We start from the raw sequence: 57,671 nt of genomic DNA, 5'->3' as shown, positions 1-57,671 counted from the left end.
CCGTCGACCTCTATTACGCCTACACCGCGGGCCACAACCCGGACTACGTGCAGTTCGCCGCGGCCAACATGACGGGGTCCAACCGCCTGCTGATGGGTGTCGGCTGGCCGGTCGTGGTCTTGGTGGGGCTGTGGGTTGCTCGCAAGATGTCGGGGCGTAAGACCGGGTCGATGGCGCTCGAGCCGGGTAACCGCGTCGAGTTGGGATTCCTGCTGATCGCGGGTGTCGTCGCCTTCGTGATCCCGGTGACCGGTCAGATCCACCTGGTCCTCGGTGTCGCGCTGCTGGCCTGGTTCGGCTTCTACCTCTACAAGATGAGCCGCGGCGAGGTCGAGGAGCCGGATCTCATCGGCACCGCGGCCGCGATCGGCGTACTACCGACCCGGACTCGCCGGTCGACGGTCGTGGGGCTGTTCGTCATCGCAGGCGCCGTGATCCTGATGTGCGCAGAACCGTTCGCCGAGAGCCTGATCGGCGCGGGCACCGAGCTCGGGATCGACCAGTTCCTGCTGGTCCAGTGGCTCGCGCCGCTGGCTTCCGAGGCGCCCGAGTTCATCATCGCGATCATCTTCGCCAGCCGCGGCAACGGCACCGCCGCCATCGCGACGCTGATCTCGTCGAAAGTCAACCAGTGGACGCTGCTGATGGGATCGCTGCCCATCGCGTATGTCGCAGGCGGCGGCGGTCCCGCGCTGGTGCTCGACGGTCGGCAGGTCGAAGAGGTGCTGCTGACCGCCACCCAGACCATGATGGGCATCGCGCTGATCCTGGCGCTGCGGTTCCACCGCTACACCGCGCTGGCGCTGCTCGCCCTGTTCGTTGTGCAGTTCCCCATCACCTCGACCGACGGCCGGCTGGTGCTGTGCGGCGTGTACGCGGTACTTGCGGTGATCGGGTTTGTGATCAATCGTCGCCATGTGGCCGTGACGTTGCGGGCGCCGTTCCGCTCGCCTGAGGTCGTGGACGACGCTGCTGACGAGCCGGCGCTGGCCCGGTAGCGACAGCTCGACCGGCACCACTTGACACGTGTCAAGTGGTGCCGGTTACAGTGCCTCATGCAGATCCGCGAGCACGTCGGGACCAACAAGCCGGCGATCATCCTCCACCCGTCGGGCACGGTCGTCACGTTCGACGAACTGGAGGCGCGCGCCAACCGGCTGGCGCACTATTTCCGTCAGCGCGGGCTGGTCGAGGGTGACGTGGTCGCGATTCTGATGGAGAACAACGAGCACATGCACGCCGTCATGTGGGCGGCCCGCCGGTGCGGCCTGTACTACGTGCCGATCAACACCCATCTCACGGCAGCCGAGGCCGCCTACATCGTCGACAACAGCGGCGCCAAGGCAATCGTCGGCTCCAGTGCACTGCTCGACGTGTGTGCCGGGCTGGCCGAGCATCTGCCGAACGGACTGCCCGAGATCCTGCTGCTGGCCGGGCCCGGGCAGTTGCAGGGCTGGCAGCCCTATCCGGAATGCGTTGCGGACCAACCCGATACCCCGATCGATGACGAGATCGAGGGTGATCTGCTGCAGTACTCCTCGGGTACCACCGGTCGGCCGAAAGGCATCAAACGCGAACTGCCGCATGTCCCGCCGACGGAGTACCCGGGTCTGATGGCGGCGCTGGTCGGATTCTGGATGACGCCGGATTCGGTGTACCTGAGCCCGGCACCGCTCTATCACACCGCGCCGTCGGTGTGGTCGATGCAAGCGCAGGCCGCAGGCATCACCACCGTGGTCCTGGAGAAGTTCGACGCCGAGGGCACTCTCGACGCGATTCAACGGTACAAGGTGACGCACGGCCAGTTCGTACCCGTGATGTTCACCCGCCTGCTCAAACTGCCGCAGAGCGTGCGTGATTCGTACGACGTGTCGACCCTGCAGCGGGTCATGCACGCCGCGGCGCCGTGTCCGGTGGAGATCAAGAAACAGATGATCGACTGGTGGGGTCCGATCGTCGACGAGTACTACGCCTCATCGGAAGCCATCGGCGCGACCCTGATCACCGCCGACGAATGGCTGGCGCACCCCGGTTCGGTCGGCCGGGCGATGACGGGCATCCTGCACATCCTCGACGAGAACGGCAATGAGCTGCCCGTGGGCCAGCCCGGCGAGATCTTCTTCGAGGGCGGTGCGGATTTCGAATACCTCAACGATTCCGAGAAGACCGCGTCCTCGCGCGACGTGCACGGCTGGAAAACGGTGGGGGACATCGGGTATCTCGACGAGGACGGCTATCTGTACCTCACCGACCGCAGGCATCACATGATCATCTCCGGCGGGGTGAACATCTATCCGCAGGAAGCCGAGAACATGCTGGTGGTCCACCCCAAGGTGATGGACGCCGCGGTGTTCGGCATCCCCGACGACGAGATGGGGCAGGCGGTCAAGGGCGTGGTGCAGACCGTCGACCCCGCCGATGCCACCCCGGAGTTCGCCGATGAGCTGTTGTCGTGGCTGCGCGATCAGCTCTCGCATTACAAGTGCCCGCGGTCCATCTCGTTCGAGGCCCAGTTGCCCCGCACCGACACGGGCAAGCTGTACAAGCAGAAGCTGATCGAGAAATATTCATGACGTGATCGATCTGCCGGGCGGGATCCGCGTCGCCGTCGAAAACCCCAGTGACGCAGCGACGTTCACCGTCACCGAGACCAGCACCGCAGACCGCCGCGCGGTGACGGTGGATTCGGTCGAGCAGACTCTGCGGGTGCTGGCGCAGCGGTGCGAACGCTGGCCGCTGGCTGCGGCCGTGTGTGACGACGTACTGCGCAGCCTCGACGTCGCAGCACCGGCGTTCGGCGGACTGATCACCGAGTCCCTTGCCTATTCGACGCTGCAGTCCGGGCCTGAGTTCGCGCGTTGGCTGCACGAGCGTGGTCCGGCGACGGCGCCGTTGCTGCCCGATCCGGTGCAGACCGACCGGGACGGCAACACGCTGCACATCCGGTTCAACCGGCCGCAGCGCCACAACGCGTTCTCCACCGATGCGCGGGCGGCCTTGCTGGAGGCGTTGGAGGTGGCTCGGCTCGACCCGTCGGTCGATGAGGTGGTGCTCAGCGGCAACGGCCGATCCTTCTGCAGCGGAGGCGATCTCGCTGAGTTCGGGTCGTTCGAGGACCCCGCCACCGCGCATCTGGCCCGCACCCGGCACAGTCCGGCGTTGGTGCTCGACGCATTGACCGGACGGCTGGGCCGCCGCTGCCGGGCCGACGTGCACGGTCAGGTGCTGGGCAGCGGTCTGGAGATGGCGGCGTTCTGCGGGTGGGTCAGTGCACACCCGCAGGCCACGCTGGGCCTGCCGGAGTTGACGCTTGGGCTCATCCCCGGCGCAGGCGGCACCGTGAGCATCACGCGGCGCATCGGCCGTTGGCGCACAGCGTATCTGGTGCTCACCGGGCGCAGCATCGACGCCGCGACGGCGCTGGACTGGGGGCTGGTCGACGAGATCGTCAGTCGGTGAAGTCGATGCGCACCGAGACCGGCGTGGTCTCCAGTGCCTTGACCACCCGCGCACCGATCACCCCGAACTTGCGGGCCCGCGCCGCGACATCGTCGTCCGGACGGAACTGCGCCACACCCGTGCGCCACCGATTTCCTTGTCGCAGACGAACATTCGGGTTAGATGTGATGTTGCTGCCCCAACCGGAACGTGTTCCGTGCTGGCAGATCACCCACGCGCCGGTCGCATCGAACTGGGCGGAGACGGGAACCCTGCGCAGCTGACCGGTCTTGCGGCCGATGGTCTCCAACTCCGACGCCAATGCCGTGCGCAATCCCAGTCGCGACAGTGCCGTAACGGCCGGGTTCAGCAGATGGCGTCCCAGTACTCGTTCGCGGCGGAACTTGTTCAGCGTCTTGTCGGTCATGAGTTCCTCCGGGCGCGGAAGGCGTTGACTCCGTTGTTCTTGAGCAGCGCCGCGGCCGTGGCCAGCGGGCCGATCGTCGGGTCGGGCTCACCGCCTGCGGCGAGCCGGTGCAGCTGGGTCCCATGCCATTGCAGTTCGAGCGCGCTGAGGAAAGTCTTGGCGCGGGCCGTGTTGGCAATCCGGGCAGGCAGGGCGGGTGCGATGTCGGGAACGTGCAGGCGCGTCTGATGTGCCACCAGCAGGCTGTCGGCGGCGGCCGGGTTGACAGTGGTCGGCCTGCCCAGCCCGACCACGTCGCAGGCTCCCGAGCTGACGGCCTCACTCATCGCCGCCCGCGTGCGGAAGCCGCCGGTCACGGCCAGCGGCACGTTGCCTGCGAACTCCCGGGCGGCGCGGGCGTATTCGACGAAGTACGCCTCGCGCGCCGTGGTGGACGCCGACTGCACGAAGGGCCGGCCTTCCATCGCGGGAGATTCGTATGTGCCGCCGCTGATTTCGATCAGGTCGAGGTCTTCGGCGGCCAGGGCCGCGATCACGGCGCGGGACTCTTCCTCTGTGAATCCGCCGCGCTGGAAGTCCGCGGAGTTCAGCTTGATGGCCACGGAAAAGCCGGGGCTGACAGCAGCGCGGGTCCGCCGCACCACTTCGAGGACGAAGCGCATGCGACGCCGCGGGTCACCGCCCCAGCGGTCCGTGCGTTGATTGGTGCGCGGCGACAGGAACTGCGCGACGAGGTAACCGTGTGCGCCGTGGATCTGGACTCCGTCGAAACCGGCGACATCGGCGATAGCGGCGGTGTGCGCATACCGGTCGATGGTGGCTTCGATCTCGTCGTCGGTGAGGGCGCGGGGCGCCTGCCATCCGGGCACACTCATCCGCACGGCCGACGGTGCCACCGGCTGCGATCGGGTGGCCAGCGGATTGGCTTGCCGACCAGGGTGATTCACCTGCATCCAGATCAGGCTGCCGCCGTCCTTGGTGGCCTTGGCCCAGCGGGACAGCCCGTCGAGGTGGCGGTCGTCCTCGACGACGACGTTGCCCGGCTCGCCGAGGTGGTCGCGGTCGACCATCACGTTCCCCGTGATCACGAGTCCGTACCCGCCGGTGCCCCAGCGCCGGAAGAGCTCGACCAGCCTGTGGTCCGGCCCGTGGTCTGGCGTTCCGAGGCCCTCGCTGAGAGCCGACTTCATCAGCCGGTTGCTCAGCACCTGGCCGCTGGCCAGCGTGAGCGGGTCGTGGATGTCGGGCATGTGGGTCTCCTCGCAACAGCGCGCTGGGATGCTGTCGGCGAGGCTAGTACACCGATCGGTCTACCGCAACGTGACCGATTGGCAGAGGCGGCTCAGCCTCGTTTCAGCAACGGCAGGAGCAACTGGTGATCGAGGGCCGGTGACCTGTGCCCGTCGCGCCCTGTCATCGATTCGTTGGCCACCAGCGCGTTGAGAACGGCCTCCTCGACGGCGTACACCGCAGCGGCGTAGAAGGGGTCGATGCGGTTCCAGGGCAGGTGCTGGGCCGTGTAGAGCTCGGCCTCGGACGGCTCTGCGGTGGGGAAACCGGTACGCGACGGTCCGTCATTGGCGGTCGAGAACGCCAGGAACAGATCACCGCTGAAGAGGCTGCCGGTGGTTCCGGTCCTGGCCAGACCGAGCGGCACCCGACGGGCCAGTCCCTGACACTGCGACGCGTTGAGCGGCGCATCAGTGGCCACGACGACGATCACCGATCCCGCACCTGACGGCGCACGGAGATCTTCCTCCAGCCAGGGGGTGTCCTCCATGGGGTTTTCGACATCGATCAGCTGACCCACCGGGACGCCTGACACGGTGAGTTCGTCGCGCGACCCGAAGTTCGCCTGCACGAACGCTCCGACGGTGAATGTCGCCTCGCCAAAGGCGATTTGGCGTGATGAGGTACCGCTGCCGCCCTTGAATCCGTAGCAGTTCATGCCAGTGCCGCCGCCGACGGATCCTTCGGCCACGGGCCCCGGCCGAGCGGAGTCCAGCGCTTGGCGGGTCACTTCAGGTGTGACGTGGCCGCCGTTGATGTCGTTGAGGTAGCCGTCCCAGGTCTCCGCGCATACGGGCAACAGCCATTGCTGTGCCAGCGTCGGATGTACCTCGTTGACCCATTGCACGACCCCGGTGTGGCAGGCGCCGACGGCGTGGGTGTTGGAGATCGTGATCGGCAGCGCGAGTTCACCGACCTCGTCGATCCACGCCGTACCTGTCATCTCGCCGTTGCCGTTCAGCCGGAATCGTCCTGCGGCGCAGGGCCTCCCGACACCGTCACGGCCACGCGGCAGGATCGCGGTGACGCCGGTGCGGACGGGGCCGTGCCCGACGGTCAGCGGACCGTCGCCGCTGATGAGCGTCGCGTAGCCGACTTCGACGCCGGCAACATCGGTGATGGCGTTGTGCGGGCCTGGGCGGCCGCGCAGGTTGATGCCGAGGTCGCGGGCGCGGGTGGTGGTGTGGTTCAACGAATGTTCTTCCTCGTGGACTTGGGTCGGATGGTGGTCGCTGGTTCTGGACCGGTGGGATCGGGGATGTCGGCACAGCGCGTGGCCATGGCCGCGTAGCTGTGGATCAGGTCCGCTGCGCGCGGCGGCGGCAGGGCGCGGTTGTCGGTGGTGATGTGCAGTCCGTAGGCGTCTTCGAGCGCGACGAGATTCTGTGCGATGTCCAGTGGCTTGCCCTGCAACTCGAAATATCCTTGGGCTGCGCCGGTTTCGAGGATGCCGAGGTACAGGGCCACCTGCTTGTCGTACAGCGCTGTCACGAGCGCGGAATGGGTGCTACGGAACGCGAGATAGGAATCCAGCCGATAGAGAGCCGTCACCAGTGCATCATCCGACGCCCAGGGGATGCCGGTGTTGATCATGGCCGCGAGCTTCTTTCGCGCATCGGCGATCTCGGTCACGGCCTCCATGCGGTCGCGGTAGAACTGTTCGCTGGCCCGCTGATACACCTCGGTCAGCAGCCCGGCGAAATCGGTGAAGTAGTAGTGCACAGTTCCCGACGACACGCCGGCGATCGCGGCGACGTCGCGAATGCGCAGACCGTCCAACCCGCGATCGCGGATCGCCACCAAAGTCGCCGAGATGATCGACTCGCGGGCCGCGTCTTGGTCTTTGCGTCGTGCCATGGCTCCTCGTCAGTCGCTGGGAATCAGAAAATAATTACACCGAAAGACACTCTTGACAAGCACATATCTGCTTTTCTTTGATTAGTAGTCAAAGAAAGGCTCGCAATGACCGAACATCAGCCTGCATCCATGGCCGACGGCGCGTTGTCGTCCCCGACCACTCCACCCGCCTACCAGCAGCAGCTGCAACGCGCCCTGACGATGAAGGAGAACATCCTCATCACGTTGTCGGCGGTCACGCCGGCGTCCAGTGTCTTCATCATCGTTCCGACGGTCCTGCTCGGCGTGGGCGGTGCGTCGGTGATGACGATGGCCATCGGCGCGGTGGCCGCTCTGTTCGTGGCGCTGTGCTATGCCGAGCTGGCCGCGACCTACCCGATCACGGGTGGCGAATACACCTGGGCGGCCAGGCTTCTCGGTAAGCCCACCGGCTTCGCGATCTTCGTCCTCACGCTGGTGAGTGCCGTGCTCATCACCGCGGTCATCGCGTTGGGGACCGGCGAATATCTGGGTGTCGCCTGGCCGGATCTCGGCGGCAAGTGGGTGGGGGTCGCGGTCATCGTGGTGACGACCGGTGTTGCGGTGTTGAACATCCGGACCAACGCGTGGGTGACGGGCATCTTCCTGGCCGTCGAGATCGCCGCCATCGCCGTCATGGTGATGCTGGGCTTCGCCCACGCCGAACGCGGGCCGGGGGAGTTCCTGCACGCGCAGATCGCCGACGGCGGGTCGCTCGCCCCCGTGGGCCTCGGCGCGGTGATGGGGCTCGTCCCCGTCGCGCTGTTCGCCTACAACGGTTATGGCGCCGCGATCTACTACGTCGAAGAGACGAAGAACGCCGCCAAGACCATCGGACGTGTGGTCGTCGTGTGTCTCGTGGTCACGGTCGCCATCGAGATCCTGCCACTGGCGGCGGTGGTCATGGGCGCACCCTCGATGACCGAACTGCTCGGCAGCGAAGCACCGATGAACTACTTCCTGATCGCCCGCGGTGGCCCGACGCTCAACATCGTGATCAGCGTCGGCATCGCAGTGGCCATCATCAACGCCGTCATCGCGATCATCCTCCAGGTTGCCCGGCAGTTGTTCGCCTCGGCGCGCGACCGGTCCTGGCCCGACCCGATCGACCGGATCCTCTCGACGGTGCATCCCACGTTGCACACTCCAGTCGCGGCGACCCTGGCCGTCGGTGCGTGCGCGGCACTCGCGGCGAGCTTCATCCCCCTGGGCTGGTTGATCACCGCCACGGGCGCCAGCGTCGTCGCGATCTATTTCGCGGTTGCGGTGGCTGCGCTGCGCTTGCGGCGTCCCGGTGCCCGGGCCAGCGCGGGATATCGCATGCCGCTCTGGCCGCTTCCGCCGCTCGTCGTGATCGCGATGATGGGTTATGTGACTTATCAACTGGCGGTGTCAGCCTTGAGCCAGCTGATCGTCGCGGTCGGCACGATCGTCGTCGGTGTCGTGTACTACTACGCCTACATCCACCCGCGCCGGGGGGAGCGCTGGCAGCTCGCCGATCCGATCGACGAGCAGATCGACGACTGAACACGAAGGCGAACCTGCGGCGGGTAGACTGACCGGTCTAGCAGGGAGGCAGAGGCACGATGTCGGCACGGGACACCTTGATCGCGAGTGTGACGGGTTTGGTGCGGCGCCGCGGCGTCGCGGGGACCGGTCTGAACGCGTTGCTCGAGGACAGCGGTGTCTCGCGGCGCTCGATCTACCTGAACTTCCCGGGCGGCAAGGAGGAACTCGTCGCCGAGGCCACGCGCGTTGCCGGCCAGGCACTGACGGCGCTCATCCGGGCGGCCGATGACGGGCGCGAGCCCGCCGAAGCCGTGCAGGAATTCATCGACCAATGGAAGCTGCAGCTGGCCGAGACGCACCTGGAGGGTGGCTGCCCCATCGTCGCGGCAGTCCTCGGCCGCTGCGATGCGCCACAAGCCGCCGACGCGGCCGCCGAGGCGTTCCAGGACTGGCACACGATCCTGGCCGAGCGGCTGATCCGTGCCGGTGCCGATGCCGACGCCGCGCGGTCTCTGGCCACGATGACCATCGCATCGATCGAGGGCGCGGTCATCATGGCGATCGCCGCGCAAAAGACCGATGCCCTCGACGATGTCGGTCGCCACCTCGTCGAACTCACCAGGCTGCACCTGCCGAACGCCTGAGCCGGCGTCGGCCTGCGACACAATGGCCGGGTGGGTACATGCGCGGTCTCCGCATCGGTGCTGGCACGCGCGCAGCGAATGGCCGATGACTTCGCCGCGCTCACCGGCGTCGACCTCGATGCCACCGAACTGATCACCGGGCGGGCCGCGCTGCTCGACCTCACCGTGCCGGGCCGGATTTCGGCGGGCGGAGCCACGCGCTTGTTTCCCGCCGCCGACGGCTGGTGCGCGCTGACGCTGTCACGGCCCGACGATCTCGCCCTGGTGCCCGCTCTGTTGCAGGCCGATACCGTCGCCGACGACCCGTGGCCTGCCATCGAGACATGGGCCGCCGGGTTGCCGGGGGCCACGGTGGCCGGACGGGCGCGGCTTCTCGGTTTGCCGGTCGCGGCCCTCGGCGAGACGGCCGCGGCACCGCCCCGGGTAACGACTCTCGGTCCGTCGCGGTCGTCGCCGCTGTCCGGCGTGCTCGTCGCCGATCTGTCCTCGATGTGGGCCGGGCCGTTGTGCGGACGCCTGCTCGCGCGCGCCGGAGCCACGGTGGTCAAGGTCGAGAGCGGGGCCCGTCCCGATGGCACCCGGTCTGGAGAGGCGGCCTTCTTCGACTGGATGAACAGCGGAAAGCTCTCCTATGCAGTGGATTTCGACCATCCCAATGAGGTGCGCGCGTTGCTCGACGTCGCCGACGTGGTCATCGAGGCGTCCCGTCCCACCGCCCTCGAGCGTCGGGGCCTGGGGCCGCGCACCGCGACACCGCGTCCCGGGCGGGTGTGGCTGCGCATCACGGGGCACGGCACTCGCGGGGAACGGGCCGGCTGGGTGGCCTTCGGAGACGACGCCGCAGTGTCGGGTGGTCTGGTCGGATATCGTGACGGCACACCGGTATTCGTTGCCGACGCGATAGCTGATCCGCTCACCGGCCTGCACACCGCCGTGGCGGTCGTGGCCGCCCTCGGCCGTGGCGGCGGTGAGCTCATCGAATTCGCCATGGCGGCAGTGGCTGCCGAGTATGCCGGGCTGCCCGCCGACGACAACATCATCTCCGCGGTCAGACCCGAAGCGGTCCCGGCCGGTCCCGCGCTGGGCGCCGACAACGCCGCAGTGCGCCACCTCGTGAGCCAAAGAGCTGCTGCACCATGCTGATTCAGCGTGCAAGCCTACTCGACGGCAAGGTCGTCGACATCCGGCTGGGCGAGCAGATCGAGCAGGTGGCACAAAGCCTGCGGCCCCAGCCGGGCGAGCGCGTTCTCGACGCCCGGTTCGGCACGGTGATCCCCGGCCTGCACGACCATCACCTGCACGTGTATTCGGCAGCGGCCGAGCTGAATTCGGCGCGGGTCGGGCCGCAGGAGGTACAGGGCGCCGACGGCATGGCCCAGACCCTGGCCCGGGCGGTACCCGGCGCCGACGGATGGATCAGGGCCGTCGGCTACCACGACGCGGTCGCAGGCCCACTGGACCGCCACCTGCTCGACACACTCACACCGCCCATTCCCGTGCGGGTCCAACACCGTAGCGGCGTGATGTGGACGCTGAACTCGGCCGGCCTGGCCGCTGTCGGGCTCGCCGACCATCCCGACGGTCGGCTGCGCAGCGCCGACCGGACCTGGTCGGACACCTTGGAGCGCACACCGCCCGCACTCGACGAGTTCAGCGCCCGGCTGGCCGCCTACGGCGTCACCGGCGTCACCGATGCCACCCCCGATCTCGATGCCGATATCCGGCTCCGGCAGCGAGTCCACGTGCTGGCTCCGGGCAAGAGGATCCTGCACGACGACGCTCTCGACCTCGACGAGTTGACGGCGTGGATCCGCGAGAAGCATGCCGACAGGGTGCCGGTCGCCCTGCACTGCGTGACCGCGGCGCAACTCGTCGTGGCGATCGCCGCCCTACGGGGTGCGGGCCGACAGCCCGGCGATCGCATCGAACACGCGGCGATGGTGCCCGCCGACTGCATCGCGGATCTGGCGCTCCTCGGGGCCACCGTGGTCACCCAGCCGAACTTCATCGCCGAACGCGGCGACCAGTACCGTACCGATGTGCCTGCGACCGAACAAGACCAGCTGTGGCGCTTGGCTTCTCTGCGGCGCGCGGGGGTGCCGGTGGCCCTGTCGACCGACGCGCCGTTCGGTGACAGCGATCCGTGGGCGGCGATGCGCGCCGCCGTGCATCGACGGTCGCCCACGGGCGGTGTGCTCAACGCGGCCGAATGTGTCGATGCGCGAACGGCTCTGACGCTGTTCCTGGGCAGAGCCACACAGCCGGCCCGGCAACGCACCATCGCGCCCGGTCAACCGGCGGACGTCTGCGTGCTGTCCGTCCCGCCGCGTGAGGCGCTCAGCCGACTCGACGCCGACCTGGTGGCCGCGACCGTGATCGATGGTGCGACGGTATTCACCCGATGACACAGACAACGGTGTGGAGGGCGCCCGGCATGCCCGCGTTGGTGGGTGCCGCGGTGCTGGGCTTCATCGGATTCGCGTTGCTGCTGCCGGTCGCCCCGATGTGGGCCGTGCACAACGGCGCCGACGATTTCGGGGCAGGATCGGTCAACGCGGTCCTGATGGCATGCACCGTGGTGGCGCAGCTGTCGGTCGGGCTGGTGTTGCGGCGGCTGCGGTGGCCGGTCACTCTCGCGATCGGCCTGGCCTTGCTCGGTGCCCCCGCGATCGCGCATGTGGTGGCCCACAACCTGCCGACGGTGCTGCTGCTTGCGGCGTTGCGCGGGCTGGGTTTCGGCATCCTCACGGTGTACGGCGTCGACGGTATCGCAGGCCTGTTCGGTCATGAGCAGCGTGGACGGGCCGCCGGAGCGTACGGACTTGCCATCGCCGCACCGCAATTCGTGCTCACGCCGGTGGCGACGTGGCTGGTGCACCACGTCGGATACACCCCCGTCTTCGTGCTGGCCACCGCGCCGCTGCTGGGCGTACCGCTGGCGCTGATGTTCATCCATCCGGTGCCGCGACCTCCGACCCAGCGGGGCGAATTCCGTGCGGTGAGCCGCGGGCTGATCGGCCCGATCGGTGCGCTCGTCGTGATCACCGCCGCAGGCGGGGCAGTCATCACGTTTGCACCCCAATTCGGTGACACCACAACGGCCTTCGCGACCCTGCTGGCCCTGACCGGGCCGGCGACGCTGGGGCGGTGGCTGATCGGCGGTCCGGCCGACCGCTTCGGGGCGCACCGATTCATCGCGCCGATGCTGTGTCTGGGTGTGGTGGGGCTGGTGGCGATTGCGGTGGGAATCAGCTACAGCCCCGCGGTGATCGTCGTCGGCGCACTGCTGCTCGGCTTGGCGTATGGCGGGCTGCAGAACCTCACCCTGGTGCAGGCGTTGGCGGCCAGCGGTGGGCAATCTCGCGGCGCGGTGAGCGCGGCCTGGAACATCGGCTTCGACGGCGGTACGGGCCTGGGCGCCTTGGTGGCCGGCGCGCTGGCCACGTCCGGCTCGTTCCCGGTGGCGTTTGCCGTGCTGGCCGCCGCGTGCGCGGTGATGGCGCTCGTCTGGAGCTGGGTTGGACGGCAAGGTGCCGTCTGACTCCGTGTCAGCCGGCTTGGCGCTGCAGTGTCACCGACGCGGTGTTGGCTTGCGACCGGGCGATGCCGCGTCCCTGCGCCGTGACGGCCAGGGCCGTCCGGTCGCCGCGGAACAGGTCGCGGGAGAACTCGCAGGGGATACCGTTCTGGTCGTAGGTGACCCGCGTGATCAGCAGCAGCGCGGCCTTCGGTTTGATGCCGAGCAGGGTGGCTTCACTGCTGGTGGCGTTGACGGCTTCGATCCGCTCGTCGGCCCGGCCGGTCACCAAACCGTATCGGGTTTCCAGGATTTCGTAGAGCGAGCCGCCGAGTTGCTGTTCCAGGAGCCCGGGGAAGGCATCGGCGGGGAACTGGGCGTGCTCCAGGGAGAACGGGGAGCCGTCGGCCAGCCGGATGCGCTGGATCTCGACGACGTACTCGCCGTCATTGAGGCGCAGCGCGGTCTTGGTGCCCTGGTCGGGGGTGGTGATGCGGGTGGACAGCACCCGCGTCCCGGCGATGTAGCCCTGGCTGGTCAGGAATGCGGGCACCCCGACGACGTCGGACAGGTTGCGTTCGACCTGACCGTGGCTGATGAAGATGCCGCCGGCCCGGCCGATCACGCGGTGCACCAGCCCGGCCTCCTCCAGGGCGGCAAGCACTTGGCGCAGACTGGAACGGCTGGTGCCGTAGTGTTCGGCGAGGTCGCGTTCGCTGCCGAGTTTGGCGCCCGGGGTACCCGCGTTGATGTCGGCGACTATGCGTCGCCGCAACTCCTCGCTCTGCGCTGCCACCCCGGACCCCTCTCCATTTTTGGTACAGCCAATTCTAGCCGTTTGGGGTGTCAGAGTTCGGCGATAGCCAGATGCGACTCGGGCAGAATCTGGCCACCGTCGACCACCAGCGACTGACCGGTGATATAGGCGGCCTCGTCGGTCGCGAAGAACAGCGCGGCGTTGCCGATGTCGGCCACCGAACCCAACCGGCCTGCCGGTACTGCCGAGGCCATTTGGTCGAGGTATTCCTGGCCCATTTCTCCGAGGCCCTCGGTGATGATGTTGCCGGGAAGCACGGCGTTGATGGTGATCTGCTTGGGTGCCAGTTCCATGGCAGCGGTGCGCAGGAAGCCAAGCTGGGCAGCCTTGGAAGCGCCGTAGTGCGACCAGCCGGGGTATCCGGTGATCGGGCCGGTGATCGACGACGTGATCACCACGCGGCCGTGGCCGCTGGCGGTCAGCGCCGCGAGCGCGGCCTGCACGATGTAGACGGTGCCCTTGAAGTTGACGGCCAGCACCTCTTCGATGGATTCAGGCGTGAGGTCCTCCAGCCGGCCCGACGGGAAGATACCCGCGTTGGCGCACACGATGTCCAGGCCGCCGTGCTGCTCGACTGCCTCTGCCACCACGCGACGGGCGTCCTCGGGGCTGGACACGTCGGCGCTGAGCCCGCTGACCTTGCCCGGTGCACCGGACAGATCGGCCACGGCCTTGTCGAGATCGGCCTGGCTGCGGCCGGTGATGAGTACGTTGACCCCGGCATTGGCGAAGGTTTCGGCGATGCCTCGGCCGATACCCTTGCTGCCGCCGGTGACGATGGCCGAGCGGCCCTGAAGCGATGCGAACATAGTGGGATCCTTTATGAGTCAGGTCAGAGTGTGGCCGTCGGAGCGCAGATACCGTTCGGCAAGTTCACAACTTCCCGCGGCGTAGCTGATCGCCTTGGTGGCCGATTCCCTGGAATGGCTGTGGCTGCCCATCCAAGCCAACAGCAGCAGCCTGCGCAACAGCACGAACGATGCGAGCATGTCTTCATCGGCGGCGGGCAGTTCACGGCGGCTGCGGTAGCCGCTCACCCATGATTCCTGCCATTCGGGCAGCGCCGGGTCATCTTCGATGAACGATACGGCGGTGCCGAAATCGTAGAAATACCAACCGAATCCGCAGTCGTCGAAATCGATGACGGTGATCTTCGATGATCCGGTGTCTGCGGAATCGACCAGCAGATTGGCCAACCTCAGATCGGCGTGGATCAGCCCGAACCGGTCTGGCCCGGTGCCGTACGCCTCCAGCCGCGTACGCAGCAGCGTCTGGGCCCGCTCGAGGACGTCGTTCTCCGACGGCCCGACGCCCTCGGCGTCCTGCCAGCGTCCCCAGCGGGGCTGGGCGCCCAGGCTGTGCTCCCAGTCCCAGGCGAACCGATCGAACCCGGCGGGACGCGCCCACCGCTGCGAATGGTCGTGCAGCGCAGCGGTGATCCGGCCCAGGGTGTGGAAGTCCTCCAACGTGAGGGCGTTCTCGTCGGGCTCGGCGCCGGCGACCATGTCGAAATGGACGGCGTACCTGGGAGTCCCAGCGGTCCCATCGACGTTGACGGTGACCACGCGACGCCCGTCGCTGGCGGGGAGCACTGTCGGCACTGTGACGTCACTGTCGGCCCGTAACGCCGCCAGCCAGTCCAACTCCGACTCGATCTCGTGCGCCCGGTGATAATCCCGCCGGTGCACCCGCAGGATCGACTGTGTTCCGGCATCCTCGACGAGATACGTGGCGTTCTCGGACAGATTCAGCAGCCGCAACGTCGCGTCGGGCCCGATGTCGTACTGCCGCAGGGCGAGCTGGGCGACATCGATCTCGTCGGTGATAACCATCTAGTGGTCCTGTCCTTCAATTCCCGCCAACACTGTCGTGATCCGGTCGCGGGCCGCCGTCACGTCCGCGACACTGCCGCCGATGTACAGCCGCCCGGCAGCCCCGATCATTTGTACGTCCACCACCGTAAGCCCGGGCGCTGCCCGTTCGGCCTCATTGGCCGCGACGGCGGCGAACAGGGCCGGGGTCATTTCGTAGACCAGCAGCGACTGGCCGGGCAGGATCATCGAAGCCTGCCGGTTGCGGTTGAGGATCACCGCGTGTTGATCGGTGATGTCCTCGATGATGTCGTGGTAGAGCACCCGGGGCCGCAGCTGATCGGACGCCGAGTTGCCGGTGCCTGCCAGAATCGCCTTCCCGGCCCGCTGGACATCTTCGAGGTTGGCGGAGTGGATCTCCAGCACCCCGAATTGCCGCTCCACGTACAGGATTCCGGGTTGGATACCGGGCACCTCGCGCAGGGCCAGGTCGATCACGCGCTCGATGGCCAAGGCGGGGGACACCTCGACGATCAGCGCGTGTTCGCCCTCATACGGCGGGTAGCCCCGGGCGCGGGTCGGCGTACCCAGGTAGGCGGCGAACTGCCGCTGCAGGTCTTCGACCAGCAGGTAGACGCGGATCTGGGTGCGGATCCGCGTGCTCTCGTCTGCTTGCGTCGGCATGGCTACTTGCTGGACACCGAGAAGTGCGCGCCGAGCTCGTTGTGCGGCCGCGGGATGACGTGGACGCTGACGAGCTCACCGACCTGCGACGCGGTCTCCGCTCCCGCCTCGGTGGCGGCCTTGACCGCGCCGACCTCACCGGTGACGATCACGGCGACCAGCCCGTCGCCGACCTGCTGGCGATCGGTGATGGTGACGTTGGCAGCCTTCACCATGGCGTCCGCGGCGGCCAGCGCAGCGACGAAGCCCTTGGTCTCGATCAGTCCGATTGCATTGCTGGACATGGGGATATCTCCTTATTTGTTGGGGTTGGAATCGATGGATCCGATGATGAGTGCGTCGACAGGGGGCGGTGTGCCGGTGAACCAGCCCGAGGCCACGGAGCCCTGCGCGACGAGGACGTGCTCACCGACACCGGTGCCGAGGACGTCGAACGCGATCAACCGCGACCCCGTGCCGTCCACCTCGACCTCGAGGAAGGCCCCGGCCGGGATGCCGTCGATACGGCGCGTCGCCCAGACGTTCCCGGTGACAGTCGCTTTAATCACATTCGCTCCTTCGTCGCTGGGAGATCATTTGCGCTCCTTGGTGATCGTGATGCCAAGGGATCGAGCCTTTTCCCTGGCCAACGGGGTGAGCACGGCGCGGCGGCCCAGGATCAGGGTGCCGCCGGCCAGGTCGGCGATGTGGCGTTCGGTGACCGCGCCGCTGTCGATCCGGTGCGTCGCGCCGCCGGCCGGTGCCGCGCTGCCTGCCAGCCGGAAACTCAGCCGGCCGGCTTTCAGATCCGCGCGGGTCTTCGGGTTTTCGAACAGCCGCAACAACTTTCGGACAAAGGCGTCCAGGTCGGAGTCCTTGGACAGCCGCACGGTCTCGACCCGGTTCTTGCCCTCGACGGAGCGGGGTCCGGTGGGATCGAGACCCAGCTGGTCGGCAACCGTAGCGGGTGTGGCCGAGGCCGGTGGCGAGGGGACAGCCACCGGCCCCGGGGTCGGGGCGGGTTTGAGACCCGAAACCGCTTCGCGCACCACCTCTCTGACGAGGGCGCGCAGATCGTCACGGTTGATGTTCATGCAGTGGCCCTTGCCAACGCATCCTGGGCGGCCTCGGCGGCCTGACGCACATCGGCCTCGGTACCGGAGAGGTACACCCGGCCGGTCGCGCCGATCATCCGGAAGTCGACCACCTTGATGTCAGCGGCCTTCTCGGCTTCGTTGGTGGCCAGGATCGCGTAGGACGCCGGGGCGACCTCCAGGACGAACAACGACTCGCCGGGCAGCACCATCGACCCGATCTTGTTGCGGTTGATCAGGAACGCGTGCTGGTGGTCGATGCTGGAGATGATGCGTGAGGCCAGCACGTTCGGTCGCACTGCGCTGTCTGTGGTGCTGCCCAGCTCATCGAGTGCGGCATCGGCGGCAGCTTTCACCGCGCCGGTCTCCCCGTGGAACTCGAGGTATCCGAATTGCCGCTCTACCACCAGGATTCCAGCCTTGACCTCAGCATGTTTGAGGGCGACGTCGGTGACGCCCTCGATGTCAAGGCCGGGAGCGACCTCGATGATCTGCGCGGCCTGGTTGGCCCGGGGCAGTGCGCCCTTGATCCAGGTGCCCAGATACGACATGGTCTGCGGTTGCAGCCGGTCGATGAAGATGAACGAACGCAGTTCAGCCACAGCCCTACCTCTTGATCAGTTGTGCGAGTTCTTCGACGACCAGCGCGCGCAATTCGGCTCGTAGCGCGTCCAGTCCGGGATCCGACGCCCGGCTCGGCGTCGCGTACGACCGCTGCGCCGGCACCGCGACGCCGTCACGGTCGTTGGAGGCGCGCGGATACTGCGGCACCGGCGCGGCCGGGGAGTGCCATGGGTCGATGCCGGCGAAATTGCCCATCAGCACGCCCGGTTCGCTGTTGTAGGCGATGCGGGCCCAGTTGATCAGGTTCTGCGGCTGCAGGTTTTCCCCGATCGAGCTGCGCCCGACGAACCCGGTCCCGATGGTCATCGACGGTGCCAGGTTGGTGTCCAGCCCGGAGCTGCCCGTCGAGTTGCCGACGTTGACCGACACCCGCAGCACCGGCACCTGAGCCGCGAAATCAGTGATCACGGCCGCGTTTTCACTGTGGATCGCGGCGGAATGTCCGGCCCCGCCGATCCGTACCACGGCGCGCGCAGCGCGGATACCGCGGGCGGCGTCGGCCGCGGTGGTCATGCCAAGCACAGGGGAGAGCTTCTCGTGGGCCAGCATCTCTTCGGCGATGACGTCGTCGAACGGTGCGATCAGGACTCGGGTCTTCGGTGTCACGCGCAGCCCTGCCTGCCCGGCGATCCAGGCGGCGTCACGGCCCACCACATCGGTGTTGAGGTGGCCGTCGGCGAACATATAGGCCCGCAGCCGTCGCGCCCCGTCCTCGTCGAGGATGTGGGCCCCGGCGCGAGTCAGTGCCGAGCGCAGCTTGTCGGCGACGGCGTCCTCGACGATAAGCACCGATTCGTTGGTGCACAGCACCGAGTTGTCGAACGCCTTGCTGTCGACGATGCGTTTGGCCGCGGCATTGATGTCGGCGCTGGCGTCGACGAAAACCGGGACGTTGCCCGGCCCGACGCCCAGGGCCGGGTTGCCCGACGAGTACGCGGCGCGTACGACGCCGGTGCCGCCCGTGGCCACGATGACGTCGGTACGTTCATCGGCCATCAGGGCCTGTACCAGTGGGATGGACGGCTCGTCGACCACCTGGACGATGCCGTCGGGTGCGCCTGCGGCGATGGCGGCCTCGGCGAGCACCCGTGCTGCGTCGGCCGAGCACCGCTTGGCCCGCGGGTGCGGCGCGACGACGACGGCGTTGCGGGTCATCAGTGCCAGGATCACCTTGAAGTACACGGTGGCAACGGGATTGGTGGTCGGCGTCAACGCCAGCACGACACCGGCAGGCCGGGGCAGCTCGACGATCTTGCGGGCTTCGTCGATGCGCGGCGACACATAGTCTTCGCCCCGGTAGTAGTCGACGATGCCGCGCGAGCAGGCCCGGTTTTTGGTCACCTTGTCGGCCGCCACGCCCATACCGGTCTCGGCGACCGCCTCGGTGGCGAACCGTTCGGCCTCGGCGTAGCCGGCCTCGGCCACGGCGTTGACGATGGTGTTCACCGCGGCCGCGTCGTAGTCGGCGTATGCCGCGGCGGCCCACCGGGCCCGCTCAAGCATGTGGCCGGCCTGTGCAGTACTCGTCATGACGCCTTCCGTCCCGTCGCAGCGGCCTTGGCTCGACTCACCGCAACGGCGAGGCGGTCGAGCACGTCCTCACACAGTTCTCGGGACAGCAGCAGGCCCGGTTTGAACTGCAGCACACGGGGATCCAGTGTCGAGAAGATCGCCCACACCCCGAGCTGATAGAGCTCGCGCATCACGAACTTGGCACCCTCGGGGTGGTCGAACTCCAGCCCGAGGATCACCCCGTTCTGCCGGATGCCGACGAACCAGTCGGGGTAGTCGGCCTGGATGCGGCGCAGGCCGTGATCGAAGATGTCGGCGATGTAGTGCACCATCGAGCGCACCTCGGGGCGGGTGCAGATCTCCAGCGTCTTGATGGCCGCGACACAACCGAGTTCGGCGCCGCCGAAGGTGGACATGTGCGCGAAGCCGTCCTCGTCGAGCCAGGTGGCGGCGCGCTCACCGAGCAGTGCCGCGGCAATCGGGTACATGCCGCCCGAAAGGCCCTTGCCGGTGACGATGATGTCGGGTTCGATGCCGTGTTTGGTGATGCCCCACAGCTCGCCGGTGCGCATCAGGCCGGTCTGCACCTCGTCGGCGATGTAGAGCGTGCCGTACTTCTCGGTGGCGGCTTTGACCGCTTCGAGGTAACCCGGTGCGGGAAGGGGGAATCCGTACGTCGCCGGGATGGTCTCCATGATGACCGCGGCGATATCGCCGGAGGCCAGCACCTTCTCCATCGCGTCGATGTCGTTGAACGGCACCTGCAGGAACTCGTCGGGCTGGTCGGCGAGGAAGAACTTCGCGAACCGGTCGTCGCCGGTGGCCACCGCCAGGCCGGTGTGACCGTGGTAGGCCTTGATGATCGACACGATCTTGCGGCGCTTGGTGGCGTGCCGGGCGCTCTTGAGCGCGATGTCGATCGCCTCGCCACCGCCGGATCCGAAGGCGATCTTCTTGATCGACGCCGGCGCGGTCTCGACGAGGCGCTGTGCGAGCGCGGTGCGCGCTACCGAGGGGAAATGGTGATTGCCCATGTCGAAGTGCTGCATACCTTCGGAAATCGCTTGCATCACTTCGGGATTGCGATGTCCGAGGTTATAGGTCCCGCCGTTGAGGTGCAGGTCGATGAGCCGACGCCCCTCCATGTCCCACAGGAAGTAACCTTCGCGGCGGTCGATCACCAGATCGACACCCGTGTCGGTCCAGAACTGCGTTTTGTCTGGATTCCAGAACGTCTTCGCCTTGTCCAGCACTTCGGCTTTGGATTCGAACGTGAACGTGCCGTAGTCGTACATGCGGCTCCCTCTTGAGCTACCTGGTAGCTGTGATGCACCACACCGTAAATGGTCGCAACCATTTCTGTCAATGGATCAGGTGAACCCTTGCCATTCGGTTTTGGTAGTGCCAATATACGTACAGTTCGTACTGTGGCCCAGGCCACATCGAGCCTTCATCATAAGCCTGGAAGGTAAGCCGGTAGATGACCGAACAAGCTGTCACGAAGAGTGAAAATGCAGCTCAAGATGTACAACGCTTGAAACGTAACGCCGTAGGCACCATCGGCGTGATCTTCATGGCGGTGGCCACCGCCGCTCCCATAACCGCAATGGTCGGCAACGTCCCCATCGCCGTCGGCGCCGGAAATGGTTCACACGCTCCGGCGGGTTACATCGTAGCCACCGTGGTCCTGGGCCTGTTTGCCGTCGGCTACGCCACCATGGCCAAGCACATCACCACCACCGGTGCGTTCTACGGCTACATCTCCCACGGCCTCGGCCGTATCGTCGGGATGGCTAGCGGCGGTTTGATCACCATGGCGTACGTGGTGTTCGAGCCCTCGCTCATCGGCATCTTCTCGTTCTTCTTCCAGAACCTGATGCAGTCGCAGTTGGGCATCCACATTCACTGGATCATCCCGGCCCTGCTGATGCTGACGGCCAATGCGATCCTGACCTACTTCGACGTGAACCTCACGGCCAAGGTGCTCGGCGTGTTCCTGGTGACCGAGATCGTCATGCTGGCACTTGGCGCGGTTGCGGTTCTGGTCCACGGTGGCGGCCCCGACGGCTTTGCCGTCAGCGAGACGCTCAACCCTGCCGGAGCGTTCACCCCAGCAGCCGGAATCGCCGGTGCCAGTGCCGGTTTGGGCTTGTTCTTCGCCTTCTGGTCATGGGTCGGGTTCGAGTCGACGGCGATGTACGGCGAGGAATCGCGCGACCCCAAGCGGATCATCCCGCGCGCGACCATGCTGAGCGTCCTCGGTGTCGGCGTGTTCTACGTGTTCGTGTCGTGGATGGCGATCGCGGGCACCGGCCCGCAGAAGTCCGTCGAACTCGCTCAGAGTGCCGACACCGCGTCGGAGATCTTCTTCGGCCCGGTGCGGGGCTACTACGGCGAATGGGCGATCACCGTCTTCAACATCCTGCTGGTGACAGGTTCGTTCGCGTGCGGCATGGCGTTCCACAACTGCGCGTCGCGGTACCTCTACGCGATGGGCCGGGAGGGCCTGTCCAAGGGGCTGCAGAAGACCCTCGGCGCAACGCATCCCAAGCACGGTTCGCCGCACATCGCGTCGTTCGTGCAGACCGGTATCGCCCTGGTGATCATCCTGGCGTTCCTGGCCGCGGGCATGGATCCGTACGTCCACATGTACTCGCTGCTGGCCATCCTCGGCACCATGGCGATCCTGATCGTGCAGTCGCTGTGCGCGTTCTCCGTGATCAGCTACTTCCACCTGCGCAAGAACCATCCGGTGTCCAAGCACTGGTTCAAGACGCTGGTCGCCCCGGGACTCGGCGGCATCGGCATGCTCTACGTGGTCTGGCTGCTCTGGGAGCACAAGGATGCTGCGGCCGGTACCGCGTCGGGCACCCTGCTGTTCAAGCTGACTCCGTGGATCGTGGTGGGACTGTTCGTGTTCGGCGCAGTCCTTGCCACCTACTTCAAGTTGCGTGATCCGCGCCGCTATGAATTGATCGGCCGGATCGTGTTCGAGGACACCGTCGTTCGAGACTGACGCCGTGGACACGTTCGAGCGTGGCGTCCTGCAGTTCGTCCTCGCGTGGGCTCCCTACGGGGGTCCACGCGAGGACGATGTCTGGTTGCAGTTCGGTATGACCGTCGAGCAACTGGGCGGGCGGTTCGCCAAGATCGTGGCCGGGCTCCTGCCGCGTGTCCGTGCGCTGCCCAACGCCGACAGGTGTCTGCTGCAGCGAGCTTGCGTGCACTTGCGCAAGCAGCGGCAGTCAGGCTCCGATACCGAAAGCCGTTCGCAGAGCGGAGATCTGGCCGTCGATGAAGGCGCGTGACACCGTGGACTTCGGTGCCAGCTGATCGAACCCGTGGAAGGCGCCGTCGACGATGTCGAGCTCGCAGGGCACCCCGGCGTCGCGCAGCCGCTTGGCGTACCTGACGTCTTCGTCGTGGAACAGATCGAGGGTTCCGACGCCGATCCACGCAGGCGGCAGGCCGGACAGATCCGTTCGGCGGGCCGGCACGGCGGTTGCCGGGTCTGCGTCACCGAGGTAGGCCGACCAGCCGAACCGGTTGCTGCCCTGCGTCCACAGCCGGTGACCCGGGTGGTCGAACTCCTTGCCCGCCGTGCGATCGTCGAGCATCGGATATACCAGAATCTGTGCGACAAGCGGTATTTCACCACGATCACGTGCCAGCAGCGCGAGCGCCGCGGCCAACCCGCCGCCCGCGCTGGCGCCGGCGACCGCCACCCGCGCGGGATCAACCGCCGGTAGCCCAGCCAACCACGCCAGCGCCGAGTAGCAATCCTCGAGGCCTGCCGGGTACGGGTGTTGGGGCGCCAGGCGGTACTTCACCGCCGCGACAGTGATGCCGAGCTCGGCGGCGAAGCGGCGGCACAGCGCGTCGTCCTGCGCCGGGCTGCCGATGACATAGCCGCCGCCGTGAATCCACAACAGCGCAGGCCCCGGAGCAGTGAGTGCCGTGGGGCGGAACAGTCGCACCCCGGCGCCCGAGGCCAGCGTCAGCACCTCGACGTCCTTCGGGGTGGCGCGGCCGTGCCATTCGGTGAGCTTCTGCATGACCGGCAGCGTCGAGCGGGTGACGAGGCTGCGCGGTACGAACCGCGCCAACCGGGCCAGGTCGGGGTGAAACGAGGTGGCGGACGTCACGCCATCCTGTCTACCACTTAGCCTGGCTAGCGGTTAGGTCAGCACTGTCTCGAACGCGATCCGGTCCCCGCGGTAGAGCGCCCGCACCAGTTCGATCGGCACTCCTTCGGTGTCCAGAGACCGGCGGTTGAGCAGCAGCATCGGCATCGCGGTGGTGGATTCGAGCAGGTCAGCCTCCCGTGGTGACGCCAAGGCCGTCTCGATGCGTTCGGTGGCCGAGCCGAACTGCACGCCTGTGGCCCTGATCGCCGCATAGAGCGATGTGGTCGGATCGAAGGTGGTCGCCAGGTCGGCGAAGCGGGCCGACGAGAGGTAGGTGCTCTCCAGGCCGATCCGCTGATCGTCGGCGAGCAGGACCCGCTCCAGGTGCAGCACCGGGGCGCCGACCGGAATATCCAGGCCCGCAGCGAGTTCGGTGGTGGCGTCGATGATCTCGGTGGTGACCGCCAGTCGGCCCGGCGTCCGCCCGACGGCCAGTGCGCCCTCGGTGTAGGACTGCAGGCTCAGCGGCTGGGTGAGTTTGGGGCGTGACACCACCGTGCCGCGGCCGCGTCGTTCGATGCGCCCGGCCACCAGCAGTTCGTGCAGGGCCTGCCGCACCGTTTCGCGGGCCACCCCGAACTGGACGGCGAGTTCACGTTCGGCGGGCACGGGGTCGCCCTCGGCGAGGTCGGCCAGCATCGTGTCGAGCGCGGTGCGAATCACATAGGGCTTCGGCAGCGGCTTCTGCTGGGGCGATGTCACCGGTCAGTTACCTTGCCGCACAACCCGTTCGGCGACAGCCAGCACGTCGTCAACGGTCGCGCCGCGGCCCTGCGGATCCTTGGCCGCGTCGTCATAGTGGCGCAGCCGCAGCGCGTCGGGCCACCAGGGGTGCGCGACGTACGTCGCGTCCACGCCCGCGCCGCCCTGATGTTGCAGCGACAGGGCCGATACATCCGAGAGTGCGTAGTCCGGATCGGTCGCGGCCAGGTAGCGCTTGGCCGCCACGTGCGCACCCGCAAGCCAACCGACGCGCTCGCCGAACCGCGGTGTCAGCCAGTCCCGCGCGAAGCGGTCGTGCTGCTCAACCCCGTCGTGGTCCGCGAACAGCGGGCTGTGGGCCAGGTCGTGCAGCGCGGCGGCGAGCACCAGTTCATCGTCGGCACCGTCGTCGACGGCACGGGCCGCGGACTGCAGTGCGTGGTCCAATTCGTCGACGGCTTCCTCATCCCACACCCCGCGCAGGGAATGCAGCACGCGGCCGATCTCGGCGACCTCTTGCATGCCGACAGTGTAACCCCGTTTGGTCTATACCAGTTCTTAACCTGGTGTTCGACGCCACAACACCCGCAGGACTGCGGCCTGTCGTGATCAGCAGCGATGGTCATCAACCATGCGCGTGACGATTGTCGGTGGAGGGATTCTCGGCACCGCGCACGCCGTCGAAGCGGTGAGTCGCGGTCACCAGGTCGTACAACTGGAGCGCGAAACCGAGGCCCGGGGTGCGTCGGTGCGCAACTTCGGCCTCATATGGGTTTCGGGGCGCTCGACCGGCGAACTCGAGGCTGCCCTGCGGTCACGCGAGTTGTGGGAGAAGCTCGCGGCCGACATCCCCGGGATCGGGTTCCGGTCGGCCGGTTCGATCACGTTGCTGCGGACCCCCGCCGAACTGGCGGTCGCGCAGGAGGCCGCGGACGGACCAGATGCGTGTCACCGCGGTTTCACCCTGCTGGAGCCAGGCAAGGTGCGCGCGCTCAACCCCGCCTTGCGAGGCGACTTTCTCGGCGGGCTGCATTGCGCGCTCGACGCGGCGGTCGAGTCCCGTCAGGCACTACCGGCGATCCGCGACTACCTGACCGCGAGCGGCCGCTACGAATTCGTACCGGGCGTCGAGGCTCGCGCGGTCGACAACCGCACCGTGCGCGATGACCACGGCAACCGCTACGACGCCGACCTGGTGTTGGTGTGTGCGGGGGCCGCGCACGGCGGGCTGGTCCGCGAACTCGCGGGCAACCTTCCGGTGCGGCGGGTGCGGTTGCAGATGATGCAGACCGAGCCGCTCGGCGAGACCATGACCACGGCCATCGCCGATGCGGACAGCTTCCGCTATTACCCGGCTTTCGCCGGTGCCGCGCTGGAGACGTTGCGCACCAACGAGGCTCAGCATCCCGTCGCCGAGGCAGCGCACATGCAACTGCTGTGTGTCCAGCGTCTGCACGGCGGCCTGACCATCGGCGACACGCACGAATACGACGAACCGTTCGGGTTCGACGTGCACGAACCGCCGTACGACTACCTCGTGAACGTCGTCGAGGAGTTCCTCGGCCGCACTCTGCCTCCGATCCGGCAACGCTGGGCCGGGGTGTACAGCCAATGCGTCGACCCGCATCAGCTGGTGTGCCGGGCCGAACCCGAGAACGACGTGTGGGTGATCACCGGTCCGGGGGGACGCGGGATGACGCTCGGGCCCGCCATCGCCGAGCAGACCGCTGATCTCGTCGGATTCTGAGTGAGGGAAATGCATGTCTACCAATGACATACAACTTGACGACATCCAGCTTGCCGTCATCGACATGGCGGGCACGACGGTGTCCGACGACGGGCTGGTGGTCAGCGCATTCGAGTCCGCCGCCACGGCAGTCGGCGTGCCCGCAGCCGGGTCCGAACGGGACCGCGCCCGCGAGTACGTGCTGGACACCATGGGGCAGTCCAAGATCGAGGTGTTCTGGGCCCTGTTCGGCACCGAGGATCTCGCGCGACGCGCCAACGCCGAATTCGAGAAGGCTTATGCCAAATTGATCGCGGCCGGCCGGGCGGAGCCCATCGACGGTGCGGCCGAGGCCATCACGGAGTTGCGTCAGGCCGGCATCAAGGTCGCGCTGACCACCGGGTTCAGCGGCGTCACGCAGGGCAAGCTGCTGTCCGCGCTCGGCTGGCAGGATCTGGCCGATCTGGTGCTCGCACCGGAGCCCGGTGTGCGTGGGCGCCCCCACCCTGACCTCATCCTGACGGCGTTGATCCGGCTGCAAGCCGATGGCGTCGACAACGTCGCGGTCCTCGGCGACACCGCGAACGATATCGAAAGTGCCCTGCGCGCAGGCGCTGCCATCGCCGCGGGCACCCTCACCGGCGCGCACTCCGAAGAGCAACTGCGTGCCGCCGGAGCTACTCACGTGGTCGGCTCCGTCACCGACTTCGCCGACCTGTTGTTGCTTGGCTGATCAGAGAAGGAACCCATGAAGACACGACATCTACTGCGCGCGACGGCAATCGCGACGGTCGCACTCACCACCATGTTGAGCGCAGCCTGCGGCGGCACCGGAACGACCGGCTCCGGTGCGGCCGGCGCCGTCACCGTCTACAGCGCGGATGGCCTGGGCTCCTGGTACAAGTCGACGTTCGACGCGTTCACCAAGGACACCGGTGTCGCGGTGAACGTCGTCGAGGCGGGCTCCGGTGAGGTGGTCTCGCGTGTGGAGAAGGAGCAGTCCAATCCGCAGGCCGATCTGCTGGTGACCTTGCCGCCCTTCATCCAGAAGGCCGACAAGTCAGGGCTTCTCGTGCCCAGCGGGGTCGACACCACCGGTATCGCGGCAGGGCAGGTCGGCCCGGACGGCAGGTATGTGCCGATCGTGAACAACGCGCTGAGCTTCATCGCCAACCCGTCCGTCAAACCTGCGCCGGCGGGGTGGGACGATCTGCTCGACCCACGATTCAAAGGCAAGCTTCAGTACTCGACGCCGGGGCAGGCCGGCGACGGTACCGCGGTGCTCGTGCTGCTGCAGCACCTGCGCGGCCGCGACGGTGCGCTCGACTACCTGAGCAAGCTGCAGGCCAACAACGTCGGGCCGTCGTCGTCGACCGGCAAGCTGCAACCCAAGGTGAGCAACGGTGAACTGCTGGTTGCCAACGGCGACGTGCAGATGAACCTGGGCTCCATCAAGGACGACAAGTCGACGTTCAGCATCTTCATTCCCGCGCACGACGGCAAGCGCACGACGGTATCGCTGCCCTACGTCGCGGGTGTCACCAAGGGCGCTCCGCACGCCGACAACGCCAAGAAGCTGCTGAGTTACCTGCTCACCGACGGTGTGCAGAAGACCGTCGCCACCGGTGCGCTGGGCATCCCGGTGCGCGACAACCTCGTGGGCAACGGTGCGCCGCAGCCGAATACACCAGCAGGCGTGCTCGACGGGGTCGAGGTGTGGGTACCGGACTGGAATGCGGTGCTGGCAGGGCTCGACGCCGACCTCGCGGCCTATCAGAAGGCCACAGGCAACTGAGATGACCGAGACAGGGCTGGGCCGGCCGAACACCGAGGCCGACCAGAACGAGGACACGAAGCACGAATCGCGCACGCCTGCCATCACTTTCGACCGGGTGGGGGTGCGCTACGGCCGGGGCAAGCGGGTGACGCAGGCCCTGATCGACTTCAACCTTCGGGTGGGCACCGGTGAGACGGTCGCGCTGCTGGGGCCGAGCGGATCGGGCAAGTCGACGGCGCTGGGTGCGCTCGCCGGGTTCGTCCGGCCCACGTCGGGCACGGTCCGGCTGGCCGGGCGCGACATCACCGACCTGCCGCCGGCCAAACGCGGCATCGGTGTGGTGCTGCAGTCCTATGCGCTGTTCCCGCACATGCGGGTGGCCGAGAACGTCGCGTTCGGTCTGAAGGCGAAACGGGTGCCGCGCGCTGAGATCGGGGTCCGGGTGGCCGAGGCCCTGGACATGGTCGGCATGGCCGCTTACGGAAAACGGTTGCCCCGTGAGCTTTCCGGCGGTCAGCAGCAGCGCATCGCGATCGCCCGGGCGCTGGCGATCCGGCCCAAGGTGCTGCTGCTCGACGAGCCGCTCGCGGCGCTGGACGCGCAACTGCGGCAGTCGATGCTTGCCGAACTGCAGCAGCTCAAGGAGTCACTGCCGGACACCGCGATGCTCTACGTGACCCACGACCAGGCTGAGGCGCTGGCCCTGGCCGACCGGATCGTCGTGATGAACAACGCCCGGCTGATGGACGTCGACACCGCCGAAAACTTGTGGAAACGCCCGCCTACCAGCTTCACCGCGGCGTTCCTCGGCGGCGCCAACCTGATTCCCTGCACGGTGGGCCGGGTCATCGGGACCTCAGCGCTGGTGACCGTCGCCAACCGCACCGTCAGCGCCGAGGCGCCCCAACCTGCCGTCGGCAAGATCGACTGGGCGCCAGGATCTTCGGCGCTGCTGTGTATCCGCCCGCACGCCCTCCAACTGGTGTCGCTGGGCAACCGCGACGCCATGCGGGCCGAAGTGAAATCCGCGGTGTGGCGCGGCGCGACGACGCGTCTCGTGGTGTCGGTCAACGGTCTTCCCGACAGCCCCGTCGAACTCGACGTACCGGGCCACGCGCAGTTCGAGGTGGGCAATGAGGTCGGCGTCCGGATTCCCGAGCCGGCCGGGGTACTCGTGCAGGCCGCCGCGTGACGCTTCTCGACGAGCACACCGCAGAAGCCCCGGAGCGGGCCGCCGCACCGCGGTCCCGGGCGGCGCTGTGGGTGCTGCCCCCACTGCTGGTGGTGCTGCTGATCGCGCTCTACCCGCTGCTGCGGGTGCTCGGGGAGTCGGCTGACACCGGCACCTGGTCCGAGGTGCTGGGTTCGGAGGTGTTCCGGGATGCGTTGTGGCGCACCGTCGCCATCGCGGCCACGTCGACGGCAGGCTGCCTGGTCCTCGGCACCTTCGTGGCGATCGTGCTGGCCTTCGTGCCGTTTCCCGGTTCGCAGCTGGTGGGCCGGCTGATCGACACCGTGCTGTCGCTGCCGTCGTTCCTCATCACCCTGGCCTTCACGTTCCTGTACGGCACCGCCGGTGCGGTGAACGCCGCGATCCGCAGCGTCACCGGCGGTGATACCGCGGTGCTCAACTTCCTCTACACGCCGGCCGGCGTCGTCGCCGCCGAGATCACGTTCTTCACGCCGTTCGTGGTGCGGCCACTGCTGGCGGCGTTCGCAGTGCTGCCGCCCGCACAACTCGACGTGGCGGCCAGCCTGGGCGCCTCACCCCTGCGGGTCCTGCGGTCGGTGATCATGCCGGAGGCTTGGCCCGCGCTGGTGGCCGGCGGCAGCTTGGTACTGCTGTTGACGCTCAACGAATTCGGCATCGTGTTGTTCACCGGCGCCAAGGGCGTCATCACCCTGCCGGTGCTGATCTACACGCGGGGCATCGTCACGTTCGACCTGCCCGGTGCCGCGGTCATCGCGACCGTGCAGGTGGTGCTGTCACTGGGCCTGTACGCGGCGTACCGAATGGTGTTCGCGCGCATGACAACCGGAAGGGGTGTGGCCGATGCTGTTGTGGAACAGGCGCACTAAGGCCCTCGTACTTACCGTTTTCGGGCTCGTGGTGCTCGTGGTGTTCGTGGCACCCCTGGCCACCGTGGTGCTGGCCGGCCTGGCCGGGACGTGGACATCGGCGCTGCCGTCGAACCTCGGCTTCGGTCACTTTCAGGACGCGTTGTCCGGCGAGAACCTGGCCAGCCTGTCGGTGAGCCTGCAGACCGCATTCGTGGCCGGCGCCATCGCGCTGGTGCTGGGAACCTGGGCGGCGCTCGCTGCGCGTGAGTGCCCCTCGTGGCTGCGGAAATTCACCGACGCCGTGTTTCATCTACCGATCGCCGTGCCATCGGTGGCCATCGGCCTCGGGTTGCTCATCGCGTTCAACTCCCGCCCGCTGCTACTCGGCGGCACGCGGTGGATCGTGATCCTCGCGCACACCGTGCTGGTGCTGGCATTCGCGTTCAGTGCGGTGTCGGCAGCGCTGGACCGGCTCGACCCGGCCTACCGGCAGGCGGCCGAATCGCTTGGCGCCGGGCCCGTTCGGGTGCTGACGCGGGTGACGTTGCCGTTGCTGTTGCCGTCGTTGGGCGCCGCGGCCGGGTTGGCCGTCGCGCTGTCGATGGGTGAGCTCGGCGCCACGGTGATGGTCTATCCCGCGACCTGGAAGACCTTGCCCGTCACCATCTTCGGGCTCACCGACCGTGGCCAGGCATTCCAGGCGGCCGCATGCACCACCATCCTGCTGCTCGTCACCCTGTTGGCCCTTGTGCTCCTCGGCCGTATCAGGGGCCGCGCCGCCCTCCGTTGACCTTTGCACCGCGAGCGTGCGTGTCTGCTGCCCGACACGCCTTACTTCAGCAGCATTTTGCGCACACTCGCGGTGCCGTCAGGGTGCAGAGGCCGTCAACGCCGCCCGGATTTCGACGTACCGCGTCAGGAAGAGACGTTCGTCGAGCCGCTTGCGCCGCATCCAGCCCGTCACCTCGTCATTGCATTTGCTCGCATTGCACGATGCGCACGCAGGCACGACGTTGTCGATGGTGTACCGGCCGCCACGCGAGATGGCCATGACGCAATCCCGCTGCAGCGCCGTGCCGGCCGCGCCGCAGTAGGCACAACCGTTCCACGCATCTTTGATCGCGGCCCACTGCGCGTCGGTGAGGTCGTTGACGACATTGTCCAGACGGCGCTTGCGCTTGCGGGCCGCACGGGCCCGACGGGTTCGACTGACCGCCATGCGGTGAGCGTAGGCGTCGCGAGCGTGCGTGAACTGCCGGTGAGACCCGGCGTGTCGGGCAGCAGACGCGCACGCTCGCGGTGCAAGTGCAAGGCGGTGCAAGTCCGGGAACTACTTGAGCAGCGGGTCGCGAGGTAGGCCGAGGATCCGCTCGGCGATGGTGTTGCGGGTGATCTCCGAGGTTCCGCCGGCGATCGTCATCGCCCGGTTGCCCAGGTAGGCGCGGGTCAGCTTGCGGGTGGCACCGGAGACTGCGGCTGCCCCGGCCAGATCCATGCCGAGTTCGGTCAACCGTTGTGAATGCTCGGCCACCAGTAGCTTGGTCACGTTGCCTTCCGGGCCGGGTTCGGCACCGGCGATGGCCCGCGACACGCGACGCAGGTTCAGCAGCCGCAGCGTGTGGCCGACGGCGATCACCTCTCCGGCGCGCCGCGCGTAGCCTGCCCCGTCGGGAGACGCGTCGAGCATGGCCACGAGATCGTCGGCGCTGAATCCGGTCGGCGCCGCCGAACCTCCGCCGATCGAGATGCGCTCATTGCCCAGTGTCGCGCGCGCCACCAGCCAGCCCTTGTTCACATCACCGACCACATCCTCGTCGGGCACGAACACGTCGTCGAAGAACACCTCGTTGAAGTGGGCGTCGCCGGTCAAACCTTGCAGCGGGTTCACCGTGACCCCAGGTGCTTTCATGTCGATGGCCATCATCGTCACCCCGGCGTGCTTGGGTGCGTCGGGATCGGTGCGCACGGTGGCCAGGCCCCACTGGCAGTGCTGAGCCAGGCTGGTCCACACCTTCTGCCCCGTGACCCGCCAGCCGCCGTCGACCTTTTTCGCCGCGGTGCGTACCGCCGCGGCATCGGATCCGGCGCCCGGCTCGGAGAACAGCTGGCACCACATGACCTCTCCTCGCAATACCGGCTCCACCCAACGTTCACGCTGATCGTCGGTGCCCGCCTGAGCGATGGTCAGCGTCACCCATCCGGTGATCCCCATGTCGGCTCGCTCGAGGTCGGCGAACTCTTCCTCGATCACCAACTGCTCCAACACATCTGCGCCCCGACCCCACGGCTTGGGCCAGTGCGGCACGAGATAGCCGGAGTCGACGAGATAATCGCGGCGCTGCTCGGTGGGCAGGGTCCGCACCGCCGCGGCCGCCTCGGCAGCGGCCTTCCGGTGCACTTCGGCTTCGGGTGGAAGGGTGAACGACGCGCCCTGAGCGCGTCCGGTGCGCTGCCCGTCGACGACGTCGAGCAACGGGTCGGCCCCCTCGCTGAGCAGCGCGGCCAGCGTCCGGGCCCGGCGCAAGTACAGGTGGGCATCGTGTTCCCAGGTGAACCCGATGCCGCCGTGCAGCTGAATGTTGTACTCCGCGTTGAACACCACCGCTCGGGCGGCGTGCGCTGCGGCGACGGCGGCGGCGAACCAGGCGCCGTCGAGATCGTCGGCACGGGCGGCGTCCCAGACGGCGGCGGTGGTCTGTTCGGCGGCCACCAGCATGTTGGCGGCGTGGTGTTTGACGGCCTGGAATGTGCCGATGGTCCGGCCGAACTGTTCGCGCACCTTGGCGTACTCCACCGCCATGTCCAGCGCGGCCCACGCCACGCCGACTGCCTCGGCACCGGCCAGGACACGAAAGACCGTGCGCGCCAAGCGGGCAGCGCCCCGCAGCACCCGGTCATCGCCGACCGAGACCGCACGCAGTGTCACCGTGCCGATACTGCGCGTGGGGTCCAGCCCCTCCTCGGCCGTCACCGTGACACCGTCGGCGGCGGCGTCGACTATGACGAGGTCGTCTCCCGCGGCAAGGACCAGAACGTGGGCGTCGGGCGCGCCCAGCACGGCGGCCGCCGAGCCGTCAAGCACACCGTCTGCAGTGATCGTCACGGTGCCTGCCAACCCAAGCGCCCCGACGGATGAGCCGGTTGCCAGCCCCGGAAGTAATTGCGCCCGAACCGCTTCGGGTGCAACGTGATCGATCACCACCGCCGCGGCGACGGTAGGCAGGAACGGTCCGGGCATCAGCTCGCGGCCGGCGACCTCGACCACCACGGCCAGTTCAGAGAGCCCGAAACCCAGCCCCTCGTGCTCTTCGGCGACGGCGAGCCCGGTCCAGCCGAGATCGGCTGCTGCCGACCAGATTTCGTCGGGGTAGCGCCCCGGGGCGGCCAGGCTGGCTCGGGCTGCGTCGCGGCTGCCGAGCCGCGAGAGCTGCCCGAGAGCCGATTCGGCAAGGTCTTGGTGTTCTTCGGTGATGGCCAGAGCTGACTTACCCATGTTTAGCGAAGCTAACGGGGTGAGGAGCCGACGTATAGGTGATCCAGGTCACAGTCCGACATCGACTGTACAAGTTGGCGAAGTTGTCACCTGACCCGCGTCGATGCGCGGTACGCTCGCGAAATGACGGCACGACCGGACGACCGGCACCGCGGACCCAGCCTTGCCAGCCGGGCTCGTTGGTTGCTGCGGGCCACGCCGGCCGACCATGTGCTGGCCTGGACCGTGGCCTCGGCCTCGTTGCCGGTCGTCGGCAAGCACCTGGAGCCACTCGGGGCGATGGCCGCGATGGGTGTCTGGGGCTTCCGGCATATGCCCGATTTCTTCGCCTCGTCGGCGAAATCCCGCCTGACCCCGGGAAATGCCCAGGTGCGCAAGGCAGAGCGCGACATGACCAACTCGATCGCCCAGGCGGCGCTGCGCGGTGTGGTCACCCCTGCCGACCTCGACATCGACTGGCCGGCCCAGCGGCCCATGCCGCCGCTGTGCAACACGCTGGAATACCGCCGCGACGTGTACCGGACCTCGGTGCGCTACGGCGACAGCCCGACGCAGCTGCTCGACGTGTGGCGGCCCAAGCACCTGCCCAGCGAACCCGCGCCGGTTCTGCTGTTCGTACCCGGCGGAGCCTGGGTGCACGGGAGTCGGATGTTGCAGGGCTACGCCCTGATGTCGCACCTCGCGCAGCGCGGCTGGGTGTGCCTGTCCATCGACTACCGGGTGGCGCCGCATCACCGCTGGCCGCGGCACATCACCGACGTCAAGGCGGCGATCGCGTGGGCCAGGGCCAACGTCGACAAGTTCGGCGGTGACCGCAGCTTCGTCGCCGTCGCGGGCTGCTCGGCCGGTGGGCACCTGGCCGCGCTGGCCGGGCTCACGCCTAACCATCCTGATCTGCAGGGAGCGCTGCCCGACGGCTCGGACACTTCGGTGGACGCCGTCGTCGGCATCTACGGCCGCTACGACTGGGAAGACCGGTCCACCGAGGAGCGGGTGCGGTTCGTCAACTTCCTCGAACGGGTCGTCGTCGGCCGTCGCATCGACCGGCACCCGGAGATCTACCGGTTGGCATCGCCCATCGCGCAGATCCACCGTGACGCCCCGCCGTTCCTGGTTGTCCACGGCACCGGCGACAGCGTCATCCCGGTCGCGCAGGCCCGCACCTTCGTCGACCGGCTCAAGGCCGTATCGCAGTCACCTGTCAGCTATATCGAATTGCCCGGTGCGGGGCATGCGTTCGATATGACCGACGGTGCCCGCACCGGATCCATCGCGACCGCAATCGGGCTGTTCCTCAACCAAATTCACCGAAATCGGATGCTTGAACGGGCCAAAGCGGTTATATAGACGCCTCCACAGGGGAGGTCAACAGTGAAGCGGTTGAGTGGGTGGGATGCGTTCCTGCTGTACTCCGAAACGCCCAACGTGCACATGCACACGTTGAAGATCGCGGTCATCGCGTTGGACGATCTCGGCGACCGCACGTTCGGGGTCGAAGAGTTCCGCCAAGTGATCCACAGCCGGCTCTACAAGCTCGACCCGTTCCGCTATCAGCTGGTCGACATCCCGTTCAAGTTCCACCACCCCATGTGGCGGGAGAACTGCGACGTCGACCTCGAGTACCACATCCGGCCATGGCGGCTGCCCGCCCCCGGCGGCCGTCGCGAGCTCGATGCCGCCATCGGCGAGATCGCCAGCACCCCGCTGGACCGCAGCCGCCCGCTGTGGGAGATGTACTTCGTCGAAGGCCTGGCCGACGGAGGCGGTGCCGACAGCGCGGGTCCGCGGATCGCCGTCGTCGGCAAGGTGCACCACGCCCTGGCCGACGGCGTCGCCTCGGCGAATCTCATGGCCCGCGGCATGGATCTTCAGGAAGGGCCGCAACGGGACCGGGATTCCTACGCCACCGATCCGGCCCCGTCCAAGGGCGAGCTGGTGCGTTCGGCTTTCCGCGACCACTTGCGGCAGATCGGGCGGCTGCCGGCGACGGTGCGCTACACCGCCGAGGGCATCGGCCGGGTGCGACGCAGCCACCGCAAGCTGTCCCCGGAGCTGACCCGCCCGTTCACCCCGCCACCGAGCTTCATCAACCACGTGCTCGGCCCGAAGCGGTTGTTCGCCACGGCGACACTGGCGCTCGCTGACGTCAAGGAAACCAGCAAGGCGCTCGGCGTGACCATCAACGATCTGGTGCTGTCCATATCCTCGGGTGCGCTGCGGACGCTGTTGTTGCGGTACGACGGCAAGGCCGATCATCCGTTGCTGGCCTCGGTCCCGATGAGTTTCGACTTCTCCCCGGACCGGATCTCGGGCAATCGGTTCAGTGGTGTGCTGGTTGCGCTGCCGGTCGATGTCGACGACACCGCCGAGCGCATCCGCCGCGCACGCGAAGCGGCCAATCTGGCAAAGGAGAGCCATCAACTGGTGGGCCCCGAGTTGGTCGCACGGTGGGCCGCGTACATGCCGCCCGCGCCGGTGGAGGCCGCGTTCAAACGGTTGTCCGCGAAGGACGGCCAGAACAAGGTGCTCAACCTCAACATCTCCAACGTTCCGGGCCCGCGCGAACGCGGCAAGGTCGGCGGTGCCACCGTCACCGAGATCTACTCGGTGGGGCCTATCACGGCGGGCAGCGGCCTGAACATCACCGTGTGGAGCTATGTCGACCAGCTCAACATTTCGGTGCTCACCGATGACGCCACCGTCAAGGATCCGCACGAGGTCACCGACGCGATGCTCGCGGAGTTCGGCAGCATCCGGCGGGCGGCAGGATTGCCGGAGACGCTGACGGTGGTCGAATCGGCGATGCCCCAATAGCGGGGGCGGGGCTGGTGTGCGGGGTTAATCTGGCCTGAGATGGGCTGATTCCGGATCGAGGATTGCAGCGATGGCCGAGGGTGATCCGCTGGCGACGCGGCAGAGCTATGTCGGCGATCTCCCTGCCGAACTCGCCGACGAGGGTTTCGGCGAGGCGCAGGAGATCGGCCGTGGCGGCTTCGGCATCGTCTACCGCTGCGCGCAGCCGACGCTGGACCGCACCGTCGCGGTCAAGGTGCTGAACTCCGATCTGGACGACGAGAACATCGACCGGTTCCTGCGGGAACAACGTGCCATGGGTCGGCTGTCCGGGCATCCGAACATCGCCACCATTATGCAGGTCGGCGTCACCGCCGGCGGCAGGCCGTACCTGGTGATGCCGTTCTACGCGAAAGGCTCGCTGGAGGCGCTCATCTCCAAGCATGGGCCGCTGGACTGGGTGGAGATGCTCAGTGTGGGGGTGAAGATCGCCGGCGCACTCGAGGCCGCGCACGGCGCAGGCATCCTGCACCGCGACGTCAAACCCGGGAACATCCTGCTGTCCGACTACGGTGAGCCGCAGTTGACGGACTTCGGGATCGCCCGGGTCTCCGGTGGATTCCAGACGTCGTCGGGTCTCATCACCGGATCACCTGCTTTCACCGCGCCCGAGGTTCTCGAAGGGGGCGCTCCTTCCGTCGCCTCCGATGTGTATTCGCTTGGCGCAACGCTGTTCTGCGCACTCACCGGACATGCAGCGTTCGAACGCAAACAGGGCGAGAAGGTGGTGGCCCAGTTCCTGAGGATCACCTCGCAGCCGATCCCGGACCTGCGAGAGCGGGGTATGCCCGGTGATGTGGCGGCCGCCATCGAGCAGGCGATGTCGCGCGATCCCGCGCAGCGCCCTGCCGGCGCCGCTGAACTCGGCGACCTCCTGCGCGACGTGCAGCAACACAACAAGCTCGGCGTCGACGCGATGGCCAAGCCCGTCGAACTCGGGGTCGAACGGCAGGCACCACCCCCGCCGTCGGCCGAGCGGCGCCGCACCGTCACCCCGCCGCCCACACCGGCCACCAAGTACCGCCCCGCGACCCCGGTCAAGGGCCTGGTCAACCGGGAGCGGCTCACCCGCCTGCTGCGCGACGGCGGTCGGCGGCGCCTCGTATTCATCCATGCCCCATTGGGTTACGGCAAGAGCACGCTGGCGGCCCAGTGGCGCGACGAACTCGCCGGTGCCGGTGTCGCGGTCGGTTGGTTGACCATCGACGAGGACGACAACAACGTGGTGTGGTTCTTGGCGCACCTGGTCGAGGCCATCCGCCGGGTCCGGCCCAGCCTGGCCGAGTCGCTGGGGGCGACGCTGGAGGAGCACGGCGAGGACGCCGATCGCTACGTGCTGACCGCCCTGATCGACGAAATCCATGCCAGCGGTGAGCGAATGGCCGTGGTGATCGACGATTGGCATCGGGTGTCCGACCCGCGCACCGTCGCGGCCCTCGGATTCCTCATCGACAACGGATGCCATCATCTGCAGCTCATCGTGACCAGTTGGTCGGGTTCGGGACTTCCCTTGAGCAAGCTCAGGATTCACGACGAGCTCGTCGAAATCAACGAGAGCAACATGCGTTTCGACGTCGAAGAATCTCGGGCGCTATTGCTCGAGGTGGGGAAGCTCGACCTCTCACCCACCGACGTGGCGGCGTTGACCACCTCGACCGACGGATGGGCTGCCGCGCTGCAGCTGGCCACCCTGTCGTTGCGGGGAGCCGAGGACGCCGCGAGCCTGCTCGCCCGCATCGCGGAGCACGACGTGGTCGTCGGTGAGGCGATCGGTGAGTTTCTCGCCGAAAACGTCTTGGACACATTGGAACCCGACCTGCTCGATTTCCTCATGCTGACCTCGATCACCGAACGCACGTGCGGTGCGCTGGCAGGCGTGCTAGCGGGGGTGTCCGGCGGTCAGGCTCGGCTCGAGGAGGTGGAGCGGCGTGGTCTGTTCCTGCGCCGGGCCTGCGAAGACCGCGCCTGGTTCCGGTACCACCACATGTTCGCCGAATTTCTGCGGCGCCGGCTGGCGCGCGAACGGCCCGACGTCATCACCGATCTGCACCGGACGGCAGCGGCCTGGTTCGCCGCCAACCACGACCTCAATGATGCGGTGGATCATGCTCTGGCCGCCGGGGATCCGGCCTATGCGATCGAGTTGGTCGAGCAGGATGAGACCTATCTGCTCGAGCAGTCGAAGATGACGACGTTTCTGGCGATCGTCAGGAAGCTCCCGGCGCAGGCGGTCGTGGCGCGGGCTCCGCTGCAACTCGTCATCGCGTGGGCGAACATCCTGCTGCAGCGCCGGGCGGAAACCTACACCGCCCTCAACCGATTCGAGACGGCGCTGAAGAACAGCGGGCTGCCAGAATCGGTTCAGACGGACCTTCGCGTCGACTCTGACGTGGTGCGAAGTGTCGCAGAGGCTTTCGGGGACCACACCGACCGCATCGAAGAGTTGGTCGCCGAGGTGCTGGCCCGGCCGGACACTCTGCCGCCCCGGGTCGCCGGTGTGGCGGGGAATATCGCCACCTTCGCGGCCATCTACCGCTTCGACTATGAGGCCGCGCGGCAGCGCTCGGCCTTCGCCGCGCGGTATCACGACCTGATGGGTGCGTTCGCCCCCGTGTACCGGCTGTGCTTCGATGCCATCGCCGCCAAGCATCAACTGGACATCCCCGGGGCGATGGATGCGCTACGGCAGGCCCACGGGATGGGCACGGCGCTGGGACCGCACTCTCACGCGGTGCGGGTAGCGGGTGCGCTGCTCGGTGAATTGCTCTATGACACAGGAGAGTTGGCCGAGGCGTCGCGCATCATCGAGGAGAGCTACGCACTCGGTTCCGAAGGCGGCGCGGTGGATTACATGATCGCGCTGTACGGAACGGCGGCCCGGCTCAAAGCGGCCGACGGCGACCTCGATGCCGCGGGTAGCCGACTGGCCGACGGTATGCGGGCCGCCGAACGGCTCGACCTGCCCCGGCTCGCCGCGGTGATGACCAATCTGCGGATCCGGCTCGGCCTGCCGATCCCCGCGGCGGTGGCGGAGCGCTTGCGAGCGGCGGGCGCGGTGGCAGCTGGTGCTGATGGAATCGCCACCATCACTGCCGAACTCGACGAGGACTCCGGTGTGCGGTTGCTGGCCGCGAGCGATTCGGCGGACGAGCGGGCCGAGGCGTTGCGGCGGGCCGAGCAGCTGGGCGCCGGAATCGATGGCGCACAACGCTCGTGGGCCGCTCTGCAGGCAGGGTTGCTCGTCGCGGAAACCCTCGTGGCTCTCGGACGGCGAGCCGATGGCCTCGGTCACCCTGCGGTCACCCGATGCGCCGAAGTCGGCCTGACTCGGCTGCTGGAGGACGCCGGACTGACGTGATTCGCCGAATGGCCAGTTGCGCACGCTTTTTCGGCAAAGCCGTGCAACAACTGGCCACTCGGCGCTCAAAGCAACACGAGATCGCGGGCGGTGCGGGCCAGATGCGCGATGGTGCGCCAGTCTTGGCGTGCCACGACATCGGCCGGCGTCAGCCAGCTTCCACCCACGCACCCCACGTTCGGGCTCGCCAGGTAGTCACCCATGTTGGCCGGCGTGATGCCACCGGTGGGGCAGAACCGGGCCGCGGGAACCGGTGACTGGACGGCGCGCAGATACGCCGCGCCGCCTGCCGGTTCGGCGGGGAAGAACTTGAGTTCGGTGTAGCCGTGTTCGAGGAGCTGGAGCACCTCCGACACCGTGGAGACCCCCGGCAGATGCGGTAATCCACTGTCCTGCATGGCTCCCAACAGTGCGGGGGTGCTGCCCGGCGACACCAGGAACTGCGCTCCGTTGGCCAGAGCCTGCGCAGGCTGCTGCGTGTCGATGATGGTGCCCGCACCCACGAGGATCTCGGGTACCTCGTTGGCGATGCGTTTGATGGCCTCAAGGGCGGCCGGGGTACGGAGGGTCAGCTCGATCACCGGCAGTCCGCCGTTGACGAGGGCCTTGGCGATCGGCACCGCGTCGGCGGCGTCGTGCACCACCACGACGGGGATGACGGGGACGAGATCGAGCAGGGATTCGATGGTCATACGGCACTCCTGAAGATCGTGGCGCCCTCGTCGGCTGGCCCGACGCCGGCACGCATGCTGGCAAAAAGTTCCCGGCCGGTGCCGATCCATTCATCGGCGGTCGGGGCCTGCCCGGTGTGCGGGCGGGAGTCGAATTCCTCGGCGGTGACGTCGACCGACAACGTGCCGGTGGTAGCGTCGATGGTGATGACGTCGCCGTCGCGCAACCTGGCCAGGGGACCGCCTGCGGCGGCTTCGGGGGTCAGGTGGATCGCGGCGGGCACCTTGCCCGACGCGCCGGACATCCGGCCGTCGGTCACCAGGGCCACGCGGTAGCCGCGGTCCTGCAGCACACCCATGGCCGGAGTCAGTTTGTGCAGCTCGGGCATACCGAGGCCCTGCGGGCCCTGGTAGCGCACCACCCCCACGAAGTCGCGGTCGAGGGCGCCGGACTTGAACGCATCCAGGAATTCCTCCTGGCTGTCGAACACCACAGCCGGAGCGGTCACGGTGCGGTGCGCGGCGTCGACGGCCGACGTCTTGATGACGCTCGTTCCGAGGTTGCCGGTCAACGTCTTCAGGCCGCCGTCAGGAGCGAACGGCGCGTCGACGCTCCGCAGGACTGACGTGTCGAGGCTGTCGGGCACGCCGTCGACCCACTGCAGCGAGCCGTCGAGCAGTCGCGGTTCGCGGGTATAGCGGCGCAATCCGGGTCCGACGACGGTGCGTACGTCGTCGTGCATGAGCCCGGCGTCGAGCAGAGACCTGATCAGGAACGCCATGCCGCCCGCGGCCTGGAAGTGATTGACGTCGGCTTTGCCGTTCGGATAGATCCGCGCCAACAGCGGCACCACGGCCGACAGCTCGGCAATGTCGTTCCAGGTCAAGATGATTCCGGCGGCGCGGGCAATGGCGACCAGATGCATGGTGTGATTGGTGGAGCCACCTGTCGCCAGTAGTGCGACGGCCCCGTTGACCACGGCGCGTTCGTCGGCCACTTCGCCGACCGGGGTGTACTCGTCGCCCAATGCGGTGATCTCGCCTGCCCGCGCACCCGCCGCGGCGGTCAGCGCATCGCGCAGCGGGGTGTCGGGGCTGACGAGGCTGGAGCCTGGTAGATGCAGACCCATGGCCTCCATCAGCAGCTGGTTGGAGTTCGCGGTGCCATAGAAAGTGCAGGTGCCGCGGCCGTGATAGGAGGCCGCCTCGGCGTCGAGCAGCGCCTCCCGGTCGACCTTTCCTTCGGCATAAAGCTGTCGGATTCTTGCCTTTTCGCCGTTGGGCAGGCCAGACTCCATCGGGCCCGCCGGCACGAAGATCGCGGGCAGATGGCCGAAGCTCAGCGCGCCGATCAGCATGCCCGGCACGATCTTGTCGCACACGCCGAGCATCAGTGCGGCGTCGAACATGTCGTGGGACAGGGCGATTGCCGTCGACATGGCGATGACGTCGCGCGAGAACAGCGACAGCTGCATCCCGGCTCGGCCCTGGGTGATGCCGTCGCACATCGCCGGAACGCCGCCGGCCATCTGCGCGATGGCACCCGAATTCAGCGCCGCCGCCTTGAGTTGGGCGGGGTAGTCTTCGAACGGCTTGTGTGCCGAGAGCATGTCGTTGTACGACGACACGATCGCGATGTTGGGCTTGACGATATGGCGGAGCGCCTTCTTGTCGGGTGGCCCGGCAGCGGCGAAGCCGTGGGCGAGGTTGGCACATGCCAGTCGACCGCGGGCCGGACCGCGGCTGGTCTCGGCGGCGACGCGCTCAAGGTAGGCGGTGCGGGTCGTGGCGCTGCGCTCGGTGATCCGCTGGGTCACGGCGGCGACGACGGAATTGAGCGTGGTCATCATGCGGCTCCTTCGTGCCAGCGACGGCCGTCGCGCTCGATCAGGGTGGCTGCGTCTACAGGTCCATCGGTGCCCGCGGGGTAGATCCGTGGCACGCGGCCGGAGTCCTGCCAGTGGTGCAGGATCGGTTCGGCCCAGGCCCACGCTGCCTCGACCTCGTCGCGGCGCATGAACAGCGTCGGGTCGCCCCGCACGACGTCCATGAGCAGGCGTTCATAGGCATCAGGGGACCGGTCCTGGAACGCCTCGGTGTAGTTGAGCGCTAGTGACACCGGTCGCAGCCGCCCGCCAGAGCCCGGTTCTTTCGCGGTCATCTCCAGGCGGATCTCTTCGTCGGGTTGCAGCGAGATGATCAACCGGTTCGGCTCTGACGCGCCTTCGATGCCCGGAAACATCGGTAGCGGAACGGGTTTGAACTGCACGACGATCTCCGACGAGCGTTGCGACATGCGTTTCCCGGTGCGCAGGTAGAACGGCACCCCGGCCCAGCGCCAGTTCCTGATCTCTGCCTTGATCGCAACGAAGGTCTCGGTGAGGCTTTCCGGGTTCTCGGCGTCGTCACGGTAGCTGCCGACGACTTCGCCGTCGACCAGACCGGGACCGTACTGGCCGGTGACGGTATCGCGTTTGATGTCGTCGGCCGACATCGGCGCCAGCGCTTGGAGCACCTTGCGCTTCTCGTCACGCACCGATTCGCGGTTGACGTGTGTAGGTGGTTCCATCGCCACCAGGCACAGCACCTGCAGCAGGTGGTTCTGCAGCATGTCGCGCAGTGCTCCGGAGCGGTCGTAGTAGTCGCCGCGGGTTCCCACGCCAATCGATTCGGCAGCGGTGATCTGGACGTGGTCGATGCGGCTGGAATTCCACAACGGCTCCAACAACGTATTCGCGAAGCGCGTGACCAGGAGGTTCTGCACACTCTCCTTGCCGAGATAGTGGTCGATCCGGAAGATCTGGTGCTCGGCGAAGACTGCTCCGACAGCGTCGTTGATCTCCCGCGCCGAAGCGAGGTCACGTCCGATGGGCTTCTCCAGCACCACTCGCGCGCTCTCGGTGACCACGCCATGCGTGTCCAGCGCGGCGCAGATCGGCCCGAACAGCGCAGGCGCGCAGGCCAGGTAGAAGACCCGGATATCGACGCTCGACAACGCCAGCACGGCGGCGACGGCGGTGTAGTCGGAGGGCTGGGTCAGGTCGATGCTGACGAAGCGCAGCCGGGCCAGGAAACGTTCGATGGTGTCGGTTTCCAGCAGGCCGGAGGGGACGAATCTGGCCAGTTCGGCCTGGATCTTGTCGCGGTAGCCGGGCTCATCGAGGCCGGCCTTGGCGACGCCGATGATTCGGGTGCCTTCGGTCAACTGGCCGTCGCGGTCACGTAGGTATAGGGCGGGCAGCAGCTTGCGGACCGCCAGGTCGCCGGTGCCGCCGAAGATCACGAAATCGCAGGGGTCAACGGGTCGCGGTGTACGGATCACTGATCCTCCTTGATGGAGCTTGATCGGTTCAGTAGGGAAACTACCGCCCCCTTAGGGCTTTAGCAAGCGAACTTATGTATTTGAAATACCTAAATAGGCTTGCTTACGTTTGCTCTGGAGCTGGACGTCTTGCTTCAATGGAGGCCATGGCACTTCCTGCGGTAGCTCCGACGCCGGGAGAAGTGTTTGCGGTGATCCGGGACCACCGGACCGTCACCCGCGCCGAGATCGGGCGGATCACCGGCCTGTCGCGCACCGCCGTGACCGCCAGGGTGGTTGCCCTCGAATCACTGGGACTGGTGACCGAGCAGGACCAGGCGGCGTCGACCGGCGGGCGCCCGGCCGCGCAGCTGATGTTCAATGTCGACGCCGGTGTGGTGTTCGCGGCGGCCATCGGCCGCAGTCGCACCCAGCTCGCACTGTGCAACCTCGCGGGTGACATCTTGGCCTCCAGCGAGATCGACCAGGAGCCGGGTATCGGCCCCGGTGAATTGATGCCCGATCTCGTCAAGCGTCTCGACGCCCTACTCGACGACTCCGGCCGTCGCGGCGCCCGCATCTTCGGTGTGGGATTGAGTCTTCCCGGTACCGTCGATCAGCAATCCGGTGCCAGCCTCGATTCTCCCAACATGGGTGGTTGGGACGGCGTGCCGCTGACTCCGTACTTCCGGGGCCTCACCGACGCGCCGGTGCTCATGGACAACGACGCCAATGTCATCGCCCTGGCCGAAAGGCGCGGTGGCCTTGGAGAATTCGACGACATGCTGGTGGTCAAGGCCTCGACCGGGCTGGGGGCCGGCCTCATCATGGGCGGGCGGCTGCAGCGCGGCGCGGTTCAGGCTGCCGGCGAGTTCGGCCACAGCAAGACCCCGGCCGCCGCGGGAGTCCCGTGCCGCTGCGGCGACACCGGCTGTCTGGAGGCAATCGCCGGTGGCTGGGCGCTGGTTCGCGATCTGCAGCGCGGCGGCCACCCCGTCGGGCATCTGCGTGACGTCGTCATGCTGGCGCACAGCGGAGATGCCGAGGCCCGCCGCATGATCCGGGAAAGCGGACGTCACATCGGCGAAGTGCTCGCGGCCGCGGTCAATCTGCTCAACCCTGCCGCGTTGGTCGTCGCAGGCGACATGGTCGGCGCCTACGACGTGTTCGTCGCGGGCATGCGAGAGACCTTGTACGGCAACGCTACTGCGCTGGCCACCCGCACACTGCAGATCATGCCGGCCATCCACCGGGAACGTTCAAGCATGGTGGGCTGTGCGATCACCGCGCTCGACCACGTGCTGAGTCCCGGCGCTGTCGACGCCGCGCTCGGGAGCGCGCTTCCCTGACTTGCAGCCGTGGATGTCAGAGCGACGGCGGTTCGAAACCCAACTCGGCCAACCGGTCGCGGTAGCGGGCAATGGTGCCCAGCTTGACCGATTCGTAGCCACGCACCAGATCGGCTGCGGCCGCCGCGGCGACGGCGGTGTCATAGCCCTCGACAGTCAGCGTCGCGGCCGCGCCGAGCACCATGTCCCGGTAGTGCGTCAACAGCGCACGTTCGGTGCGACGCAGCGACGCATGGCCGAACGGGTCGAAGACGGTGCCCCGCAGTCGCTTTCCCTTGGCCAGTAGCCGCAGGGTCAGGTGGCTGCGCGGCCCGAACCCGATCTTCGAACGACGGCCCATGGCCCGCAGCGCCGGCGGATGCAGCCGGTAGGTGAGGTCGGTGGCACCCGGGAACTGCGCTTGCACAGACGCTGCGAAAGCAGGATCGGTGAGCAGCCGGGCCACTTCGTACTCGTCCTTGTAGGCGGTCAGTTTGAACAGTCCTTCGATGACCGCCGTGCTGAATTCCGTCCGGTCGCCCAGTCGGCGTTCCGCGGCCCACACCGCCTCGATCACGTCGAGGTACTCGGCGGCCACTGCCCGGCTCTGGTAGGCGACGAGTTCGGCAGCGCGACGTTCGACCAAGGGCCGCACCGGTTCTGCCACAGTGATGCGGCCGGCCATCGCGGCGGGCAGCGCCGGGACGGTGCGGCTCTCGGCGGCAGCGGGAGTCGTCGCCTCGGCGAACGCCTCGGGGGCGCACACCGCGGCCCGGCCCCAGCGGAAGGCAGCCACGTTGGTGGCGACCGCCACACCGTTGAGCTCGATGGCGCGTTCCACGACGGCCGCCGGGATGGGCAGCGCGCCGAGTTGCACGGCGGCGCCCACCAGCAGGAAGTTCGCGGCGGCGGTCGACCCGAACAAGGCCTCAGCGGCCGCCAGCGCGTCGAAGCTGAGCAGGTCCCGCGTCGACACACTGAGCCGGTCCAGCAGGGCATGGTCGTCGGGGTGAGTCACCTGCGGGTCGGCCACCATGGCGCCGGTCGCCGTGCGACTGGTCGAGGCCACCGCGACCGTGCGGGAGCTGTGCGCGTACCGCAGGTTTCGCGCATCGGCGGCGGTCAGCAGGTCGAAGGCAAGCAGGCAGTCGGCCGTCGCCGGGCTGACGCGGTTCGACGAGGTGATCGGGCTTGTGCTCAGTCGCAGGTGCGACGTGACCGGGCCGGCCTTCTGGCTCAGGCCGGTCTGGTCGAGCCCCTGCACGTGCAGCCCGGCCTGCAGGGCCGCGACCCCGAGCACCTGGTTGACGGTCACGATGCCCGTCCCGCCGATGCCCGCCAGGAAGATGTTGCAGGTCGACGCAGGTCGGGTCACCGGCGGCTGGGTCAGGTCGGGCAGGGCCGGCGTCGTACGCGCCGAGCGTTCCTGGTGTTCGGGCAGTTCGACGGTGACGAACGACGGGCAGTCCCCGTCAAGGCAGCTGTAGTCGGTGTTGCAGCTGGTCTGGTCGATGCGGGTCTTGCGGCCGAATTCGGTGTCCACGGGCTGCACCGACAGGCAGTTGCTCTTCACGCCGCAGTCTCCGCAGCCCTCGCACACGGCCTCGTTGATCACCACCCGCGTGCGGCGCACCGGTTGCAGACCTCGCTTGCGCTTGCGCCGCGCCTCGGCCGCGCACTGCTGGTCGTAGATCAGGACGGTCACGCCCTCGGTGTCGCGCAGGATCCGTTGCGCCTCGTCGAGCCGATCCCGGCGCCACAGCAGGGTTCCCGACGCGAGGCTGCTCGCCGGGTAACGCGTGGGGTCCTCGGCGCACACGATGATCCGCCGGACGCCTTCGGTGGTGAGCTTGTGGGTGAGCGCGGGCACCCCGAGCGCGGCCTCGGCGTCTTGTGCGCCGGTCATCGCGACAGCCGAGTTGTAGAGGATCTTGTAGGTGATGTTGACCCCGGCGGCCACACAGGCTTGCACCGCCAACTGTCCGGAGTGGAAATACGTTCCGTCGCCGATGTTCTGGAAGATGTGTTTGACGCCGGAATACCGCGCCTGGCCGATCCACTGGGTGCCCTCGCCGCCCATCTGGGTCAGCCCGGTGACCGCCGATTCGGGACGCGCCGACATGGTCACCAGGGTGTGGCATCCGATGCCGCCTGCCGCCAGCGAACCGTCGGGCACAACGGTGGACCGATTGTGCGGGCAGCCCGAGCAGAAGTACGGCGTGCGCGCTGTGCTCAACGGGGTGAGCTCGAGGCGGGGCGGGGGCAGCGGCGCGACAGGCACCCGTGGGTTGAGCACCCGATGCAGGGGGCGCAGCAGCCGTGCCGCGGTGAGTTCGCCGTCGGCGGGGATCAGTGGTTGCCCGGCGGCATCCTGCTTACCGATGACCTGCGGGCGCTGTGCGGAACCGTAAAGTGCCTGCATCACTTGGGTTTCCATGAACGTCGTCTTGTCTTCGACAATCAGCACGGTGTCGACGTCGCGCGCCAGCTGTCGGATCCGCTCGGCCCCCAGCGGGTACGGCATGCCCACGCGCAGCACCCGGATGCCGCGGTGGTGCAGATCCTCGTCGGTCAGCCCGAGTTCGTCGAGCGTCTGCCGCACGGCGTCGTAGGCGGTTCCGACCGCGACGATGCCCAGCCACGCGTCCGCCGGGTCGACCTCGATGCGGTCGATGTCGTTGGCGTCATTGAAAGCCTGCACCATCGTCCAGCGCGGCCCGTACAGATCGGCTTCGGCCAGCACGCTGTCCGGTGGCGCCGCCATGACCCGCTGCCGGTAGGTCCACGCTCTGCCCTGCCACTGAAGTTCCGGCACGGTGATCGCCAAGTCCGCGTAGTTGCGCTGCACGGTCCAAAGGCCGTCTGCCACATCGGCATTGATTTTGAGGGCGACGGGGCAACCCGAGGCGCGTGACAGCGCGACGCCGTACAGCCCGAAGCCGATGATCTCCTCGGCGTTGCGGGGGAACAGCACCGGGATGTTCATCGCGGCCAGTGCGCGTTCGCTGGAGGCGGGCACCGTGGACGATTTCGCGGCAGGATCGTCACCGACCATCAACAGCACACCACCCGACGGGTTTACGCCGTAGACGGTCAGGTGCCGCAACGCGTCGGTCGCGCGGTCCAACCCCGGCCCCTTGCCGTACCAGACGCCGACGACACCATCATGTGTGCGGGTGTCCTGCGGCAGCTCCAACTGACTGCCCCACACCGACGTCGCCGCCAGTTCCTCGTTCATCCCCGGCACCAGCGTCACATCGTGGCGTTGCGACAGCCCGTCGATACCGGCCAGCAACTTGTCCAACCCGGCCAACGGGCTGCCCGGATATCCCGATACGAACGTCGCCACCTTGTGGCCTGCGCGCCGGTCCCGCTCGTGTTGTTCGACGAACTGCCGTGCCACCGCCTGAACGCCGGTGAGCAACACCGGGCCGGAGTCCACCCGGTAGCGGCTGGCCAAATCCACCGAAACTCTTGGGGCGTCATCGAGTTGGGTCACCAGATAACGATCACTGAGCTCATCACCATGGTCAACAGAAGCGCTCGCAACTGAGCAGGATAGTCAATCTGTGGCAGCGGTCACATCGCCAGCTGAGCGGATTGCTCAGTGCAGGACGGCGCCGGGATTGAGGATTCCGTGGGGGTCGAGCGCGTCTTTGATGCGGCGGGTCAGGGTCATCACGTCGTCGCCGAGCTGGACAGGCAGCCAATCGCGCTTGAGGCGTCCGACCCCGTGCTCACCGGTGATGGTGCCGCCGAGTGCGATCGCGAGCTCCATGATGCGAGCGAAGGCGCGGTGTGCGCGGTCGGTGGCGTCCGCGTCGGTCGGATCGAACACGATCACCGGGTGGGTGTTGCCGTCCCCGGCGTGGGCGACCATGCAGATCAACACATCGCACTCGGCGGCGATGTCCTCGACTCCGGTCACCATGGCGGGCAACTGCGGTATCGGCACGCCGACGTCCTCCAGGAGCAGGCTGCCCATTTTCTCGACTGCTGGGAACATCGCCCGCCGCGCCGCGGTGAACGCCGCGCCCTCGGCCGGATCGTCGGTAGCGAAAACCTCTGTCGCACCGCACTTCTCGCATTCAGCGAGGATGGTGGCCACCTCGTCGGCGGATGCCCCTGGCGCGTCGGACTGCACCAGCAGCATGGCCCGCGCCGACCGGTCGAGCCCCATCTTCAGGTGATCCTCGACGGCGTTGATGCTCGCGTGGTCCATGAATTCCAGCATCGCCGGCCGGAGCACTCCGGTGATGGCCACGACGGCGTTGGCGGCGTCATGCACCGAGCCGAACAGGGCCACCACGGTCGACGCAGGCGACTGGGCGGGGATGAGCCGCAGCGTGAGTTCGGTGATGACGCCAAGGATGCCTTCGGAGCCGACGAACAGCTTCGTCAACGACAGGCCCGCAACATCTTTGAGACGCGGTCCGCCGAGGCGCACAGCAGTGCCGTCAGCCAGCACCACCTGCATGCCCAGCACGTAATCGCCGGTCACGCCGTACTTCACGCAGCACAACCCGCCGGCGTTGGTGGCCGCGTTGCCGCCGATCGATGAGATGTCGACCGAGGCCGGATCCGGCGGGTACCACAATCCGTGTTCGGCGGCAGCCCGTTTGACCTCGGTGTTGGTCAGGCCGGGCTGCACCACTGCGGTCCGGGTGGCTACGTCGATCCGGATGTCGCGCATGCGTTCGGTGCTGAGCACTATCGCGCCGTCCACGGCGTCCGCACCGCCCGACAACCCGGACCCGGCACCGCGCGGCACCACCGGGACCCGGTGTGCCGAGGCCCAGCGCAGCACCTCCTGCACGTCTTCGGTACAGGTGGCGCGCACCACTGCCAGCGGCGTGCCCGCGGTCAGGGCCGCCGCGGAATCCCGCCGGTAGCGTTCGATGACGTCGGGATCGCTCAGCACGGCACCGGCGGGCAGGACGGCGGACAGCGACTCGATGGTCGTCATGACGGCTCCTCGTCGCGCGGTGCCGGCGTCGACCGGCCCCACCCGCGGGTCTTGGTCAGCTTCTGCAGCAGCGGCTGGGTGCGGTAGCGCAGCGGGGTGGTCAAGGTGAGTGTGGTGCTGGAATGCACCACGCCCGGAATCCCGACGATGTGCTCGATGAGCTCTTGCAACCCGGCCTGAGTTTCCGTCGCGACCCGGGCCAGCAGATCCTCCCGGCCCGTCGTCACGTGGATTTCCAGCACTTCCGGTATGTCGGTGAGCAGTTCGGCGATGCGCAACAGACGGCCCTGCTGCACCTCCAGCGCGATGAAGGCCTGTACCGCCACGCCCGCGGCCGCCAAGTCGATATCCGGCCGGAAACCCCGCAGCAGCCCGCTTTCCTCCAGCCGGCGCAGCCGCGATTGGACGGTGTTGCGAGCGACACCGAGATTCGACGCCAATTCAGCCACGCCCATCCGCGCGTTGCGTCCGAGCAGGTCGATCAGGTCCGAGTCGAGTTGGTCCAGGCTGATCACAGTTCCGCTCACAGTGCCGGGCTCAGGGCAGGCATCGTCCAGTGCGAAGACACCCACCAACTGTAGGGGCCGGGTCCGCTCGCGGGAAGGAACTCCGGTGCGCGCCCGCTAGCCGTGCCCCGACGCGGATGTCGTGCCCGAGCCGACGCGTGTCGACTCGCGTTCGGCCAGCACCCAGTTGAGGAACTTCTCGACCGCGTCGGCGGTGTAATGCCCGTGCGGTGAGCCGAAGATGTCGAATGCGTGCTGAGCGTGTGGGATCTCGGCGTAGACCACCGGAGCTGTCGCCACTTCCCGTAGGGCTTCGACGAATTCGCGGCCCTCCTCGACCGGGATCAGCGAATCGTTGGTGCCGTGCAGCACGAAGAACGGGGGCGCGTCCGGGTGCACCAGCGTGATGGGCGACGCGTCGTGGTACAGCTGCTCGTTACCGGCGAACGGGAGCTTGACGATGACCCGCTGCAGGGCGTCGACGAACTGGCCGCGGCCGTTGCCGGTCCTGCTGAACCAGTCGTAGCGGCCGTAGATCGGCACCGCCGCGACCACCGAGGTGTCGGCATCCTCGAATCCCGGCTGCCATTTCGGATAGTTGGGGGTCAGAGCCGCCAGCGCCGCCAAGTGCCCTCCGGCCGATCCGCCGGTGATGCACACGGATTCCGGGTCGCCGCCGTAGTCGGCGATGTTGGCCTTCACCCACGCGAGCGCCTGCTTGACGTCGATGATGTGGTCGGGCCACGGGTACTTGGGGCTGACCCGGTAGCCGATCGACACGCAGATCCAGCCCTGTTCGGCGAGTTGCCCCATCAACGGATAACCCTGCGGCCGCCGGTCGCCGATCATCCAGGCTCCGCCGGGCACCTGCAGCAGCACCGGCGCTTTACCGTCGCGCGGCAGGTCGGCGCGCCGCCAGATGTCGGCCAGGTTGGCTCTGTGCGGACCGTATTTCACGGTCTGCTGGACATACCGGCGGCGGATGCGCGAGGTCGCCCACACCCCGGCGGGCCGCCCGGCCCGGGCCACCTCGCGGTAATCCGCACCGAGCGCGTCGCGCAGCGGCGTCTCGAACGACGGCTGGGACCGCACACCGCGCCGGTGTACCAGCACCAGAAGTGCCCACGATATGACCTTGAGCAGCAGGGAGATTCGCCCCGATGCCGTGCGATAGTCGCCGCGGGCGGCGTGCCGCAGTGCACCGAGCGCCGAAGCGGTCACCACCAGCGGTGCGTTCTCCGAGGTCGGCCAGCCGAACGCGAACGCCAGCAGAGTGCCGTTGCCTCTGCGGACCAGCGGTCGCACCGCGTTGGCGGCGTTGGCCAGTTCCGCGGCCGCGCCGATGACTTGGCGCCTACCCATTGGCGCGCTCCTGCAGTTCGCGCCGGGCAATCTTGCCGGTGTTGTTGCGGGGCAGCTCATCGAGCACGGTAATCTCCCGTGGCACTTTGTAGTTCGCGAGGTTTTCGCGCACGTGGGCTTTCAGCTCGTCGGGTGCGACCGGATTGGCCAGCACGACAAAGGCCGCCAGGCGCTGGCCGAACTGCTCGTCGTCGACACCGATCACGGCAGCCTCGGCGACATCGGGATGGCCCGCGAGCACCTTCTCCACTTCGATCGGGTAGACGTTCTCGCCGCCGGACACGATCATCTCGTCGTCGCGGCCCACCACGAACAGCCGGCCGGCCGCGTCGAGGTATCCCACGTCACCCGAGCACATGTAGCCGTCGTGGAAATCCTTGGTGCTACCGGACGTATAGCCATCGAACTGCGTCGAATTGCGGACGTAGATGGTTCCCACCTCACCGGTAGGAAGCTCGTTGAAGTCGGCGTCGAGAATCCGGATGTCGGTGCCTTCAGCGGGTTTACCGGCAGTGTCCGGTGCGGCACGCAGATCGGCCGGGGTGGCGGTGGCGATCATGCCGGCCTCGGTGGCGTTGTAGTTGTTGTAGATGATGTCGCCGAACCGGTCCATGAACTTGGTGACGACGTCGGGGCGCATCCGCGAACCGGAGGCCGCGGCGAACCGCAGCGAGCGCCCGTCGTAGCGGCGCAACACGTTGTCGGGCAGGTCCATGATCCGGTCGAACATCACTGGGACGACGCACAATCCGGTGGCGCGGTGCCGGTCGATGAGCTCGAGCGTGGCCTCGGGGTCGAACTTGCGCCGGGTGACGATGGTGCAGGCCATCGATGCCGCGAAGGCCAACTGCGAGAAACCCCAGGCGTGGAACATCGGAGCCACGATCACCACCGGTTCCTCGGCGTGCCACGGCGTGCGGTCCAGGATCGACTTGAGCACTTCGGGACCACCGCCGGAATGCTTGGCGCCCTTGGGAGTTCCCGTGGTACCCGATGTCAGCAGGATGACTCGACTCTTACCGGAGGCTCGCTGCGGCTGCTTGCCCTCGAACTCGTCGACGAACCTGGCGACGGTCGCCTCGTGTGCGTGGGTGTCGGTCCAGGCCACGATGCGCGCGGCGGTCGGCCGGTCGGCCAGGGCACGGTCCACCGTCGCGGTGAACTCCTCGTCGAAGATGATGGCGTCCACGGCTTCTCGTGTCACCACCTCCGCCAGGGCCGGTCCCGCGAACGACGTGTTGAGCAGCAGCACGTCGGCGCCGATACGGTTGGCGGCGATCAGCGACAGCACGAAACCGCGGTGATTGCGGGCCATGATGCCCACCACCCGTGGTGCGCCGGCGGGCATGGCCTGCAGCGCGGCGGCCAGCGCATCGGCACGCTGGTCGAGCTGTCGCCACGTCAGCGTGCCCAGTTCGTCGACGAGGCCCGCCCGGTCCGGGCAACGTTGTGCCGAACTCGCGAAACCCGATGTGACACTCATGTTTTCGCGCGCCATCATGGCCGCGATCCGCAGGTACTTGTCGGGGCGCAGTGGGGTCAGCAGTCCCGATCGGCGCATGGTGTTGGCCAGACCGGCGGCACCGGTGAGCTGCCCGGCAGCGTTGTTGAGCTGGCCCGCCAGGCGATCGAGTGGTCCCACCCCAGCTCAGCCGATCACCGGGAACCGACGCTCGTCGGCGAGCTTGTCGAGCGCACGTTGCATGACCCGCCGGATGTGGGCGTCGACCTCGTCGATGTCGGGGTCGTCACCGAACTCCGCGGCGATGTCCACCGGTGGGAGGGCCTGCATGACGATCTTGCTCGGCAGCGGCACGTTGAGCGGCAGCACCGCGGACAGTCCGAACGGGAATCCGAAGGACACCGGCACGATCTTGGTGCGCGCCAACCGGGCGATGGGTCCGAGCGCCTTGGCGATCTGGGTGCCACGGGACAGGAAGATCTGGGTCTCCTGGCCGCCGATACCGACCATGGGCACGATCGGCACTCCGGCGTTGATGGCCGCCCTGACGTAGCCGCGCCGACCCGCGAAATCGATCTTGTTCGCCGCCAGGGTGGGCCGGTAGACGTCGTAGTCGCCGCCGGGGAACACCACCACGACGCCGCCGGAACGCAGCGCCTCGTCGGCGTTCTCGTGGTTGGCCCGGATGAAGCCGGTCTTCTTGAAGAACGCCGCCGTCGGCCCCGTCATGAGCATGTCGTGGCTGAGCGTGTACACCGGCCGCTCATAACCGAACTTCTCGTAGAAGCCCGTCGCGAAGACCGGCACGTCCAAGGCGAACAGGCCACCCGAGTGGTTCGACACGACGAGCGCGCCGCCCTTGGGGAAGTTCTCCAGACCGCGTACCTCGGAGCGGTGATAGCCCTTGATGAGCGGACGCAGGAAGCCCATGACCTTCTCGGTCAGGCCCGGATCCCACTTGGTGATTTCGGATGGGTCGATGTCGGTCGCGGCCACCGGGGTCCCCCTGGGGTAAATTGGAACGTGTTCTAATTTCCATGATAGCCAGGTAGTGGAGTGAAAACCGATTCACTTCTGAGCTGCAGGCTCGCCCGGGTCGGCCTTTACCGAAAAACTGCAGGTCACCGATGCCTGTCAGCTGGTCAAGGTGGCGATCTCGGCGGTGAGATTGCGGCGGGCCTGCGCCTCCCAGCGGTTCCGGCCGGGTGTCGTGTGGAAGATCGACCCGCTGAGCAGGTCGCTGAGAACCCGCGCCCGGGCCGGTTTGAACACGTCGTCGGGCACCGTGTCGTACTCCTCGCGCACCGCGGCCGCGTAACGCTCATAACGCGCGGCGTTCGCGCCGAGTACCGACAGATCGGCGTCGCTGAGCACCGCCGCATTGACGTCGCCGTCGGCGACCTTGTGGGTCTTGGTGGCCAACACCAGCCGGGCCACCTCGTCGCGCACCGGGCACGACGACAACAGTTCACGGGCCAGTTCGGCAGAGCGGTCCTCGTTGTCGTCGCGACCGATCTCGTAGATCGCATCGTGGAACCACGCAGCCAGCTCGACGGCCTCCCGATCGAAACTCAGCCCTTCCTCGGCGAGCGACTGGACCGCGTCGAGGAGTTCGTGCAGATGGGTGACGTTGTGGTGCTTGCGATGGGACTCCGACCAGCGGGCCAGCAGATCTTCCCGCAGGTCCTCGGTGAGATGCGCGGACATGATGTCAGTCTGCTCCGGTTTGACCTGAACCGCTGTTGAGGACGCATCATTGGCGATCGTGGGCACATCGGCATTCGACCTCGACGGATACTTCGGCAGGATCGGCTACGGAGGACCCGCGCGTCCCGACCTGGACACGCTGCGCGACATCGTCGCCGCGCACAACCGGTCCATCCCGTTCGAAAACCTCGACCCGCTCCTCGGCGTGCCCGTGGTGGACCTGAGTGTCGAGGCCTTGGTCGACAAGCTGGTGACCCGGCGCCGCGGCGGTTACTGCTACGAACACAACGGCCTGCTCGGCTATGTGCTCGATGAGTTGGGTTTCGGAGTCGACCGGTTGGCGGGCCGGGTGGTGTGGATGCGTGCGCCAGATGCGCCCCGCGCACGCGAGGAGCAGATCAGCCCGCTGCCTGCTGAAACCCACAACGTGCTTGCGGTGACGGTGCCGGGGTTGGACGAGCGCTACCTGGTCGACGTGGGGTTCGGGGGCCAGACCCTGTCGTCGCCGATCCGGCTGGTGGCAGGCCCGGTGCAACAGACGCGGCACGAGCCCTACCGGCTGCTCGATCACGACGCCGGACTGGTTCTGCAAACCCAGATCCACGACGAGTGGAAGTCGCTGTACACGTTCACCACCGCGCCGCGACCGCGCATCGACCTCGAGGTCGGAAGCTGGTATGTCTCAACGCATCCGGGCGGCATCTTCGTGGTTGGGCTGACCGTGGCGCTGGTCACCGACGACGCGAGATACAACCTGCGGGGCCGCAACCTGGCCATCCACCGCGGCGGAGCCACCGAGCGGATCCGGTTCGACACCGCCGCCCAGGTGCTCGACGAGTTGACCGGGCGATTCGGCATCGATCTCGGCGACGCCGACCGGTCGGTGCTCGCCGCGCGGGTCCACGACGTGCTCGACAGCTGACACAGCAGGAATCGTCATGTCGCCGCCGCCGGAAGGCGACCATACTCGGACAGCGTGAGCGCGCCACCGAATGGACGAGACCGACTGCGGGAGTTGCTCGATGCCGTCGTCGACGCCGACAACACCGCCGTCGGTGAAATGGCCCGCAGCAGCTACGTGTCGGAGTTCCACTTCTCCCGGGAGGTGCGCCGGCTCACCGGTGAGCCACCGGCCGCGATGCGCCGCCGCGTCATGCTCGAACGCGCGGCGTGGCGGCTGCAGCGTGGGCAAGGGGTGGCCGATGTGGCGGCCGCGGAGGGCTGGTCATCAGCGGAGGTGTTCTCACGGGCCTTCCGGCGGGCTTTCGGCGTACCGCCGTCCCGCGCAGGCGATGTCGCGTTCCGGCTCGCCGCACCCAACGGCGTGCACTTTCACCCGCCGCAGTCGCTGTGGTGCGACAGCGACGGCGACACCCGGCCGGACATATCGCAATTCATGCTCGTGCACGACGTCGCCGATACCGCATACCTGATCGGACTCGCTGCCGACCTCAGTGAAAGCCAATGGGTCCAGGAGGTTTCGCCCGGACAGGTGGTGCTGGAGTGGGACGGACCCGAGCCGAGCGTGGCGGCGGTCCTCGGGGCCACGGTGTGGACCAAGGAGGTTTGGCTGGCCACCATCGAGGGCCGGGACTTCCCGTCGCGCAGGCTTCCGGCGACCCCGGAGGAACTGGCCGAACGCCATGACGTCATCGGGAAGCGCTGGACCACATTGATTTCCGAGTATTCTGCGGCCGGTCGACTGGGCGACACCGTGATCGACGCGCTGTGTGATCCACCGGAATCCTTTCAGCTGTACGGCATTGTCGCGCATGTGCTGACGTACTCGGCGCAGCGTCGGGGCATTACCCGCGCGATGCTGGCCCACCACGGCGTGAACGCTGACAACGGTGACCCATTGGCATGGATGAGGAGTGAGTGAGCATGAAAACCATCTACTACACCGGCTCAAGCCTGGATGGCTACCTCGTAGACGCAGAGGGCAGCCTGGACTGGCTGATCTCTCGGACCATCGACGCCGATGGCCCGTTCGGCTACGAAGCTTTCATCAAAACCGTTGGGGCACTGGTAATGGGAGCCGACACCTACGAGTGGATCGTGAAGAACAACGGCGACTGGTCGTACGAACAACCGGCGTGGGTGCTCACTCACCGCCCGGACATCGTCACCGCGGTGGGTGCCGGACATCCGGTACAGGCTTTCGACGGCGAGGTCACCGAGTTGCACCCGAAACTGGTGGCGGCCGCAGCAGGCAAGGACGTGTGGGTGATCGGGGGAGGCGTGGTCGCGGCGCAGTTCGTCACCGCCGGACTGGTGGACGAGTTGGTGGTCAGCTACGCGCCGTGCACGCTGGGCGCGGGTTCGCCCGTGCTGCCGATCCGCTCGGAGTGGGTGCTGGAATCCTCGGCGATCAACGGCGATTTCGTGTGCGCCAGGTGGACGAAGGCCTGACTGGCGGTCAGGATCTGAAATAGCCTGACGGGCACCGTCTCTGGCGTCTTGCCGCACGACGGTGCCCGTCTGGTTTCGTGGTGACGCGGGCCCGCCCAGCTCGGAATCCGCGTGCCCGGCCTCGTGTGCGAAGGTCCGGGTGATCGCCGCAGCGCAAAACCACGTTTGGCAGTCGTCATCCCGCCGTGTTCATGCCGGCGGCCGCATGGCGCGGGATCCTCCCGCGGAGCTACGCGCGGGCGCGAGCACCGCCGCTGTGGCCCGCGCTCGGCTCATGGGATCGGTGATCCTGCCCAGCAAAAACGGGGCGTCGGCGTTCCAAAAAAAATCTCTCTTGAACGGTTGACATGAACGGTCGTCCATGTCAGATTCATTGCACACACGAACGTGACTGGCATCACACCAGAGGAGTTAGGAGCAGAATTCCGGTCAGCCCTCCGGGGGACCAGAACGTCGGATTGCAGACGATTCCGGCGCTCTCTGACATCTGACCAAGGTGCAAATTCCGTGTCTGGAAATGGTGCACCGAAGATCGGAAGTTCGGCTGAGTAGTCGAGCTGTTTGCACACCACATGAAT

General features: G+C 67.5%; 52 protein-coding genes (1 of these 52 running past the window's edge). 23 read left to right on the top strand and 29 right to left on the bottom strand.

What is annotated here, in order from left to right; translation table 11 throughout:
- The 3 genes in view from A5784_RS06705 to A5784_RS06695 are tightly spaced (at most 57 nt apart) and all read left to right on the top strand, a layout consistent with a single transcriptional unit that may run on beyond the window.
- Positions 1–998, top strand: partial view of a calcium:cation antiporter family protein gene (locus A5784_RS06705; RefSeq protein ID WP_064943600.1) — the 3' portion only. The gene continues 247 nt to the left of window position 1, outside the view; the window shows 998 of its 1,245 coding nt (coding positions 248–1,245); its start codon lies off the left edge, out of view; it ends in the stop codon at positions 996–998.
- A gap of 57 nt (positions 999–1,055) precedes the next feature.
- The gene (gene fadD4 / locus A5784_RS06700) at positions 1,056–2,573 is read left to right on the top strand and encodes a fatty-acid--CoA ligase FadD4 (protein WP_064943540.1); all 1,518 of its coding nucleotides are present in this window, start codon (positions 1,056–1,058) and stop codon (positions 2,571–2,573) included.
- 1 nt (position 2,574) lies between these two features.
- Positions 2,575–3,459: an enoyl-CoA hydratase/isomerase family protein gene (locus A5784_RS06695; RefSeq protein ID WP_082944698.1), complete on the top strand. Its 885-nt coding sequence runs from the start codon at positions 2,575–2,577 to the stop codon at positions 3,457–3,459.
- On the opposite strand, the gene A5784_RS06690 is transcribed toward A5784_RS06695, so the two are convergent.
- From A5784_RS06690 to A5784_RS06675, 4 genes are all read right to left on the bottom strand, one after another.
- Positions 3,449–3,865, bottom strand: a complete 417-nt coding sequence (locus A5784_RS06690) for a nitroreductase/quinone reductase family protein (protein WP_064943538.1) — start codon at positions 3,863–3,865, stop codon at positions 3,449–3,451. The two genes, A5784_RS06695 and A5784_RS06690, sit on opposite strands and share 11 nt — an antisense overlap.
- Positions 3,862–5,115, bottom strand: a complete 1,254-nt coding sequence (locus tag A5784_RS06685; RefSeq protein ID WP_064943536.1) for an NADH:flavin oxidoreductase/NADH oxidase family protein — start codon at positions 5,113–5,115, stop codon at positions 3,862–3,864. The genes A5784_RS06690 and A5784_RS06685 overlap by 4 nt, the downstream gene beginning before the upstream one ends.
- Before the next feature lie 92 nt (positions 5,116–5,207).
- Positions 5,208–6,347 (bottom strand): DmpA family aminopeptidase, encoded by a 1,140-nt coding sequence (locus tag A5784_RS06680; RefSeq protein WP_064943534.1) that lies wholly within the window; start codon positions 6,345–6,347, stop codon positions 5,208–5,210.
- A complete protein-coding gene (locus A5784_RS06675; RefSeq protein ID WP_064943533.1) occupies positions 6,344–7,012 on the bottom strand; it encodes a TetR/AcrR family transcriptional regulator in 669 nt (222 codons plus the stop codon). Before A5784_RS06675 ends, A5784_RS06680 begins: the two co-directional genes overlap by 4 nt.
- A gap of 105 nt (positions 7,013–7,117) precedes the next feature.
- Between A5784_RS06675 and A5784_RS06670 the strand changes: the two genes are divergently transcribed.
- From A5784_RS06670 to A5784_RS06650, 5 genes are read left to right on the top strand one after another with little or no spacing between them, the layout of a single operon-like run.
- Positions 7,118–8,557 (top strand): APC family permease, encoded by a 1,440-nt coding sequence (locus A5784_RS06670; protein ID WP_232005965.1) that lies wholly within the window; start codon positions 7,118–7,120, stop codon positions 8,555–8,557.
- 59 nt (positions 8,558–8,616) lie between these two features.
- A complete protein-coding gene (locus tag A5784_RS06665; protein WP_064943531.1) occupies positions 8,617–9,183 on the top strand; it encodes a TetR/AcrR family transcriptional regulator in 567 nt (188 codons plus the stop codon).
- Between the two features lie 30 nt (positions 9,184–9,213).
- Entirely contained in the window at positions 9,214–10,326 is a 1,113-nt protein-coding gene (locus A5784_RS06660) for a CoA transferase (RefSeq protein ID WP_064943529.1), read from the top strand.
- Entirely contained in the window at positions 10,320–11,588 is a 1,269-nt protein-coding gene (locus A5784_RS06655; RefSeq protein WP_064943526.1) for an amidohydrolase family protein, read from the top strand. Before A5784_RS06660 ends, A5784_RS06655 begins: the two co-directional genes overlap by 7 nt.
- A complete protein-coding gene (locus A5784_RS06650) occupies positions 11,585–12,724 on the top strand; it encodes an MFS transporter (RefSeq protein WP_353651903.1) in 1,140 nt (379 codons plus the stop codon). The genes A5784_RS06655 and A5784_RS06650 overlap by 4 nt, the downstream gene beginning before the upstream one ends.
- A 7-nt stretch (positions 12,725–12,731) precedes the next feature.
- Here the strand turns inward: A5784_RS06650 and A5784_RS06645 are convergent, their stop codons facing one another.
- Genes A5784_RS06645 through A5784_RS06600 form a run of 10 tightly spaced genes read right to left on the bottom strand, consistent with a single transcriptional unit; the run spans position 12,732 to position 20,516 of the window.
- Entirely contained in the window at positions 12,732–13,496 is a 765-nt protein-coding gene (locus A5784_RS06645; RefSeq protein WP_064943524.1) for a GntR family transcriptional regulator, read from the bottom strand.
- A gap of 50 nt (positions 13,497–13,546) precedes the next feature.
- Positions 13,547–14,326, bottom strand: a complete 780-nt coding sequence (gene fabG, locus A5784_RS06640; RefSeq protein WP_064943522.1) for a 3-oxoacyl-ACP reductase FabG — start codon at positions 14,324–14,326, stop codon at positions 13,547–13,549.
- Positions 14,327–14,344: 18 nt separating this feature from the next.
- A complete protein-coding gene (locus tag A5784_RS06635; RefSeq protein WP_064943520.1) occupies positions 14,345–15,349 on the bottom strand; it encodes a phosphotransferase enzyme family protein in 1,005 nt (334 codons plus the stop codon).
- Complete coding sequence (locus tag A5784_RS06630; protein ID WP_029373254.1) at positions 15,350–16,012, bottom strand: microcompartment protein; 663 nt, start codon at positions 16,010–16,012, stop codon at positions 15,350–15,352.
- Positions 16,013–16,014: 2 nt separating this feature from the next.
- Positions 16,015–16,296: a BMC domain-containing protein gene (locus tag A5784_RS06625; protein WP_029373255.1), complete on the bottom strand. Its 282-nt coding sequence runs from the start codon at positions 16,294–16,296 to the stop codon at positions 16,015–16,017.
- Positions 16,297–16,308: 12 nt separating this feature from the next.
- Positions 16,309–16,560, bottom strand: a complete 252-nt coding sequence (locus A5784_RS06620; protein WP_064943518.1) for a EutN/CcmL family microcompartment protein — start codon at positions 16,558–16,560, stop codon at positions 16,309–16,311.
- 24 nt (positions 16,561–16,584) lie between these two features.
- The gene (locus A5784_RS06615) at positions 16,585–17,085 is read right to left on the bottom strand and encodes a hypothetical protein (RefSeq protein ID WP_064943516.1); all 501 of its coding nucleotides are present in this window, start codon (positions 17,083–17,085) and stop codon (positions 16,585–16,587) included.
- A complete protein-coding gene (locus A5784_RS06610; RefSeq protein WP_064943514.1) occupies positions 17,082–17,687 on the bottom strand; it encodes a BMC domain-containing protein in 606 nt (201 codons plus the stop codon). Before A5784_RS06610 ends, A5784_RS06615 begins: the two co-directional genes overlap by 4 nt.
- A 4-nt stretch (positions 17,688–17,691) precedes the next feature.
- On the bottom strand, positions 17,692–19,239 hold the full coding sequence (locus tag A5784_RS06605) for an aldehyde dehydrogenase family protein (RefSeq protein WP_064943512.1): 1,548 nt from the start codon (positions 19,237–19,239) through the stop codon (positions 17,692–17,694).
- Positions 19,236–20,516: a class-III pyridoxal-phosphate-dependent aminotransferase gene (locus tag A5784_RS06600; protein ID WP_064943510.1), complete on the bottom strand. Its 1,281-nt coding sequence runs from the start codon at positions 20,514–20,516 to the stop codon at positions 19,236–19,238. The genes A5784_RS06605 and A5784_RS06600 overlap by 4 nt, the downstream gene beginning before the upstream one ends.
- 185 nt (positions 20,517–20,701) lie before the next feature.
- Between A5784_RS06600 and A5784_RS06595 the strand changes: the two genes are divergently transcribed.
- Together A5784_RS06595 and A5784_RS37415 are read left to right on the top strand one after the other, a co-directional pair.
- Complete coding sequence (locus A5784_RS06595) at positions 20,702–22,237, top strand: APC family permease (protein ID WP_064943509.1); 1,536 nt, start codon at positions 20,702–20,704, stop codon at positions 22,235–22,237.
- A gap of 4 nt (positions 22,238–22,241) precedes the next feature.
- Entirely contained in the window at positions 22,242–22,529 is a 288-nt protein-coding gene (locus tag A5784_RS37415) for a hypothetical protein (RefSeq protein WP_082944697.1), read from the top strand.
- On the opposite strand, the gene A5784_RS06590 is transcribed toward A5784_RS37415, so the two are convergent.
- From A5784_RS06590 to A5784_RS06580, 3 genes are all read right to left on the bottom strand, one after another.
- The gene (locus A5784_RS06590) at positions 22,467–23,366 is read right to left on the bottom strand and encodes an alpha/beta hydrolase (RefSeq protein WP_064943507.1); all 900 of its coding nucleotides are present in this window, start codon (positions 23,364–23,366) and stop codon (positions 22,467–22,469) included. The genes A5784_RS37415 and A5784_RS06590 overlap by 63 nt on opposite strands.
- A 33-nt stretch (positions 23,367–23,399) precedes the next feature.
- Positions 23,400–24,047: a GntR family transcriptional regulator gene (locus tag A5784_RS06585; protein ID WP_064943594.1), complete on the bottom strand. Its 648-nt coding sequence runs from the start codon at positions 24,045–24,047 to the stop codon at positions 23,400–23,402.
- Positions 24,048–24,113: 66 nt separating this feature from the next.
- Positions 24,114–24,632 carry a hypothetical protein gene (locus tag A5784_RS06580; protein ID WP_064943505.1) on the bottom strand — a complete coding sequence of 173 codons (519 nt, stop codon included), beginning with the start codon at positions 24,630–24,632 and terminating at the stop codon, positions 24,114–24,116.
- 109 nt (positions 24,633–24,741) lie between these two features.
- Between A5784_RS06580 and A5784_RS06575 the strand changes: the two genes are divergently transcribed.
- The 6 genes from A5784_RS06575 to A5784_RS06550 are packed head-to-tail and all read left to right on the top strand — an operon-like array spanning position 24,742 to position 30,464.
- On the top strand, positions 24,742–25,857 hold the full coding sequence (locus A5784_RS06575; RefSeq protein ID WP_064943502.1) for a TIGR03364 family FAD-dependent oxidoreductase: 1,116 nt from the start codon (positions 24,742–24,744) through the stop codon (positions 25,855–25,857).
- Positions 25,858–25,870: 13 nt separating this feature from the next.
- On the top strand, positions 25,871–26,569 hold the full coding sequence (locus A5784_RS06570; protein WP_064943500.1) for a phosphonatase-like hydrolase: 699 nt from the start codon (positions 25,871–25,873) through the stop codon (positions 26,567–26,569).
- Between the two features lie 15 nt (positions 26,570–26,584).
- On the top strand, positions 26,585–27,631 hold the full coding sequence (locus A5784_RS06565) for a 2-aminoethylphosphonate ABC transporter substrate-binding protein (protein ID WP_064943498.1): 1,047 nt from the start codon (positions 26,585–26,587) through the stop codon (positions 27,629–27,631).
- Between the two features lies 1 nt (position 27,632).
- Complete coding sequence (locus A5784_RS06560; RefSeq protein ID WP_232005964.1) at positions 27,633–28,805, top strand: ABC transporter ATP-binding protein; 1,173 nt, start codon at positions 27,633–27,635, stop codon at positions 28,803–28,805.
- Positions 28,802–29,692 carry a 2-aminoethylphosphonate ABC transporter permease subunit gene (locus A5784_RS06555; protein ID WP_064943496.1) on the top strand — a complete coding sequence of 297 codons (891 nt, stop codon included), beginning with the start codon at positions 28,802–28,804 and terminating at the stop codon, positions 29,690–29,692. The genes A5784_RS06560 and A5784_RS06555 overlap by 4 nt, the downstream gene beginning before the upstream one ends.
- Positions 29,667–30,464 (top strand): ABC transporter permease, encoded by a 798-nt coding sequence (locus A5784_RS06550; RefSeq protein WP_064943592.1) that lies wholly within the window; start codon positions 29,667–29,669, stop codon positions 30,462–30,464. Before A5784_RS06555 ends, A5784_RS06550 begins: the two co-directional genes overlap by 26 nt.
- Before the next feature lie 78 nt (positions 30,465–30,542).
- Here A5784_RS06550 and A5784_RS06545 read toward each other — a convergent pair whose 3' ends face one another.
- Positions 30,543–30,893, bottom strand: a complete 351-nt coding sequence (locus tag A5784_RS06545) for an HNH endonuclease (RefSeq protein WP_064943495.1) — start codon at positions 30,891–30,893, stop codon at positions 30,543–30,545.
- A 111-nt stretch (positions 30,894–31,004) separates the two neighbouring features.
- Positions 31,005–33,167 carry an acyl-CoA dehydrogenase family protein gene (locus A5784_RS06540; protein WP_064943493.1) on the bottom strand — a complete coding sequence of 721 codons (2,163 nt, stop codon included), beginning with the start codon at positions 33,165–33,167 and terminating at the stop codon, positions 31,005–31,007.
- 123 nt (positions 33,168–33,290) lie between these two features.
- Between A5784_RS06540 and A5784_RS06535 the strand changes: the two genes are divergently transcribed.
- The 3 genes from A5784_RS06535 (at position 33,291) to A5784_RS06525 (ending at position 39,378) form a co-directional block, all read left to right on the top strand.
- The gene (locus A5784_RS06535; protein ID WP_064943491.1) at positions 33,291–34,514 is read left to right on the top strand and encodes an alpha/beta hydrolase; all 1,224 of its coding nucleotides are present in this window, start codon (positions 33,291–33,293) and stop codon (positions 34,512–34,514) included.
- 24 nt (positions 34,515–34,538) lie between these two features.
- Complete coding sequence (locus A5784_RS06530; protein ID WP_064943489.1) at positions 34,539–35,981, top strand: WS/DGAT/MGAT family O-acyltransferase; 1,443 nt, start codon at positions 34,539–34,541, stop codon at positions 35,979–35,981.
- A 70-nt stretch (positions 35,982–36,051) separates the two neighbouring features.
- A complete protein-coding gene (locus tag A5784_RS06525) occupies positions 36,052–39,378 on the top strand; it encodes a serine/threonine-protein kinase (RefSeq protein ID WP_064943488.1) in 3,327 nt (1,108 codons plus the stop codon).
- 65 nt (positions 39,379–39,443) lie between these two features.
- Here A5784_RS06525 and eda read toward each other — a convergent pair whose 3' ends face one another.
- Genes eda through zwf form a run of 3 tightly spaced genes read right to left on the bottom strand, consistent with a single transcriptional unit; the run spans position 39,444 to position 43,368 of the window.
- Positions 39,444–40,070, bottom strand: a complete 627-nt coding sequence (gene eda / locus A5784_RS06520) for a bifunctional 4-hydroxy-2-oxoglutarate aldolase/2-dehydro-3-deoxy-phosphogluconate aldolase (protein WP_064943486.1) — start codon at positions 40,068–40,070, stop codon at positions 39,444–39,446.
- Positions 40,067–41,896, bottom strand: a complete 1,830-nt coding sequence (gene edd, locus A5784_RS06515; protein WP_064943484.1) for a phosphogluconate dehydratase — start codon at positions 41,894–41,896, stop codon at positions 40,067–40,069. The genes eda and edd overlap by 4 nt, the downstream gene beginning before the upstream one ends.
- Entirely contained in the window at positions 41,896–43,368 is a 1,473-nt protein-coding gene (gene zwf, locus A5784_RS06510) for a glucose-6-phosphate dehydrogenase (RefSeq protein WP_502687497.1), read from the bottom strand. Before zwf ends, edd begins: the two co-directional genes overlap by 1 nt.
- A 140-nt stretch (positions 43,369–43,508) precedes the next feature.
- Here zwf and A5784_RS06505 point away from each other — a divergent pair, with 140 nt between their 5' ends.
- Complete coding sequence (locus A5784_RS06505) at positions 43,509–44,699, top strand: ROK family protein (RefSeq protein WP_156750414.1); 1,191 nt, start codon at positions 43,509–43,511, stop codon at positions 44,697–44,699.
- Positions 44,700–44,715: 16 nt separating this feature from the next.
- On the opposite strand, the gene A5784_RS06500 is transcribed toward A5784_RS06505, so the two are convergent.
- The 7 genes from A5784_RS06500 to A5784_RS06470 form a co-directional block, all read right to left on the bottom strand.
- Positions 44,716–48,177 carry an indolepyruvate ferredoxin oxidoreductase family protein gene (locus A5784_RS06500; protein ID WP_064943480.1) on the bottom strand — a complete coding sequence of 1,154 codons (3,462 nt, stop codon included), beginning with the start codon at positions 48,175–48,177 and terminating at the stop codon, positions 44,716–44,718.
- 105 nt (positions 48,178–48,282) lie between these two features.
- Positions 48,283–49,644, bottom strand: coding sequence for an FAD-binding oxidoreductase (locus tag A5784_RS06495; protein ID WP_064943586.1), 1,362 nt, complete (start codon positions 49,642–49,644; stop codon positions 48,283–48,285).
- On the bottom strand, positions 49,641–50,159 hold the full coding sequence (locus tag A5784_RS06490) for an Lrp/AsnC family transcriptional regulator (protein ID WP_064943584.1): 519 nt from the start codon (positions 50,157–50,159) through the stop codon (positions 49,641–49,643). Before A5784_RS06490 ends, A5784_RS06495 begins: the two co-directional genes overlap by 4 nt.
- Positions 50,160–50,267: 108 nt before the next feature.
- Complete coding sequence (locus tag A5784_RS06485) at positions 50,268–51,512, bottom strand: alpha/beta hydrolase (protein ID WP_064943478.1); 1,245 nt, start codon at positions 51,510–51,512, stop codon at positions 50,268–50,270.
- Positions 51,505–53,073, bottom strand: coding sequence for an acyl-CoA ligase FadD12 (gene fadD12 / locus A5784_RS06480; RefSeq protein ID WP_064943582.1), 1,569 nt, complete (start codon positions 53,071–53,073; stop codon positions 51,505–51,507). Before fadD12 ends, A5784_RS06485 begins: the two co-directional genes overlap by 8 nt.
- 87 nt (positions 53,074–53,160) lie before the next feature.
- On the bottom strand, positions 53,161–53,970 hold the full coding sequence (locus tag A5784_RS06475) for a 1-acyl-sn-glycerol-3-phosphate acyltransferase (RefSeq protein ID WP_064943474.1): 810 nt from the start codon (positions 53,968–53,970) through the stop codon (positions 53,161–53,163).
- A gap of 138 nt (positions 53,971–54,108) precedes the next feature.
- The gene (locus A5784_RS06470; protein ID WP_064943472.1) at positions 54,109–54,681 is read right to left on the bottom strand and encodes an HD domain-containing protein; all 573 of its coding nucleotides are present in this window, start codon (positions 54,679–54,681) and stop codon (positions 54,109–54,111) included.
- A 58-nt stretch (positions 54,682–54,739) separates the two neighbouring features.
- Between A5784_RS06470 and A5784_RS06465 the strand changes: the two genes are divergently transcribed.
- From A5784_RS06465 to A5784_RS06455, 3 genes are read left to right on the top strand one after another with little or no spacing between them, the layout of a single operon-like run.
- Positions 54,740–55,603: an arylamine N-acetyltransferase family protein gene (locus tag A5784_RS06465; protein ID WP_064943580.1), complete on the top strand. Its 864-nt coding sequence runs from the start codon at positions 54,740–54,742 to the stop codon at positions 55,601–55,603.
- Between the two features lie 54 nt (positions 55,604–55,657).
- A complete protein-coding gene (locus A5784_RS06460; protein ID WP_064943470.1) occupies positions 55,658–56,563 on the top strand; it encodes a helix-turn-helix domain-containing protein in 906 nt (301 codons plus the stop codon).
- 2 nt (positions 56,564–56,565) lie between these two features.
- Complete coding sequence (locus tag A5784_RS06455; RefSeq protein ID WP_064943468.1) at positions 56,566–57,093, top strand: dihydrofolate reductase family protein; 528 nt, start codon at positions 56,566–56,568, stop codon at positions 57,091–57,093.
- Positions 57,094–57,671 lie beyond the last annotated feature (578 nt).

It is taken from the genome of Mycobacterium sp. 852013-50091_SCH5140682 (assembly GCF_001665685.1).
GTDB lineage: Bacteria > Actinomycetota > Actinomycetes > Mycobacteriales > Mycobacteriaceae > Mycobacterium.
The sequence above is the reverse complement of the archived record's forward strand: the minus strand, read 5'-3'. Positions and strand labels throughout refer to the sequence as shown.

What these genes read in the sequence shown, in the direction of transcription:
- fadD4 (WP_064943540.1), top strand. Translation starts at nt 1,056, where the DNA reads ATGCAGATCCGCGAGCACGTCGGGACCAACAAGCCGGCGATCATCCTC.
- A5784_RS06690 (WP_064943538.1), bottom strand. Translation starts at nt 3,865, where the DNA reads ATGACCGACAAGACGCTGAACAAGTTCCGCCGCGAACGAGTACTGGGA.
- A5784_RS06685 (WP_064943536.1), bottom strand. Translation starts at nt 5,115, where the DNA reads ATGCCCGACATCCACGACCCGCTCACGCTGGCCAGCGGCCAGGTGCTG.
- A5784_RS06675 (WP_064943533.1), bottom strand. Translation starts at nt 7,012, where the DNA reads ATGGCACGACGCAAAGACCAAGACGCGGCCCGCGAGTCGATCATCTCG.
- A5784_RS06670 (WP_232005965.1), top strand. Translation starts at nt 7,118, where the DNA reads ATGACCGAACATCAGCCTGCATCCATGGCCGACGGCGCGTTGTCGTCC.
- A5784_RS06665 (WP_064943531.1), top strand. Translation starts at nt 8,617, where the DNA reads ATGTCGGCACGGGACACCTTGATCGCGAGTGTGACGGGTTTGGTGCGG.
- A5784_RS06655 (WP_064943526.1), top strand. Translation starts at nt 10,320, where the DNA reads ATGCTGATTCAGCGTGCAAGCCTACTCGACGGCAAGGTCGTCGACATC.
- A5784_RS06650 (WP_353651903.1), top strand. Translation starts at nt 11,585, where the DNA reads ATGACACAGACAACGGTGTGGAGGGCGCCCGGCATGCCCGCGTTGGTG.
- fabG (WP_064943522.1), bottom strand. Translation starts at nt 14,326, where the DNA reads ATGTTCGCATCGCTTCAGGGCCGCTCGGCCATCGTCACCGGCGGCAGC.
- A5784_RS06635 (WP_064943520.1), bottom strand. Translation starts at nt 15,349, where the DNA reads ATGGTTATCACCGACGAGATCGATGTCGCCCAGCTCGCCCTGCGGCAG.
- A5784_RS06630 (WP_029373254.1), bottom strand. Translation starts at nt 16,012, where the DNA reads ATGCCGACGCAAGCAGACGAGAGCACGCGGATCCGCACCCAGATCCGC.
- A5784_RS06625 (WP_029373255.1), bottom strand. Translation starts at nt 16,296, where the DNA reads ATGTCCAGCAATGCAATCGGACTGATCGAGACCAAGGGCTTCGTCGCT.
- A5784_RS06615 (WP_064943516.1), bottom strand. Translation starts at nt 17,085, where the DNA reads ATGAACATCAACCGTGACGATCTGCGCGCCCTCGTCAGAGAGGTGGTG.
- A5784_RS06605 (WP_064943512.1), bottom strand. Translation starts at nt 19,239, where the DNA reads ATGACGAGTACTGCACAGGCCGGCCACATGCTTGAGCGGGCCCGGTGG.
- A5784_RS06600 (WP_064943510.1), bottom strand. Translation starts at nt 20,516, where the DNA reads ATGTACGACTACGGCACGTTCACGTTCGAATCCAAAGCCGAAGTGCTG.
- A5784_RS06595 (WP_064943509.1), top strand. Translation starts at nt 20,702, where the DNA reads ATGACCGAACAAGCTGTCACGAAGAGTGAAAATGCAGCTCAAGATGTA.
- A5784_RS06585 (WP_064943594.1), bottom strand. Translation starts at nt 24,047, where the DNA reads ATGCTGGCCGACCTCGCCGAGGGCGACCCCGTGCCCGCCGAACGTGAA.
- A5784_RS06580 (WP_064943505.1), bottom strand. Translation starts at nt 24,632, where the DNA reads ATGCAAGAGGTCGCCGAGATCGGCCGCGTGCTGCATTCCCTGCGCGGG.
- A5784_RS06575 (WP_064943502.1), top strand. Translation starts at nt 24,742, where the DNA reads ATGCGCGTGACGATTGTCGGTGGAGGGATTCTCGGCACCGCGCACGCC.
- A5784_RS06570 (WP_064943500.1), top strand. Translation starts at nt 25,871, where the DNA reads ATGTCTACCAATGACATACAACTTGACGACATCCAGCTTGCCGTCATC.
- A5784_RS06565 (WP_064943498.1), top strand. Translation starts at nt 26,585, where the DNA reads ATGAAGACACGACATCTACTGCGCGCGACGGCAATCGCGACGGTCGCA.
- A5784_RS06560 (WP_232005964.1), top strand. Translation starts at nt 27,633, where the DNA reads ATGACCGAGACAGGGCTGGGCCGGCCGAACACCGAGGCCGACCAGAAC.
- A5784_RS06550 (WP_064943592.1), top strand. Translation starts at nt 29,667, where the DNA reads ATGCTGTTGTGGAACAGGCGCACTAAGGCCCTCGTACTTACCGTTTTC.
- A5784_RS06545 (WP_064943495.1), bottom strand. Translation starts at nt 30,893, where the DNA reads ATGGCGGTCAGTCGAACCCGTCGGGCCCGTGCGGCCCGCAAGCGCAAG.
- A5784_RS06540 (WP_064943493.1), bottom strand. Translation starts at nt 33,167, where the DNA reads ATGGGTAAGTCAGCTCTGGCCATCACCGAAGAACACCAAGACCTTGCC.
- A5784_RS06535 (WP_064943491.1), top strand. Translation starts at nt 33,291, where the DNA reads ATGACGGCACGACCGGACGACCGGCACCGCGGACCCAGCCTTGCCAGC.
- A5784_RS06525 (WP_064943488.1), top strand. Translation starts at nt 36,052, where the DNA reads ATGGCCGAGGGTGATCCGCTGGCGACGCGGCAGAGCTATGTCGGCGAT.
- eda (WP_064943486.1), bottom strand. Translation starts at nt 40,070, where the DNA reads ATGACCATCGAATCCCTGCTCGATCTCGTCCCCGTCATCCCCGTCGTG.
- edd (WP_064943484.1), bottom strand. Translation starts at nt 41,896, where the DNA reads ATGACCACGCTCAATTCCGTCGTCGCCGCCGTGACCCAGCGGATCACC.
- A5784_RS06505 (WP_156750414.1), top strand. Translation starts at nt 43,509, where the DNA reads ATGGAGGCCATGGCACTTCCTGCGGTAGCTCCGACGCCGGGAGAAGTG.
- A5784_RS06495 (WP_064943586.1), bottom strand. Translation starts at nt 49,644, where the DNA reads ATGACGACCATCGAGTCGCTGTCCGCCGTCCTGCCCGCCGGTGCCGTG.
- A5784_RS06485 (WP_064943478.1), bottom strand. Translation starts at nt 51,512, where the DNA reads ATGGGTAGGCGCCAAGTCATCGGCGCGGCCGCGGAACTGGCCAACGCC.
- fadD12 (WP_064943582.1), bottom strand. Translation starts at nt 53,073, where the DNA reads ATGCGCCGATCGGGACTGCTGACCCCACTGCGCCCCGACAAGTACCTG.
- A5784_RS06470 (WP_064943472.1), bottom strand. Translation starts at nt 54,681, where the DNA reads ATGTCCGCGCATCTCACCGAGGACCTGCGGGAAGATCTGCTGGCCCGC.
- A5784_RS06455 (WP_064943468.1), top strand. Translation starts at nt 56,566, where the DNA reads ATGAAAACCATCTACTACACCGGCTCAAGCCTGGATGGCTACCTCGTA.